63 protein-coding genes, 1 tRNA gene, 1 pseudogene and 1 riboswitch (1 of these 66 only partly in view) are annotated in these 56,061 nt (G+C 47.0%); of the genes and pseudogenes, 44 read left to right on the top strand and 21 right to left on the bottom strand.

The genetic code is table 11. From position 1 onward, the window contains the following. Positions 1–474, top strand: partial view of a hypothetical protein gene (locus GGR41_RS10195; RefSeq protein WP_167661754.1) — the 3' portion only. The gene continues 39 nt to the left of window position 1, outside the view; only the last 474 of its 513 coding nucleotides appear in the window; the start codon falls outside the window, past its left edge; its stop codon occupies positions 472–474. A 22-nt stretch (positions 475–496) separates the two neighbouring features. Here the strand turns inward: GGR41_RS10195 and GGR41_RS10190 are convergent, their stop codons facing one another. From GGR41_RS10190 to GGR41_RS10150, 9 genes are all read right to left on the bottom strand, one after another. Beyond that, positions 497–2,338 (bottom strand): ABC transporter ATP-binding protein, encoded by a 1,842-nt coding sequence (locus GGR41_RS10190; RefSeq protein WP_167661753.1) that lies wholly within the window; start codon positions 2,336–2,338, stop codon positions 497–499. 103 nt (positions 2,339–2,441) lie between these two features. Then, entirely contained in the window at positions 2,442–4,169 is a 1,728-nt protein-coding gene (locus GGR41_RS10185) for a ribonucleotide reductase N-terminal alpha domain-containing protein (RefSeq protein ID WP_167661752.1), read from the bottom strand. Further along, on the bottom strand, positions 4,159–5,172 hold the full coding sequence (locus tag GGR41_RS10180) for a ribonucleotide-diphosphate reductase subunit beta (RefSeq protein ID WP_167661751.1): 1,014 nt from the start codon (positions 5,170–5,172) through the stop codon (positions 4,159–4,161). The genes GGR41_RS10185 and GGR41_RS10180 overlap by 11 nt, the downstream gene beginning before the upstream one ends. A gap of 1,092 nt (positions 5,173–6,264) precedes the next feature. After that, entirely contained in the window at positions 6,265–6,555 is a 291-nt protein-coding gene (locus tag GGR41_RS10175; protein ID WP_167661750.1) for a hypothetical protein, read from the bottom strand. A gap of 77 nt (positions 6,556–6,632) precedes the next feature. Continuing rightward, entirely contained in the window at positions 6,633–6,938 is a 306-nt protein-coding gene (locus GGR41_RS10170; protein WP_167661749.1) for a hypothetical protein, read from the bottom strand. A gap of 76 nt (positions 6,939–7,014) precedes the next feature. After that, positions 7,015–7,440: a hypothetical protein gene (locus tag GGR41_RS10165; RefSeq protein ID WP_077733007.1), complete on the bottom strand. Its 426-nt coding sequence runs from the start codon at positions 7,438–7,440 to the stop codon at positions 7,015–7,017. Between the two features lie 116 nt (positions 7,441–7,556). Further along, positions 7,557–7,895, bottom strand: coding sequence for a PRC-barrel domain-containing protein (locus tag GGR41_RS10160; protein ID WP_167661748.1), 339 nt, complete (start codon positions 7,893–7,895; stop codon positions 7,557–7,559). A 103-nt stretch (positions 7,896–7,998) separates the two neighbouring features. Further along, positions 7,999–8,418 (bottom strand): PRC-barrel domain-containing protein, encoded by a 420-nt coding sequence (locus GGR41_RS10155; RefSeq protein ID WP_077733009.1) that lies wholly within the window; start codon positions 8,416–8,418, stop codon positions 7,999–8,001. A gap of 337 nt (positions 8,419–8,755) precedes the next feature. Continuing rightward, positions 8,756–9,826 carry a linear amide C-N hydrolase gene (locus GGR41_RS10150; protein ID WP_167661747.1) on the bottom strand — a complete coding sequence of 357 codons (1,071 nt, stop codon included), beginning with the start codon at positions 9,824–9,826 and terminating at the stop codon, positions 8,756–8,758. Between the two features lie 38 nt (positions 9,827–9,864). Here GGR41_RS10150 and GGR41_RS10145 point away from each other — a divergent pair, with 38 nt between their 5' ends. Next, entirely contained in the window at positions 9,865–10,110 is a 246-nt protein-coding gene (locus tag GGR41_RS10145; RefSeq protein ID WP_308633747.1) for a DTW domain-containing protein, read from the top strand. Positions 10,111–10,132: 22 nt separating this feature from the next. On the opposite strand, the gene GGR41_RS10140 is transcribed toward GGR41_RS10145, so the two are convergent. Continuing rightward, a complete protein-coding gene (locus GGR41_RS10140; RefSeq protein WP_229711188.1) occupies positions 10,133–10,618 on the bottom strand; it encodes a helix-turn-helix domain-containing protein in 486 nt (161 codons plus the stop codon). An 81-nt stretch (positions 10,619–10,699) separates the two neighbouring features. Here GGR41_RS10140 and GGR41_RS13200 point away from each other — a divergent pair, with 81 nt between their 5' ends. Next, positions 10,700–10,888, top strand: coding sequence for a transposase (locus GGR41_RS13200; protein WP_268235110.1), 189 nt, complete (start codon positions 10,700–10,702; stop codon positions 10,886–10,888). Between the two features lie 120 nt (positions 10,889–11,008). After that, positions 11,009–11,395 (top strand): DUF1090 domain-containing protein, encoded by a 387-nt coding sequence (locus tag GGR41_RS10130; RefSeq protein WP_167661746.1) that lies wholly within the window; start codon positions 11,009–11,011, stop codon positions 11,393–11,395. A gap of 100 nt (positions 11,396–11,495) precedes the next feature. On the opposite strand, the gene GGR41_RS10125 is transcribed toward GGR41_RS10130, so the two are convergent. From GGR41_RS10125 to GGR41_RS10115, 4 genes are all read right to left on the bottom strand, one after another. Next, positions 11,496–11,765 (bottom strand): hypothetical protein, encoded by a 270-nt coding sequence (locus tag GGR41_RS10125; RefSeq protein WP_077733012.1) that lies wholly within the window; start codon positions 11,763–11,765, stop codon positions 11,496–11,498. Positions 11,766–11,968: 203 nt separating this feature from the next. Beyond that, complete coding sequence (locus GGR41_RS10120; RefSeq protein WP_167661745.1) at positions 11,969–12,241, bottom strand: TFIIB-type zinc ribbon-containing protein; 273 nt, start codon at positions 12,239–12,241, stop codon at positions 11,969–11,971. A gap of 70 nt (positions 12,242–12,311) precedes the next feature. Continuing rightward, the gene (locus GGR41_RS13135; RefSeq protein WP_371020272.1) at positions 12,312–12,515 is read right to left on the bottom strand and encodes an Arm DNA-binding domain-containing protein; all 204 of its coding nucleotides are present in this window, start codon (positions 12,513–12,515) and stop codon (positions 12,312–12,314) included. Between the two features lie 195 nt (positions 12,516–12,710). Beyond that, positions 12,711–12,787 (bottom strand) — tRNA-Val (locus tag GGR41_RS10115). A gap of 382 nt (positions 12,788–13,169) precedes the next feature. Here GGR41_RS10115 and thrS point away from each other — a divergent pair. The 16 genes from thrS (at position 13,170) to GGR41_RS10035 (ending at position 27,705) form a co-directional block, all read left to right on the top strand. After that, positions 13,170–15,092: a threonine--tRNA ligase gene (thrS, locus tag GGR41_RS10110; RefSeq protein ID WP_167661744.1), complete on the top strand. Its 1,923-nt coding sequence runs from the start codon at positions 13,170–13,172 to the stop codon at positions 15,090–15,092. Between the two features lie 38 nt (positions 15,093–15,130). Beyond that, the gene (gene infC, locus GGR41_RS10105; protein ID WP_209279799.1) at positions 15,131–15,670 is read left to right on the top strand and encodes a translation initiation factor IF-3; all 540 of its coding nucleotides are present in this window, start codon (positions 15,131–15,133) and stop codon (positions 15,668–15,670) included. 76 nt (positions 15,671–15,746) lie between these two features. Continuing rightward, positions 15,747–16,709, top strand: coding sequence for a glutathione synthase (gshB, locus tag GGR41_RS10100; RefSeq protein WP_167661743.1), 963 nt, complete (start codon positions 15,747–15,749; stop codon positions 16,707–16,709). Then, positions 16,702–17,121, top strand: coding sequence for a PTS sugar transporter subunit IIA (locus tag GGR41_RS10095; protein ID WP_167661742.1), 420 nt, complete (start codon positions 16,702–16,704; stop codon positions 17,119–17,121). The genes gshB and GGR41_RS10095 overlap by 8 nt, the downstream gene beginning before the upstream one ends. Before the next feature lie 8 nt (positions 17,122–17,129). Next, positions 17,130–17,399, top strand: coding sequence for an HPr family phosphocarrier protein (locus GGR41_RS10090; protein WP_167661741.1), 270 nt, complete (start codon positions 17,130–17,132; stop codon positions 17,397–17,399). 5 nt (positions 17,400–17,404) lie between these two features. Next, a complete protein-coding gene (ptsP, locus tag GGR41_RS10085; protein WP_229711186.1) occupies positions 17,405–19,150 on the top strand; it encodes a phosphoenolpyruvate--protein phosphotransferase in 1,746 nt (581 codons plus the stop codon). Positions 19,151–19,397: 247 nt separating this feature from the next. Beyond that, positions 19,398–19,859 carry a hypothetical protein gene (locus GGR41_RS10080; protein WP_167661740.1) on the top strand — a complete coding sequence of 154 codons (462 nt, stop codon included), beginning with the start codon at positions 19,398–19,400 and terminating at the stop codon, positions 19,857–19,859. A gap of 87 nt (positions 19,860–19,946) precedes the next feature. Beyond that, positions 19,947–20,222 carry an accessory factor UbiK family protein gene (locus GGR41_RS10075; RefSeq protein WP_371019678.1) on the top strand — a complete coding sequence of 92 codons (276 nt, stop codon included), beginning with the start codon at positions 19,947–19,949 and terminating at the stop codon, positions 20,220–20,222. A gap of 90 nt (positions 20,223–20,312) precedes the next feature. Next, on the top strand, positions 20,313–21,860 hold the full coding sequence (locus GGR41_RS10070; protein WP_167661739.1) for a YifB family Mg chelatase-like AAA ATPase: 1,548 nt from the start codon (positions 20,313–20,315) through the stop codon (positions 21,858–21,860). Between the two features lie 153 nt (positions 21,861–22,013). Further along, complete coding sequence (gene rpmI, locus GGR41_RS10065) at positions 22,014–22,211, top strand: 50S ribosomal protein L35 (RefSeq protein ID WP_077734932.1); 198 nt, start codon at positions 22,014–22,016, stop codon at positions 22,209–22,211. Between the two features lie 14 nt (positions 22,212–22,225). Next, positions 22,226–22,585 carry a 50S ribosomal protein L20 gene (gene rplT, locus GGR41_RS10060; RefSeq protein ID WP_077733020.1) on the top strand — a complete coding sequence of 120 codons (360 nt, stop codon included), beginning with the start codon at positions 22,226–22,228 and terminating at the stop codon, positions 22,583–22,585. Between the two features lie 78 nt (positions 22,586–22,663). Beyond that, the gene (pheS, locus tag GGR41_RS10055) at positions 22,664–23,686 is read left to right on the top strand and encodes a phenylalanine--tRNA ligase subunit alpha (RefSeq protein ID WP_077733021.1); all 1,023 of its coding nucleotides are present in this window, start codon (positions 22,664–22,666) and stop codon (positions 23,684–23,686) included. A gap of 18 nt (positions 23,687–23,704) precedes the next feature. Then, positions 23,705–26,110: a phenylalanine--tRNA ligase subunit beta gene (gene pheT / locus GGR41_RS10050; RefSeq protein ID WP_167661738.1), complete on the top strand. Its 2,406-nt coding sequence runs from the start codon at positions 23,705–23,707 to the stop codon at positions 26,108–26,110. Between the two features lie 8 nt (positions 26,111–26,118). Further along, positions 26,119–26,421, top strand: coding sequence for an integration host factor subunit alpha (locus tag GGR41_RS10045; RefSeq protein ID WP_371019749.1), 303 nt, complete (start codon positions 26,119–26,121; stop codon positions 26,419–26,421). A gap of 47 nt (positions 26,422–26,468) precedes the next feature. Further along, complete coding sequence (locus GGR41_RS10040) at positions 26,469–26,849, top strand: MerR family transcriptional regulator (protein WP_167661737.1); 381 nt, start codon at positions 26,469–26,471, stop codon at positions 26,847–26,849. A gap of 49 nt (positions 26,850–26,898) precedes the next feature. Next, positions 26,899–27,705: a ferritin-like domain-containing protein gene (locus tag GGR41_RS10035; protein WP_167661736.1), complete on the top strand. Its 807-nt coding sequence runs from the start codon at positions 26,899–26,901 to the stop codon at positions 27,703–27,705. A 1-nt stretch (position 27,706) separates the two neighbouring features. Here GGR41_RS10035 and GGR41_RS10030 read toward each other — a convergent pair whose 3' ends face one another. Beyond that, a complete protein-coding gene (locus GGR41_RS10030; protein WP_167661735.1) occupies positions 27,707–29,269 on the bottom strand; it encodes an anti-sigma factor domain-containing protein in 1,563 nt (520 codons plus the stop codon). A 140-nt stretch (positions 29,270–29,409) separates the two neighbouring features. On the opposite strand from GGR41_RS10030, the gene GGR41_RS10025 reads away from it, so the two are divergent. The 11 genes from GGR41_RS10025 (at position 29,410) to GGR41_RS09975 (ending at position 40,049) form a co-directional block, all read left to right on the top strand. Then, positions 29,410–29,898, top strand: a complete 489-nt coding sequence (locus tag GGR41_RS10025; protein WP_077733027.1) for an SUF system Fe-S cluster assembly regulator — start codon at positions 29,410–29,412, stop codon at positions 29,896–29,898. Beyond that, positions 29,898–31,346, top strand: a complete 1,449-nt coding sequence (gene sufB / locus GGR41_RS10020) for a Fe-S cluster assembly protein SufB (protein ID WP_167661734.1) — start codon at positions 29,898–29,900, stop codon at positions 31,344–31,346. Before GGR41_RS10025 ends, sufB begins: the two co-directional genes overlap by 1 nt. A 12-nt stretch (positions 31,347–31,358) precedes the next feature. After that, the gene (gene sufC / locus GGR41_RS10015; protein WP_167661733.1) at positions 31,359–32,132 is read left to right on the top strand and encodes a Fe-S cluster assembly ATPase SufC; all 774 of its coding nucleotides are present in this window, start codon (positions 31,359–31,361) and stop codon (positions 32,130–32,132) included. After that, positions 32,129–33,436 (top strand): Fe-S cluster assembly protein SufD, encoded by a 1,308-nt coding sequence (sufD, locus tag GGR41_RS10010; protein ID WP_167661732.1) that lies wholly within the window; start codon positions 32,129–32,131, stop codon positions 33,434–33,436. The genes sufC and sufD overlap by 4 nt, the downstream gene beginning before the upstream one ends. 1 nt (position 33,437) lies before the next feature. Further along, complete coding sequence (locus GGR41_RS10005) at positions 33,438–34,688, top strand: cysteine desulfurase (protein WP_167661731.1); 1,251 nt, start codon at positions 33,438–33,440, stop codon at positions 34,686–34,688. Next, the gene (gene sufU / locus GGR41_RS10000; RefSeq protein WP_077733030.1) at positions 34,681–35,133 is read left to right on the top strand and encodes a Fe-S cluster assembly sulfur transfer protein SufU; all 453 of its coding nucleotides are present in this window, start codon (positions 34,681–34,683) and stop codon (positions 35,131–35,133) included. The genes GGR41_RS10005 and sufU overlap by 8 nt, the downstream gene beginning before the upstream one ends. Before the next feature lie 14 nt (positions 35,134–35,147). Further along, a complete protein-coding gene (gene sufT / locus GGR41_RS09995) occupies positions 35,148–35,705 on the top strand; it encodes a putative Fe-S cluster assembly protein SufT (RefSeq protein ID WP_167661730.1) in 558 nt (185 codons plus the stop codon). 127 nt (positions 35,706–35,832) lie between these two features. After that, a complete protein-coding gene (locus GGR41_RS09990; protein WP_167661729.1) occupies positions 35,833–37,050 on the top strand; it encodes an EAL and HDOD domain-containing protein in 1,218 nt (405 codons plus the stop codon). Between the two features lie 69 nt (positions 37,051–37,119). Then, the gene (locus tag GGR41_RS09985) at positions 37,120–38,442 is read left to right on the top strand and encodes an NAD(P)/FAD-dependent oxidoreductase (protein WP_167661728.1); all 1,323 of its coding nucleotides are present in this window, start codon (positions 37,120–37,122) and stop codon (positions 38,440–38,442) included. 89 nt (positions 38,443–38,531) lie between these two features. After that, a riboswitch (FMN riboswitch) is annotated at positions 38,532–38,673 on the top strand. Positions 38,674–38,759: 86 nt separating this feature from the next. Next, a complete protein-coding gene (gene ribB / locus GGR41_RS09980; RefSeq protein WP_167661727.1) occupies positions 38,760–39,404 on the top strand; it encodes a 3,4-dihydroxy-2-butanone-4-phosphate synthase in 645 nt (214 codons plus the stop codon). Between the two features lie 99 nt (positions 39,405–39,503). Next, positions 39,504–40,049, top strand: coding sequence for a lipocalin family protein (locus tag GGR41_RS09975; protein ID WP_167661726.1), 546 nt, complete (start codon positions 39,504–39,506; stop codon positions 40,047–40,049). 18 nt (positions 40,050–40,067) lie between these two features. On the opposite strand, the gene GGR41_RS09970 is transcribed toward GGR41_RS09975, so the two are convergent. Continuing rightward, entirely contained in the window at positions 40,068–40,820 is a 753-nt protein-coding gene (locus tag GGR41_RS09970; protein WP_167661725.1) for a GntR family transcriptional regulator, read from the bottom strand. 280 nt (positions 40,821–41,100) lie between these two features. On the opposite strand from GGR41_RS09970, the gene GGR41_RS09965 reads away from it, so the two are divergent. From GGR41_RS09965 to GGR41_RS09920, 10 genes are all read left to right on the top strand, one after another. Next, on the top strand, positions 41,101–42,429 hold the full coding sequence (locus GGR41_RS09965) for an aromatic ring-hydroxylating dioxygenase subunit alpha (protein WP_167661724.1): 1,329 nt from the start codon (positions 41,101–41,103) through the stop codon (positions 42,427–42,429). A gap of 9 nt (positions 42,430–42,438) precedes the next feature. Then, positions 42,439–43,881 carry a glutamine synthetase family protein gene (locus GGR41_RS09960; RefSeq protein WP_167661723.1) on the top strand — a complete coding sequence of 481 codons (1,443 nt, stop codon included), beginning with the start codon at positions 42,439–42,441 and terminating at the stop codon, positions 43,879–43,881. Positions 43,882–43,893: 12 nt separating this feature from the next. Continuing rightward, positions 43,894–44,217, top strand: a complete 324-nt coding sequence (locus GGR41_RS09955; RefSeq protein ID WP_077733038.1) for a 2Fe-2S iron-sulfur cluster-binding protein — start codon at positions 43,894–43,896, stop codon at positions 44,215–44,217. Next, positions 44,214–45,452 carry an NAD(P)/FAD-dependent oxidoreductase gene (locus tag GGR41_RS09950; RefSeq protein ID WP_167661722.1) on the top strand — a complete coding sequence of 413 codons (1,239 nt, stop codon included), beginning with the start codon at positions 44,214–44,216 and terminating at the stop codon, positions 45,450–45,452. The genes GGR41_RS09955 and GGR41_RS09950 overlap by 4 nt, the downstream gene beginning before the upstream one ends. A 46-nt stretch (positions 45,453–45,498) precedes the next feature. After that, positions 45,499–46,683: an ABC transporter substrate-binding protein gene (locus tag GGR41_RS09945; protein WP_167661721.1), complete on the top strand. Its 1,185-nt coding sequence runs from the start codon at positions 45,499–45,501 to the stop codon at positions 46,681–46,683. A 66-nt stretch (positions 46,684–46,749) separates the two neighbouring features. Continuing rightward, positions 46,750–47,604, top strand: coding sequence for a branched-chain amino acid ABC transporter permease (locus tag GGR41_RS09940; protein ID WP_167661720.1), 855 nt, complete (start codon positions 46,750–46,752; stop codon positions 47,602–47,604). Between the two features lie 9 nt (positions 47,605–47,613). Further along, positions 47,614–48,570 carry a branched-chain amino acid ABC transporter permease gene (locus GGR41_RS09935; protein ID WP_167661719.1) on the top strand — a complete coding sequence of 319 codons (957 nt, stop codon included), beginning with the start codon at positions 47,614–47,616 and terminating at the stop codon, positions 48,568–48,570. After that, a complete protein-coding gene (locus GGR41_RS09930) occupies positions 48,567–49,337 on the top strand; it encodes an ABC transporter ATP-binding protein (RefSeq protein ID WP_167661718.1) in 771 nt (256 codons plus the stop codon). Before GGR41_RS09935 ends, GGR41_RS09930 begins: the two co-directional genes overlap by 4 nt. After that, a complete protein-coding gene (locus GGR41_RS09925; RefSeq protein WP_167661717.1) occupies positions 49,334–50,041 on the top strand; it encodes an ABC transporter ATP-binding protein in 708 nt (235 codons plus the stop codon). The genes GGR41_RS09930 and GGR41_RS09925 overlap by 4 nt, the downstream gene beginning before the upstream one ends. An 8-nt stretch (positions 50,042–50,049) precedes the next feature. Next, positions 50,050–50,793, top strand: coding sequence for a type 1 glutamine amidotransferase (locus GGR41_RS09920; RefSeq protein ID WP_167661716.1), 744 nt, complete (start codon positions 50,050–50,052; stop codon positions 50,791–50,793). 1 nt (position 50,794) lies between these two features. Here the strand turns inward: GGR41_RS09920 and GGR41_RS09915 are convergent, their stop codons facing one another. Both GGR41_RS09915 and GGR41_RS09910 read right to left on the bottom strand, forming a co-directional pair. Further along, positions 50,795–51,085 carry a hypothetical protein gene (locus GGR41_RS09915; protein ID WP_077733044.1) on the bottom strand — a complete coding sequence of 97 codons (291 nt, stop codon included), beginning with the start codon at positions 51,083–51,085 and terminating at the stop codon, positions 50,795–50,797. Positions 51,086–51,288: 203 nt separating this feature from the next. Next, the gene (locus GGR41_RS09910; protein ID WP_167661715.1) at positions 51,289–51,762 is read right to left on the bottom strand and encodes a nuclear transport factor 2 family protein; all 474 of its coding nucleotides are present in this window, start codon (positions 51,760–51,762) and stop codon (positions 51,289–51,291) included. A gap of 172 nt (positions 51,763–51,934) precedes the next feature. Between GGR41_RS09910 and GGR41_RS09905 the strand changes: the two genes are divergently transcribed. Together GGR41_RS09905 and GGR41_RS09900 are read left to right on the top strand one after the other, a co-directional pair. Beyond that, positions 51,935–52,855 (top strand): alpha/beta hydrolase, encoded by a 921-nt coding sequence (locus GGR41_RS09905; protein ID WP_167661714.1) that lies wholly within the window; start codon positions 51,935–51,937, stop codon positions 52,853–52,855. A 668-nt stretch (positions 52,856–53,523) separates the two neighbouring features. After that, on the top strand, positions 53,524–54,747 hold the full coding sequence (locus tag GGR41_RS09900) for an MFS transporter (protein WP_188372611.1): 1,224 nt from the start codon (positions 53,524–53,526) through the stop codon (positions 54,745–54,747). Between the two features lie 106 nt (positions 54,748–54,853). On the opposite strand, the gene GGR41_RS09895 is transcribed toward GGR41_RS09900, so the two are convergent. The 3 genes and pseudogenes from GGR41_RS09895 to tnpA all read right to left on the bottom strand — a co-directional run. Beyond that, complete coding sequence (locus GGR41_RS09895) at positions 54,854–55,147, bottom strand: addiction module antidote protein (protein WP_077733048.1); 294 nt, start codon at positions 55,145–55,147, stop codon at positions 54,854–54,856. Beyond that, positions 55,144–55,449 carry a type II toxin-antitoxin system RelE/ParE family toxin gene (locus tag GGR41_RS09890; RefSeq protein ID WP_167661712.1) on the bottom strand — a complete coding sequence of 102 codons (306 nt, stop codon included), beginning with the start codon at positions 55,447–55,449 and terminating at the stop codon, positions 55,144–55,146. The genes GGR41_RS09895 and GGR41_RS09890 overlap by 4 nt, the downstream gene beginning before the upstream one ends. Before the next feature lie 134 nt (positions 55,450–55,583). Next, a pseudogene (tnpA, locus tag GGR41_RS09885) lies at positions 55,584–55,811 on the bottom strand (IS200/IS605 family transposase); the annotation flags it as partial. On the opposite strand from tnpA, the gene GGR41_RS09880 reads away from it, so the two are divergent. After that, positions 55,776–56,061, top strand: a 286-nt coding sequence (locus tag GGR41_RS09880; protein ID WP_244951463.1) for a helix-turn-helix domain-containing protein, incomplete at its 3' end; no start/stop codon positions are given. The pseudogene tnpA and the gene GGR41_RS09880 overlap by 36 nt on opposite strands.

The following is a 56,061-nucleotide window of genomic DNA, read 5'->3' as shown; positions in this document are numbered from 1 at the left end:
TTTCAAGCTGATGAGTGGGAACAATTAACTGGCGGCTTGCCTATTTATCGTGGGTTTACTCGGCCTCTTGAGTCCGAGACTGTGCATTTAAAAGCGCCTAGTAACCGTCCCCCTAAAAATATCCCTGAGCACGATCATCATGCAATCGACGCTTGGTTTCTAGAGCATTTTGGCGCTCCATTTCGTTCAGGGGCGTTATACGGTACCGGCAATTTTGAAAAAGCCGTGGCTCATGCGGGGCCGGACGGAGAGGTAGCTTTAATTCGTCCTAATGCCGAGTTCACATTTTGCTGGAGCCCACTCAGCTATGACTTGATGGGCGAGTACGCGCAACGTGAAGCCAGTTCGGATTTGATTGCTTTTTTAGAAGGGCTACAGTTTCAACAGCATGACCTTGAGCAAGCTGCCTTATCGGGTCATGAGATTATGCTGGTTAGCCCTTCTTTTACCATCGAGCGTGTCCTTACTATTTAGAGTCAAAGCCGAGTTTTAGGCATTATTGCTGTGATTCGGTTTCCCCTAGAAACCCCCCACTTTGATGCCGCCATAAACGAGCATAAATGCCATCTAAGGCAATTAGCTCGTGGTGGCTGCCACTTTCTACAATGTGACCTTGATCCATGACGATTAAGCGATCCATGGCAGCAATGGTTGATAAACGATGTGCAATTGCAATCACTGTTTTACCTTCCATTAATCGATCTAGGCTACTTTGTATAGCGACTTCGACTTCAGAATCTAAAGCGCTAGTGGCCTCATCCAAAAGTAAGATAGGGGCGTCTTTCAACATAACACGAGCAATAGCTACGCGTTGGCGCTGCCCGCCCGATAGATTTACTCCGCGCTCGCCTACCTGCGCCTCATACCCAGAATTGCCGTGTCGATCCGTTAAACGCTCAATAAATTCAGCCGCTTCGGCTTGCAGAGCTGCAGCATGCATATCTGCCTCTGTGGCGTCCGGGTTGCCATAAAGAATGTTTTCTCGCATCGAGCGATGTAATAACGACGTGTCTTGTGTCACCATACCAATGGCTTGGCGCAAGCTATCTTGAGTCACTAAGGCAATATCTTGATCATCGATTAGTATACGGCCCTGTTGCGGCTCATGAAATCGCAGCAATAAATTAACTAGCGTAGACTTACCAGCACCAGAGCGACCGATTAACCCAATTCGCTCACCAGGCTTAATAGTGAGATTGAGGTGATTAATAATTGGTCGTGGATTGTCCTTGTAGCCAAAAAGCACGTCTTCAAAACGAATTTCACCGGCTTTAACCTGCAAAGGTAGAGCAGTGGGGTGATCAATAATAGTTTTAGGTTGGCTTAGAGTGTACATGCCGTCTTGAATTGTGCCTATATTTTCAAAAAGGCTAGTCATTTGCCACATAATCCAATGAGAATAGCCGGACAAACGCAAGGCCATAGCCATTACTGCTGCTACCACACCTGCGCTAGCTTGATTCATTGACCATAAGTACAGAGCCGTACCTGTGGAACCCAGCAATAAAGCCGTGATCATAATGTGGTTAGTGGTTTCAAATAGGCTGACTAAGCGCATTTGCTTATAGCCCGTTTGTTTGAACGCATCCATGGCGCGCCGTGCATAGTCGGCCTCGCGTTGGCTATGCGCAAAGAGTTTTACGGTAGCAATATTCGTGTAGGCATCTGTAATCCGACCTGTCATCAATGAGCGGGCGTCGGCTTGCTCTTTTCCTACTTGACCAAGTTTGGGTACAAAATACCAACAGGCGCCACTGTAGGCAAGCACCCAAATAATAAAAGGAATAAGCAGTCGTACCTCGAAGCTACCTGCAAGAATGAGGATGCCGATTAAATACACCACCACGCCTACCAATACATCGACCACGACAAAAACGACATCACGTACAGCCAGTGCAGTTTGCATGACTTTGGTGGTGACGCGACCAGCGAATTCGTCAGCATAAAAAGACAGGCTTTGGCCAAGCATTTGGCGATGAAAGAGCCAGCGTAGACGCATAGGAAAATTAATCGCTAGCACTTGGTGCATCACCATGGTGTGCAAAACTAAAATAACGATACTGCCTAATAAAATAGCCCCTATGCCTAACAAGGCGGAACGTTGCTCGCTCCAAAGTTCAGTGGGAGCAAGCGTGCTCAACCAATCGACGACCTGACTCAAAATGGCAAATAAAAAAGCTTCATAGCCAGCCATAACGGCCGAAGTGACGGTAAGCAAACTAATCCAACCCCGTATACCCGTCGTTGAGTGCCACATGAAAGCAAAAAATGTTGAGGGGAATCGTTGTGAGCTTGGCGCGGGGTAGGGCTGGACACGGCGTTCAAAAAAAGAAAACACAAGCCACCTATAGAAAAAGACAAAACCAATAAAAATTAAAAAACCCGTAAAAGTGCAAGCTTGGCTGGACTTTTACGGGTTGGTATAACGTGCTTAAAAGAGTTTAAGCAGAGCAGGATAAGCACTCATCTGGGACAACCACACCACTCTTAGAGTAGAAGTAGTATTGACTGAGAATGTTTTCATCCAAAAATGCCATGGTAATGAGTTCAGCAATTTGATCTTCGGAGCCTTCGTCAGCAACAAAGAAGTTCAGCGATTGACCTTGGCAGGTATATTTTTGACGCTGCGAAGCATGACGCAAAATCACTTTTTGCTCGACCTCGTAAGCATTCATGAAGACTTGTTTTTCCTCTTCGGTTAGCCAGTCTACGTGCTGTACGCTACCAATATGATTAATGATATCGCGGATCGTGTCTTCGTTGTAAACCCCTTTTTCTTTCATTTTCTCGTAGAAAACTGGGGGAATACGACGTAATTCGCCTACGGCAGATGCCATATCAAACACCATGCCTGGGTCTGGAGACCACGACTCACTGACACCACCCATTAATAACGCCGTGGATTTAGTCGGTGCATAAGCAGTACGGTGAGTATTGCGTACACCGTAACCTTTACACCATTCAGGCTCACCAAATTTTTCAGCTAGCCATTGGGAAGCACGTAGTGACTCATCGTGAATATGTTTAGCCATTTCGTTAGAAAGAAACTGCGCTTCTAGACTGGCGTATGGGATATTTTTTGCTTGGAGATAGGTGTGGAAGCCCATGGCGCCTAAACCAATGGCTCGGCCGCGCATGGTGAAATCACGTACTTTCTCTAGGCCAGGTACCCCTTCGCTGTTGCGAATAAAGTCTTCACATAAACAGTCTAAAAAGACAGTAGCAATAAAGACGGAATCCGAGTCTTTAATTTTATCCCAGTTAGCTAAGTTCATAGAGGCCAGAATGCATGAGTACGTGTAGTCCTCAGAACTGTGCAACATGATTTCGGTACAAAGATTGGTGGCTTTAACATCTAAGCCATGATCTTTATACATATCTGGACGTTGACGGTTAGCTTTGTCAATAAAGAAGAAGTAGCCTTTACCTGTAACCAGTTTGACGTAGAGCGCACGGGTAAATTTACGTTGGGCTTCAGGGTCGCCATTTTTTAAGGACTCGACAAAGGTGTCGCGTACAGTCCAGCCAAAGTTTTTACCGTCTGGGTCACGCATCAATAAATCGACGGCCTCGTCCCAGTCGGGGTGTTCAATATCCAGGTAGCCCGCTACCGCACCACGGCGATTACCGCCTTGGCTAATTTTAGAGGCGCAGGTAAAGAAATCTTCCATGACGGGAATAGGGCCACTGGCTTCGCCACCTGCTGTAATAGGGGCGCCGCGAGGTCGGATGGAGCTAAAGTCTGCGCTAGTGCCGAAACCATTCTTGGATAACAGGGCCATTTCTTTGAGGCCATCGTAGAAAGACACAACGCTGTCGCCAATAAATTGGCCAGAGCAAGACACATTCATGCCTCGATCAGTACCTGTATTCGACAGGGCAGGAGTCGCGGGGGACAAGATGCCATCCCAAAGCTCATTGAAGAAAAGTTCTTCCCACTTTTCTTCCTCGCCCACCATATATTGGGCAAGTGTCTTAGCAATAGTACGGTGACGGCCCAATAGAGCGGGCTCGTCTTTGTACTGATACTTTTCTTTGAAAAGTTGCCAGCCTTGGGTAATGTACCAGGAAGGAAGATGTCCAATTTCTTGGAGATGTTTACGCTCGGCACTGAGCTGCTCAAACATCTGTACTTTTTCTTCGCTAATCCCTGACTGTCTAAAGGACATTTTCTACCTCTTTTCTAAATGTAAGCTTGTAACGATCCCAGTTACGGCGATATTGGATTTGGGTGCCAGCAAAGAAATCAGGGACCTTTACCGTATTCAATTGGTTATAAAACCAGCCAGAAATGAGCCCCGATTCTTGATCAAACATAGGAGGCATTTCTAAGCGCTCGAGGACGATATTGATACGATCGCGTACAAATTCAAGAAGCTCTTCTTTGGTAGTGACTCGGTTACCAGGTATTTCAAACATCAAGTCAATAATGCGGCTTTCATGCAAATAAAGCATTTCAGCCATTTTCCAAATGGACTCACGCAGTTTCTTGTCATCGTCTTCACTGTGATAGCCCATTACTTGGCGCTCGTGTTTACACTCTTTGTGTAAAAAGCTTGAGGCAATAGAGTGAAAGTTTTCGTCTTTAGCGGACGCGTCGATGCCAGAAACAAAGTGAGGAATTAAGTTAAAGCCGCGGCTGTTGAAGCCTTTGAAAAAACCAAACGCGGAATACAGCACAACGCCTTCAAGTAGAGCAAGAGCTGCAGTGACCTCGAGAGGGCAATCGCCTTCGGCATAACGGTCGATAAACGCAATACGGTCTGCCAACACGGAATCGCGCTTCCACTGCGAGTAAAACTCGTCCGTTGAGTTACCCATAACAACGTTGCCAATATCATAGAAAGGCGCGTGTACGTGTAATTCTACATCGGTAAATTTAGCGCACATGCGTGCAATCTCTGGACGTGGAAACATCTTGGGGATCTTGCCACCCCAAAGGTTTTCGCCGCCGAGCATCAATTCGTATTGGGTCAAGATGGACTGAGCTGTGATCACACCGTGTAATTCGGCTTTATTTAAATTGATCTTGAAATCTTGCTCGTCTTCTTCGACGCCTAATTCCTCGGCAGTCCAATAGATATCTTGTTGACCAATGGCCATTTCGGTAGCCCATGGATACCTAGCTACGTAGGAATCGGTAGGCGTTTCTATTTGACTTTTATAGATCATAAACTCCTAGTCCTTTTCTGTGTTAGTTCGTAATCTGTGGCGCAGACGCGATTCAACAACGCAGCAATAAACTGTGACTGGTCGCGGTCCGTGCAGCAGGACGCCCCTGTGGGGAATAAATTAAATGGGAAATTCGGGTAATTCAGAGATAGATCTGAACTTATAGCATGCTGTATATTTATACAGTACAATGTAATCTGGGGTTAACGATATTTAAAAATTTCGGTTTATGCGGTGCTGTAGCTTTGGTATTTCGGTACAGCGCGTCCAACTTGATCGGATCTCGGGGCAGGGCCCTGACTAAAACTAAAAGGTAGATCACGACGAGTCATGTGCAACTTAAATTCAAAATATCTAGTTAACGAGAGCTTGCTGTCACGTAGCAAGTCAACGAGAAATATGCGTTGAAATTTGCCCTGCTAAAAAGGCAAGGAGCTATTCTAGTACAACAATTTGTCCCGTTAAAGCCATAAAGTAAAACGCTTGATTATTTGCGAAGCACTGTCTTGATGAGGTGAGGCCGATACTGCCTAGCTTTGTGCAAAGTACAACTGGTTTCGCCAAAGCTTTCAAAGCAGTAGGTTGGTTAAATACTGTTGTTTTTAAGTCTTACTTGCCAACTACAGATTTTAATCAAAACCACAACATTTAGTGTCGCATGGCTAAATAATACGCCTAGGTTGTGTTTTAAAGCAAGTCGATCACTATAGTTTGTGGGGGTTTAAATTGTGTGCAATTATTAACTTGCAGTGCAACATAGAACACGTTTTTGCTTAATCTTACGCCGCCAAGCGTATGATTAATCGGCGACTTAGCGTTTTCTTCTTATTAAAAAACAGAGCAAAAAAGCCTTTTATGACAGTCTTATTTCGTCGTTTTTTTGTTGATACACCGCTTCATCGCATAACCCACTTTTGCTTTACGGTTTAGCTTTGGTTTTGTGACGCCTCCCTACGGCCGATCCATTGTCTTGATCGTTTCCTAAATCCTAAAACGAAGCATACAAGCACACAGAACTACGCTAGCAAGACGTAACGTCGGCTAGCGCGCATCAAGCCTGCTATTGACCCGGTTGGGCTCAGACAGCATGTCTTAATGGGTAGTGGAGTCAGTGGGTTTTAAATTATTTTTGCCAATAATAGCCACTGCCAGATCTAATGACTTTTGTATGCGAGCTTGCATGGTGTCTTTAGCTAATTGCGGTAGTTGATATTTTTCGCTAATCTCGTTTGCTATGTCGTGTAGCAGAGCAAGTGTCTCTTGAGGATTAGCAGTTTTTGCGGCAAACATAGCGATATGTGAAGTGATCAGAGCTTGATCAGCTAGCGCAATACCTAGCAGCGTTTGTTGGTCTTGGGCAGAGGTCGGGGAAGGATCGGACATAAGGAATAAGAATAAATAAAGATAAATGCTGTAGGCCAAGATGGTGTAAATCTACACCTCGTAAGAGGCTTAAATGACTACTGCAGACGTTTCTTAGCTATAGCTAACTGCTCTGCTGTAAAAAGCGCTGACCAAGGCTCCTGCTGTACTAAATGCTCTATAGAGTATTGTAAGTTCTCTAGCCCTGTTAATGCTAAGTTAGCCAAGCCGTCACCAACACGTTCGTTGGCAAGGACGCGGTCTGCTGCTGCTTTTGCGCCAATTTGATTGACCAGTTTACTAAGCCGTGTAAAACGTACAGGAGGATCTAGGTCAGCAGCGTGCTGAATACAAGCACGTAGGGCGGTTTCAAATTGCTGTTCAAGGGGGGTATCAGTAGACATGATTCGCTTTCTGTAAAATAAACACAAAAGCTAAAAATTATGCCTTTAATCAGGAAAGGCTGTCAAATAGGGCGTATTACAGCACCTTGTTGACTTGATCCTCGGTAAAGAACACCGAGTCGCCTTCTTGGAAAATACTATTAGCCACTAGCTGCTGCGTGATCACACCCCGATAGTATACGCCACCGGTCTGCTCGGGTAGCTCTTTAATACGTGCGGGAATATATTTTTCTGTCGTTAAAGCAATTAGCTGCACTTCATCGTCTACTTCTAGAACCAAAGCGCCTGGATAGCGATCGTAATCATGATGCCCCACTACCACTCGAAAAGCCGTAGGGCGATGCTTAACATACTGTTCTTTAATTGATTTATGTAAGGTCAGAATACGTTGAGCATCAATAGAGTAGGGGGGACGGTTTGCCTCAAGCAACTCGTGTTCAAGTTGAGGGCTAAGCTCTATCTGTAAAAGTTGAGCAAGTAAAACAAGCTGAGAAGGGCTCATAATGAAATAATAAAATTAAAATCAATTTTATTTTAATAAGATAGAGGCAATTTAAGCAATAAAAGTCTCAGCCCTACGCAGTAAACCACATAGGGCTGAGACTTTAAATGCGTCAATTAAATTTGACGTAAATGGTGCGAATCAGGCAAATCTTTAAGCTGATCTTTTGTGTAGCCTTTTAAAATTAAATGGTCAGCATTATGATGAAGATGATCACATGCAATACGAACGTTATGTTCGCCTAGACCTAAAAAACCGCCTACACCAATAACGTAATATTGAGCTCTACCATCAGCCCCTAAAATCACATCACGTAAGTCACCGATTTTTTCATCAAGCTCGTTATAAACATCGCGGTTTAACAAATCTTCTTTTACCGCACATCCGTTTGGATAATGACTATAAAGGGTAGAAGTAGTGGTGGGAATGGGTTGATTTGGATCGGTGGGGTGCATAATAAACTCCTTACAGCTCAAATATGAGATCTGGTTGTTTAATGGCTTTGTACTCAATTAGTACGGTAATAGGGGCCCGCTGTAGCGGGCTAAAGAGGTGAAATTACTTATTAACTTCAACCTTAGGTAGCTCTTTTAGTTGATCCTTTGAATAGCCCTGGAGCATCAAGCGATCATTGCTTGGATGAAGCTGAGCGAATGGAATCGCTACATCATGCTCTCCCATCCCAAGAAAACCACCAACCCCAATTACATAATGGGTTGCCTTACCCTGAGGATCTAAAACTACATCACGAATATCTCCCACTTTTTCGTCTTGTTCGTTATAGACATTTTTCCCCATGAGGTTATTTTTTACGCTCCAACCGCTGACCATATCTTTGCCCGGCTCATGGGCAGGAACAGCAGTGGTTACCGGTGCACCGGGCGTAGACGGTTGTGGGGTAGCAGGCGTTTGGGCAAACGCAGCGGAACCGAATGCAAAAGACAATGAGCATACAGTGATAGCAGTTAATTTCTTCATTGAGCTCTCCTTTTCATTAGTAAAGACAAATCAGATCAACGAACCCATCGGGCTGCTTAACTGAATTGTTACTACTAAGCTATCATGCCTATTTCTACAAAAATACCCACAAAATATGTGTAAGTGTTGCAAAAGACAACCAGCAAAAAAAGTCGGTTTTTACTTAAATAATTGATTTTATATAGGTTATTAATTTAAGAAAGGGCTTAACTATAAGGCGGCTGTTGTTACATTTATACTCAGGCTCTAAATAATAGAAGGGGTTTATTAAGCTTGCAACGCACGCCACATAAAAAAATCCCAATTGAAAAATTGGGATTTTTGGCTTTATTTTTGATTAAGAGGGTAAACCTAAAAAGTGAAATGGCTGTGTTTCAACAAATTGATCATTGACTGAGCCATTAAATAGAGTGGATTGATTAGGTCCTAATTTTAATTTTTTTACCTGACCCGTTTCTTTTGAAAAATCCAATTTATCTAGCTCTACCCAAAAAATATTAGGTGCAATAGCAGACTCAAAAAAATACCGCTTATTTTTCTGGTCAGCCACAGTACGCCAACGCGTTGATGAAATATTGGGCTCATTAGGGGTGGAAATACCATAAGGCACAGACACATTTCGGATCACACTAAATACACTCGCAAGTGCTTCGTCCTCTTGATTGGTTTTGGGAATGGCGTTGACGTAAAAAGAAGCGCGAGCAAAACGGTCTGCCGCTCGGTTTGTCCCTGGCAGCATGGTTAATCCCCCAATTTGTTCCCAGTAACTATTAAGTGTTAGCTGTTGATCAAAGGTCGGAGAATTAGTCATGACCTGGTAGTTGCGACTGTGATGAATGACTTGCTGACCATCGATGTACTCGACAATGGCACTATCACCGCTGGCGTCAGAAATAGAAAGGTGCAGAGTGGCTAAACGATTTTCACCGGGAACGTGTTCAGTCACTAAAGTAAAAGGGGTTTTGTGCAGGGCTTTTACAGCCTCGTTTACGGTAGCATAGTTATCTAATACATATTGAGCCCAAGCTGAAATGGCTAAACCTGGCGATTTTCCATCGTATTTTGGATATTCTGATTCGACAAGCCACAGCACATTAGCCACTAGCCCTTTTTCATTCATGCCATCGGTGGTGGAAATATCATACCCCGACGCAATAACACTGCCATACTTAGAGGTCCAAGTAATAGAGTTTTGGCCTGCCATTCCTTGACGTTGCATACCTTTAGGAAAGACCCATAGGTTGGTTTCTACATCTGATTTCCAATCCATGGAGCGGGCTGTGATGACTTGATTATCTGCACCTAAATAAACAAACCGGGTGCACGCATCAGCGTTAGGTAAAGCTAAAAAGGTTAACGATAGGGCAGTGGCAGCTGCGTGCAGTGTGGAGGACAGTTTAAACTGCATAGTACATCTTATCCTTGTTAGAAAATTCGTCTTTATTTATGAATGCATCGATGACCAATCGCTTGACTTGTTCGAGGTGCTTAAGACCTCAAACCCATTGTCTTTGTGCCTATATAGGTTGTATCCCAAACCAAACACATGTTCTCGTTTTACAGCATCCTGAGGAACACAAGCATCCCCTTAATACTGCACGTTTAGCAGTGCTAGGTCTACAAAATGCTGAATTGTTAATTGGTGAATCCTTTCCTGATCTGGTGAGTAGATTGACATCCTCCCCCGCCTAAAGGCCGGGGATTCCTACAGCGCTCAAAGGAGGCATGGAGCCGTCCCAGAGTCGCTTCGGTGGGTTCCTGCTGCTGGCTGCCTGACTGCACTGCTCACTTCACAGGCGAACCGGGCGTGTCCCGCCTTTAATACATTGATCGCACCAACCACATCGGCGTTTTCCTTAACGCCACATGCTACGCACACAAATTGCGCTTTACGCAGGGGGGGCATGCCGCTTGAAACTGTTGAACGGTGCATAGTACGTGCCATCTGAAAACGTGGCAAACCGGCGCGTTTGGCAAAGAAGTTTTTGTAGGCACGTTCTAGGTCTTTAAGCGCTTGCTGCAAACATTGACTTGGCGAGTGTTTCAGCCACTCTGTTTCCTTATCCTTCTTCCAAACGGGCAGGAAATTAGCCAGAACGGTATAGCTGAATTTCGTCGTGCTGTAGGCGGCATAACGGTCTTTTTGCCATGCCAACGCCCTATTGAACACGAAACGACACGCACCGGCAAAGCGGCGCATATCGCGTCGCTGAGCGCCGTTGGGCTTGAGTTCGTATTGATAGGCTTACAATCGTTTCATGCTAAAAATTATACGTAGTCTATGAAGAAAAACAACGCCATTAGACGCAGTAGACACTGTGTTTTTACCATGCACGTTCACTTGGTCTTTGTGACAACGTACCGTCGTGGTGTGTTCACTAAAGACGTGCGGGATGACTTGCTGAGCAACAACAAACACCAAGCTGATACGAAGACGCTAGCGCGTCCGCGCTATTCATCTCCGCCCTGAACGGCGGGGTTTTCCGCGCGATTTGATAAATCGACTGTGCCACATTGCGAGTGACGCTAAGGCTTAGGCTTGGTAGTATGAGACGTATAGTTCAAAAGTAGATAGCCCTTAGGAGATAGCATGGGAGTAAAAACAGTAATAGTATTTCTAATGAGCGCTTGCGTTCCATTGACTGTATTAGCGGATTCTTCTCCTTGTCAGCAGAAATTTGCAAACATAGAGCAGCAAATAGAGCAGGCAAAAAAGCATGGCAACCCTCATCGTGTAAAAGGGTTAGAAAGAGCTTTACATAATGCAAAAAGCAACTGTTCTACTCGCTCTCTTATTGAAGACAAGAAAGAAGACATCGTGGAACAAGAGGAAAAAATTACGGATCTGACGAAAAAGATTCAAGAAAAAACGCAGTCTGGAAAAGTGGAAAAGGTAAAAACCTTAGAGAGAGAATTGCAGGAAGAGCAGGAAAAATTAACTATTTTACAAAGGGACCTACGTCACCTAGAGCAATAACAGAGTAAATGGGTGGCATAACGCTGCTTAGGTCGCTTAGTGGCTCATTTAAAAAAACCCGCCTAGGAAATCTAAGGCGGGTTTTTCATTACGAGTCATTTCAATTGACAGGGACTAATGGCCGTAGCAAGGAATCGGCCGCTAATATTGAGCAACGCTCTTGTTCATGTGCAGTCTGTAAAGCAATATAACGAGCTTCATGCTCTGCATCACGGTGAGCCATCCCTTTAAATGAGCTTTCTAGATAATGGTAATACCAAATCGAGTCATCTAGTGTCATGCCTACAAAAACCAAATTGTTATTTTGGTCCTCGGTTAACGCACAAATTTCCAACAAATACTCCCGTTCACGGGATTCAAGTAATAACATAACGCTCCTTAGTGAAGTGCTATTGTAAGCCTCATTGCGATAAGGTGCAGAAGCTTTGTACCCATTCATTTTCTGAGCCGCTCTATTGTGGGGTTTAGTCTAGTAAGTAGACATCGTATTTGAATGGTAAGTACCGTTAGCCTAGGGGTGGCATTGACTCAGCCAAGATCTAAAAACAGATGTTGGTTGAGCTAAGTGCAGTGTTAATCAAAGATTTCCTGCCAAAATGATTTTTTCTTATATGGTTTTTTGTAGCCATACTGTGAATGGCTATCGCGCTGTGGGTGGTTTGTATAGTGTTGTGGCGCTTGCGTTGGAGCGCTAAGTTGAGAGACCTCCTGTACACTGCGTTCAATTAACTTATCTAGCTCGCCGCGATCTAGCCACACCCCTCGACATTGTGGACAATAATCAATCTCAATGTTGTGGCGTGATGACATAGCCAGATCGGTTTCTTTGCATGCTGGGCATTTCATAAGTCATTTCCTTTTCGTTTATTCGGTACTAGATATAGACTAACAGCGTTTCGGTTTGTTCCTTCGTTTATCAATGTCGCCGTAAAACCTCGGTCTTCAGGACGGGGAGGATGGTCATATCGGATGAGCGGTACTTAAGCCGCCATTTTTTGGATCCACTAGGTAACAACTCTAAATATAAGCCCCCACCATCAAACAGACGATTGCGCCCACCTTTTTCATATTTGGCATTTCTGCATCGTATATCTGTTAAACGCGCCACAGAGCGTGTCATTTCTTCATGCCCCCAAAGTATTTTGTCATGCCCCCAATCATGCCCCCAATCATGCCCCCAAATGTGGTGGCATGCAGTGAACGCTAGTGACAGCTACTGACGGAACGCGAGACAACAAAAAACCCGCAAAGCCAATGACTGTGCGGGTTTCTGGTGCTCATAGACTTTTTGTGAAGTCTAGTGAAACATGAGTTCTGGTAGGCAGTACTGGATTCGAACCAGCGACCTCTACGATGTCAACGTAGCGCTCTAACCAACTGAGCTAACCGCCTAAAGATATAACTATAGTGTGGTTCTGTAGATCTTGTCAAGCCTTTAAGTAAAAATAAATAAAATGAAGTCTTCTGGGCTTGGGCCTCTGTACCAAACAAATGGATGCTAGATGGCGTGGCGTAGCAAGATTGCAACAATTGGCTGCGTATTTTACTTGAGTCCGGTTTTTTTCTGGCTGGGTGCTGCATGAAAAGCTGGGCAGTGTTAGACTTATATATAACTAATATTCTTGAATTAACGATGGAAACATACATGATCACAACGCGAACTACTACCTTGCGACAATAGTTTTGGCCGCATGTGTTCGCTCGTTATTCAAGCTATTCACAGATACCTTAAACGCGGCCATGGAGCCGCGTTTTTTATTAATTAGGAAGTTGTATGGTTCAGATTACCTTACCCGATGGTTCACAGCGCTCATTTGATGGGCCTGTTTCTGTTGGCGATGTGGCTCATTCCATTGGTGCTGGTTTAGGGCGTGCTGCTCTTGCAGGGCGAGTGACTACGACGGATTCTGAGCCTACTTTAGTCGATACCAGTTACGTTATTGATCAAGATGCCGAGCTAGCTATTATCACTGCAAAAGACGCTGATGGTTTAGACGTGATTCGTCACTCTACCGCTCATCTATTGGCGTATGCCGTTCAAGAGTTATTTCCCGAGGCACAAGTCACTATCGGCCCGGTCATTGATAATGGCTTTTATTACGACTTTGCCTACAAGCGTCCCTTCACTCCCGAAGACCTAGTGGCCATTGAAAAGAAAATGGCCGAGCTAGCCAAGGCAGATATACCTGTGTCGCGCGAGGAATGGGATCGTGACGAGGCTGTGGCTTTCTTCAAGAGCATCGGCGAGCACTATAAAGCTGAAATTATTGAATCTATCCCCTCAGGCGAAACCATCAGTCTGTATCGAGAGGGCGATTTTATTGATCTGTGTCGCGGTCCACACGTACCTTCTACAGGCAAGCTAAAAGTCTTTAAGCTCATGAAGGTAGCGGGGGCGTATTGGCGTGGCGACAGCAATAATGAAATGTTGCAACGTATTTATGGTACAGCATGGGCCAGTAAAGAAGATCAAAACGCGTATCTCACCATGCTAGAGGAAGCAGAAAAGCGCGATCACCGTCGCTTAGGTCGTGAGTTAGGTTTATTCCAATTCCACGAAGATGCGCCTGGCTTGATTTATTGGCACCCTAAAGGTTGGACAGTCTGGCAGCAGGTTGAGCAGTACATGCGCAAGGTCTACCAAGACAATGGCTACCAAGAAGTCAAAGCCCCACAGATTCTAGACTTATCATTATGGAAAAAAACAGGTCATTGGGATAACTATTCCGAGAATATGTTTACCACCGAGTCTGAAAACCGTGTGTATGGACTTAAACCCATGAATTGCCCGGGGCACGTGCAAATCTTCAACCAAGGTCTGCATTCTTATCGCGAGCTGCCACTGCGTTATGGTGAGTTTGGTCAGTGCCATCGTAACGAGCCTTCAGGTGCCTTGCACGGCATGATGCGTGTACGCGGTTTTACTCAAGACGATGGCCATATTTTCTGTACAGAGGATCAACTCCAAGAGGAATGCGTAAACTTTACGGCGCTGCTACAACGTGTTTACAAGGATTTTGGTTTTACTGAAATTTTATACAAGGTAGCCACTCGACCCGAAAAGCGCATCGGTGACGACGAGGTCTGGGATAAGGCCGAGCAGGCTCTGATGGAAAGCTTACGTCGCACTAATTGTGAGTTTGAAATCGCTGAAGGTGATGGCGCCTTCTACGGTCCAAAGATTGAATACACCCTTAAAGACGCAATTGGCCGCCATTGGCAGTGTGGCACGATTCAGGTGGATTTTTCCATGCCAGCGCGTCTAGGTGCAGAATACGTGGATGCTAACGATCAACGTCGTACTCCTGTTATGTTGCACCGCGCCATTTTAGGGTCGTTTGAACGTTTTATTGGTATTCTAATTGAAAACTATGCAGGTGCATTGCCTGCGTGGTTATCTCCAGTACACGCTGTGGTGTGCTGTATTGCAGAATCGTCAGCGGATTATGCTAAACAAGTGGCTGACACGCTTCGTGCAAAAGGCCTACGTGTTAATAGCGATTTGCGTGGCGAAAAAATCACCCGTAAAATTCGGGAACACAGTATGCAAAAAATCCCTTACATTTTAGTCGTAGGGGATAAAGAGCGAGAGGCAGGTGCGGTCGCAGTGCGCGGTCGTGGGGGCCTCGATTTAGGGGTTATGCCATTGACCGACTTTGCGGAACGCATGCAAAATGAGGTTGACAGCCGTCAATAAGCCTACTTGCACGCTGGCATAGAATTTTTTATTTAATTTTGGGAGTCTTAGACATCGCAACCGAAAAGAAACATCGCATCAACGGTGAAATCCGTGTTAATGAAGTGCGACTCATTGGTATTGAGGGTGAACAGCTTGGCGTCGTTAAGCTAGCTCAAGCATTAGACATGGCTGAAGAGCATGAGGTCGATTTAGTAGAAATTGCACCGACTGCAGCTCCACCTGTATGTCGTCTCATGGATTACGGCAAGTTCCGTTATCAGGAACAAAAACGCCAACAAGAGGCCAGAGCCAAGCAAAAAGTGGTTCAAATCAAAGAGGTGAAATTCCGTCCTGCTACGGACGAGGGCGATTACAACGTAAAACTACGTAATGTTCGTCGTTTCATCGAAGATGGGGACAAAGTCAAAGTATCACTACGTTTTAGAGGGCGCGAAATGGCTCACCAAGAGCTAGGTATGCGCGTTTTAGAGCGTGTACGTGATGACGTAGAGGATATTTGCCAAGTCGAATCCTTCCCACGTTTGGAGGGTCGTCAGATGGTGATGGTGCTTGCGCCTCGCAAGAAAGCCAGCTAATCCGTCTCTAGACCGACTACTTTGCTACCCCTTCGCGACTTTTGTTGCGAAGGGGTTTATTTCAGGAATCTCCGTCATGCATGTTTTATTTATTATTGATCCATTGCCTTCTCTTTCTGCATACAAAGACACTTCGGTGGCAATGATGCGGGCGTTGCTTGCTCAAGAGCATACGATTAGTGTCGCGTTACAAACCGATCTTTATATTGATCAAGGTCGAGTAAAAACAGTAGCTCAGCCTATTCATATCGCACCCAGTGCAGATTTGCATGCTGCAGATTGGTGGACTGAAACCGGTCCGGCTTTGGAGCTTGAGCTTAATCACTTTAGTGCGGTCATTATGCGCAAAGACCCACCATTTGATATGGAATATTTTTACTCTACGCATTTGCTGAGTTTTGCAGAAGAGCAGGGTGCTAAAGTGTTTAATACAGGCGCAGCATTACGCAATCACCCAGAAAAGTTAGCCATCACCGAGTTTCCTGAGTTCACACCACCGACTCTAGTCACTCGAGACATGAAACGCATCCGGGCCTTTCACCAAGAGTACAAAGATGTCATTGTGAAACCGCTTGATGGAATGGGCGGCATGGGTATATTCCGTATGCGCGAAGGCGAGGTAAACGTCGGAGCCATTCTAGAAACCTTAAGCAAAGACGGTGCTGAAACATTAATGGTGCAGCGCTATATTCCTGAAATCAGCGCTGGCGATAAACGTATTTTGATTATTAATGGCCGTCCAATTCCCTATTGCTTGGCACGTATTCCGTTGGCAGGGGAAACACGCGGAAATTTAGCAGCTGGTGGCCGTGGCGTAGCCCAACCACTAAGTGAACGTGATTGGCAAATAGCCAATACGGTCGCTCCCCGTTTGGCAGAGCGTGGATTGTTTTTAGTTGGCTTGGACGTGATTGGTGACTACATCACAGAAGTCAATGTGACGAGTCCAACGTGCTTTGTTGAAATTACCGAGCAAACCGATTGTGACGTGGGGGCCTTGTTTGCGAAAGCCCTAGCTGACGTGGTGGCGAATGCATAGGCAATCACCAGTTGCTGTGGTGTTAGTCACTCATGCTCCTTTGGGTAAAGCACTCTATGCGTGTGTAGAGCATGTGTTGCAAACACCGCCTTCTTTGCTGGTGGCCGATGTGCTTGCAGCAGATTTGCCTCAGCCGTGGGTGAAAAAGCTTGAGCATGAAATTGCAGAGCTAGGCACCAAGCAGGTGTTATTGCTTTGCGATTTGTATGGCTCAACGCCTTATCATGTGGCAACAGGTGTTCAGCGTCGCTTAGCGCTGCGCGATTATCGGGTACATCTTGTGTCTGGGGTAAATGTCCCTATGGTACTGAAAGCTTTAACTGATACTAGCTCAACTATAGAGGCAATGGTGACTCAAGTGCTTGCTGCGACGCAAAGAGGAATCGTGCATCAATCTCCAACACTTTCATAATTACGATCATGCTTTCCATTAATATAGAAATAACCAATCAGCTTGGCTTGCACGCACGGGCTGCAGCCAAGCTCACCAAAGTGGCAAGCCAATATAAAAGCGATATTCATATTGCTCGCGGCGATCGACGCGTCAACGCAAAAAGTATTATGGGTGTCATGATGTTGGCAGCAGGCTTAGGGGTAACCGTCACTTTAGACGCCGAGGGGGATGATGCGGAACAAGCCTTAGATGCCCTAGCTAACCTATTTGCTAATAAATTTGACGAGGAAGCCTAAGGCTTATGTTGGAGCCCAATCAATCCCCTGCTATGTGGACAATGGCTGGTCAAGGTGTAGTCAATGGCTATGCCATTGGTAAAGCAGCCGTGATGGGTGCTGCCGCACTCGAGGCGCCGCATTATTATATCGAGCCAGAGGCCATCAATGCAGAGTGCGCTCGACTCCATCAGGCCATGGATCAAGCGCGGGATGATCTAGTGTCCATTGCACGGCAACTGCCTGCAGACACCCCATTAGAAATTATCCCTGTGCTGGAAGTGCATCGTTTATTGCTTGATGATCCGATGCTACGACAACAAAGCTGTGTGTATATTACAGAGCGTTTATATAACGCTGAGTGGGCACTTACTACACAAGGACAAAATCTAGCGGCCCAGTTCGAGCAAATAGAGGACCCTTATTTGCGTGAGCGCAGTGCTGATATACGTCAGGTCATTGAGCGGGTTTTACTTATTTTAAGCGGCCAAGCGCCAGTCCATCACAGCTTAGCCATTCATGCTGAATCGCACGATCCTGGGCTTATTGTAGTGGCGCGTGATATTTCCCCGGCCGATATGTTGCGACTGCGCAAAATCCGCTTTGCTGCCTTTTTGACTGATTTGGGTGGGCCAACATCCCATACGGCGATCGTAGCGCGCAGTATGAATATTCCAGCCGTGGTGGGGTTGGGCGAGTTTAGACGTTTAGTGCGTGATGGCGATCAACTGATTGTTGATGGGTTTAAAGGGGTGGTGATTGTTAATCCCTCTGAGCTCGTGTTGCAGCAATATCGCAAGCTCCAGGCAGCACACTTAAGTCAGCGTGAGCAATTAGCCCAATTGCGCGATACGCCAGCTGTCACCTTAGATGGTATAGCAGTACAGTTAGAAGCCAACATCGAGCTACCCCACGAGGCTCAAGCCGCGTTTGATGCGGGCGCAGACGGGGTGGGTTTATTCAGAAGTGAGTTTTTGTTTATGGGGCGTCCTGATCTGCCCTCCGAGCAAGAGCAGTACGAGGCCTATGCCTCTGTAGTAAAAATTATGCAAGGGCGTGCCGTTACGATTCGAACCCTTGATTTGGGGGCGGATAAAGCCCTAGACGGAGAGCAAACGGTAGCAACGAATCCTGCGTTGGGGTTACGTGCTATTCGTTATTGTTTAGCCCATCCTGATTTATTTCAAACGCAGTTGCGCGCACTATTAAGGGCTTCGCAGCTTGGGCGAGTACGTATCTTAATTCCCATGATTTCCACCATGGAAGAAGTCAAAGCGGTCCGTGTTGCACTGGAACAAGCGCAACATAGTCTGCGCTCAGAAGGGTATACGGGCGTATTTAATTATGAGCTAGGGGCAATGGTTGAAGTGCCGGCAATTGCTATTGCGATTGAACCTTTTGCGCAAAACCTTGATTTTCTTTCCATTGGTACGAATGACCTTATTCAGTACGTGATGGCAGTAGACCGAACGGATGCTGAGGTCATGGATTTGTACGACCCAATGCATCCGGCTGTATTGCGATTAATCGCTCATACTATTAATCGAGCTGAAAGCTACGGCAAGCCTGTTTCGGTTTGTGGGGAAATGGCAGGCGATGCCCGTTTGACGCGCATGCTATTAGGTTTGGGGCTACGCTGTTTTTCTATGCCGGCCTCTCAGATCATGTTAGTAAAGCAGCAGGTGCTGCAAGCCCATACTGGCGATTTACGCCATAAAGTTGCCACGGCGCTTAACCGAGCCGAGCGTATTGACCTCTTAAAGCTGAACTAATTCGCTGATTAAGGGGTTGTGTGCGGGTTTACACCACAATTTAAATGTAACAAAACAAGCTAATCGTATCGTTAGACCGCGAAAAAAGAGGGGCAAGCGAGCCGTGGCCAGTAAAATCTTTACAATGTTACAAATTAGACATGAGCATTTACACTAGGTAGCTTGCGTCAGGGGCAGACCTGGTTAGAATTAATTGTAACAAGGGGCCTATTGCAGGCACCTACTGCTTTTACTATAAAGGAACGATATGAAAAAGACACGCTTATCTCTTGCCATTCTTGCCTCATTTTCAGTCGCTTTGTTGGCTGCATGCTCTGATGAAACGAATGATAAGCCCGCTCCTGCAGGTGCGCCTGCTGTAGAGGCGCCCGCACCCACACCGGCCCCAGCTCCCGCACCAGCAGTGACGCCACAGCCTGAAACAAAAACAGAAGAGCTCAAGCAGGATGTGAAAAAAGAAGCTGAAGACTTAAAGAAAAAAGCAGAAGAGCTGAAAGAGGAGTCCAAAAATAGCGCAGCCGATGCCAAAGAAGACATTAAAGAACGCGCCCAGCATATCAAAGAAAAAGCGGCTGACTTAGCGGATAAAGTCGCTAACGATGCGTCTGAGGCGGCTCATGATGCCAACACAGCAATTAAAGATGCAGCTGCTAAAGCCGATGCCGCCATTCAAAATGCAGTAAATGGCGATAAAACTGACAAGCAATAAACATAGATTTTCTTTGCTTGGTTAGCATTAAGCCGCCTTTGTGCGGCTTTTTTGTTTAAACTAAAGCTATCACTATAAAGGAGAGTCATGATGAACTCACGCAACGATATTTTTAGTCAAATACAGCAAAATATATCTGACCTTATTGCTAACAGTCCCGCTGCGGATTTAGAAAAAAACATGAAAGCGTTTATGGGGCAAACCTTTAATCGTATGGATTTGCTCACTCGTGACGAGTTTGATACGCAAGTTGCATTGTTAGAGCGCGCTTTAGCCCGTGTCACGGCATTAGAGCAGCGTGTTCAAGAGCTTGAGGCCAAACTTGCCCAAAGCGCAGCTCCCGAACCAGACTCTCATCCGTAGTTTTACCCTTAGCTAAACCTGGCTACCTATGCCGTAAAACTGCTGTGTTTTACGGCATACTTTTGTATGTCTCCATACACAAGGTGCGCTATGAGTTTAGCTATTTTAAGTAGCGGTGTGCTGCTAGGTTTCGAGCTCATTCCTGTCCGAGTCGAAATCCACGTGGGCACAGGTTTGCCCAGTTTTACAATAGTAGGAATGCCTGATGTAGGCGTTAGGGAAAGTCGTGAGCGGGTGCGGGCGGCTATTTTAAATAGTGGCTATAGCTTTCCGGCGGCGCGGATCACAGTGAATTTAGCTCCGGCTGATATACCTAAAGACTCAGGGCGTTTTGACTTAGCTATTGCATTAGGTGTTTTACTTGCATCAGGGCAGCTACAACGTGAACAGAGCACGCCAAATGCGCAGGCCGAGCCCCCTGATCTGGATCCCTATTTTTTTGCTGGCGAGCTCTCTTTAACGGGGGCGGTAGTGGTAGTAGGCAATGCGTTGGCGTTAGCCAGTGGGGTGCAGCAACAGTTTCCACAAAAGACATTAGTGCTACCATTAGCCTCAGCACGCATTGCTGCGCATGTGCCGGGGGCAAAGATAGCTGCCGTCCATAGTTTGCCGCATGCAGTACAATTTTTATGTGGCGTAGAACCCGCAGAGCCCGTACAGAAAAGTCCTTTATCCGTCCCACCCCAGCACTTAGCGTGCTTGTCAGAGGTTCAAGGTCAGCAACAAGGGCGACTGGCATTAGAATACGCTGCTTCAGGGGGCCACAGCTTATTATTTAGTGGCCCACCTGGTGTAGGGAAAAGCATGTTGGCCCAACGGTTACCCGGATTATTACCTCCTCTTGACTCGCAACAGCAGCTTGACGTCGCAATAGTGCATCAAATGCAGTCGCATGCAGAATCGTCGTTGCAATTAACAGCCGTTCCCCCTTATCGCGCCCCGCATCATTCCTGCTCAATGGCGGCCATGGTCGGTGGGGGCCGAGTCATACGACCAGGTGAAATCAGTTTGGCTCATCATGGTGTGTTGTTTATGGATGAATTCCCCGAGTTTGATCGGCGGGTGCTCGAGTCATTACGAGAACCTCTAGAAACAGGGGAGATCCTAGTATCCCGCATTCATCAACGCTGCCGCTTTCCCGCGCAGTTCCAACTAGTGGCGGCAATGAATCCCTGCCCATGTGGCTATTTTGGTCACAAACAATTGCTCTGTCGGTGTTCAGCTGATCAAGTTATGCGCTATCAACGAAAACTCTCTGGGCCGTTGTTAGACCGGATTGATTTATTTGTGGCTTTGCCCTACGAGCCTCAGCTTAACGTGGCTATGGCGACACCCGAGGGTTCACAAAGTGTGCGTCAACGTGTGCTTCGAGCCCGACAAAAACAAAAAGAACGCCAAGGTTGTTTAAATGCGCACTTGCGGGGCGAGACCTTACAGCGTTATGTGCAGTTGGCAACCGATGCCGAGCAGTTATTAAGTCATGCTGCTCAAAAGTGGAACTGGTCGTTGCGGGTGGTACATCGCATACAGCGCGTCAGCCGAACCATTGCAGATGTGGCCGAGAGTACAGAAACTCAGGCCGAACATGTGGCATTAGCCATGCAATTTAGATACCAAATGCACGCTAACCCCCTCTAAGCATAGACAAATCCTTTTTTTACTTTTATAATTTTCTTTTTATTGGGTTAGCTACTTAATAAAAAAAACAATAAGTGCCTACAGGGTTATTAAAGCGTGGCTTATCAGTTTTAGCTGCCACCTATGGGTCACAACTTAATTTTGAGTGTTCTTATGCCTAAAATGAAAACAAAGCGTGGCGCAGCCAAACGCTTTCAAGTACGTGGCAGTGGTTCCATCAAGCGCGGTCAGGCGTTCAAACGTCACATCTTGACCAAGAAAACCACTAAAAACAAACGTCAACTACGTGGTGCTGTAGAGGTACACAGCTCTGACGTTGCATCCGTAAAACAGATGCTTCCTTTTGCTTGATTGGAGTCTAAAACATGTCACGCGTAAAACGTGGGGTTAACGCCCGTGCACGTCACAAAAAAGTATTAGCCGAAGCCAAAGGCTTCCGTGGTCGCCGCAGCACCGTCTATCGTGTTGCTAAACAGGCGGTAATGAAAGCAGGTCAGTATGCGTACCGCGACCGTCGTAATCGCAAACGTGTATTCCGCGCCTTGTGGATCACACGTATCAACGCCGCTTGCCGCGAACTCGATTTAACTTACAGCCAGTTCATCGCTGGTTTAAACAAAGCCAATATCGAACTAGATCGTAAAGTATTGGCAGATATGGCTGTAAACGATAAAGCCGGTTTTGCTGCAGTAGTTGCTCAAGCCAAAACTGCTTTGGCTGCTTAATAAGCACAAATCGATTCAGTATGTGTACAAACGGGCTCTTTATAGGGCCCGTTTGTTTTTGGAAATAGACTTTTAGACATGACTTTACCAGCCGACGATATTATTCAACGTGCGCAGACGCTTTTCGCTGAATCTGCGGACGCGGTGGCTTTGGAAAATGCCAAAGCGGTTTTTTTAGGAAAACAAGGGGAAATCACCACCCTAATGAAAGGGATGGCCCAACTTAGCCCTGATGAAAAGCGCACTCAAGGCGCGGCGATTAACCAAATTAAACGCCAAATTGAAGCCTTGTTAAACGATCGTCGTGCTGAACTTGCTCAAGCTGAACTGAATCAGCGTTTGGCCTCTGAGGCGATTGATGTCAGTTTGCCCGGGCGGGGCCGTCATGTAGGCGGCATTCATCCCGTTATTAAAACTTGGCAGCGTGTAGAGGCTATCTTTCGCTCTATTGGGTTTGACGTGGCGGATGGCCCAGAAATTGAAAATGACTGGACTAATTTCACGGCATTAAATAATCCAGAAAACCATCCTGCTCGTTCCATGCAAGATACATTTTATGTGGACATGAACGACGAAAGCGGCTTGCCTTTGTTATTGCGTACCCATACTAGTCCTATGCAGGTTCGTTATGCACGTATGCACAAGCCCCCCATTAAGGTGATTGCACCAGGGCGTACCTATCGAGTAGATAGCGATGCCACCCATTCGCCTATGTTCCATCAGGTCGAGGGGTTATGGATTGCCGAAGACATTTCTTTTGCTGACCTCAAAGGCGTGTATACCAATTTCCTGCGTGCTTTTTTCGAAACAGACGATTTAGTGGTGCGTTTCCGTCCTTCATTTTTCCCGTTTACCGAACCATCTGCCGAGATTGACATGATGTTTAGCTCTGGCCCTAACAAAGGTAAATGGCTAGAAATTTCTGGTTCCGGTCAAGTGCATCCCGATGTGATTCGTAACTTTGGCTTAGACCCAGAAAAGTACATGGGTTTTGCTTTTGGTTCTGGCCTAGAGCGCTTAACGATGTTGCGCTACGGCGTCAATGACTTACGTCAGTTCTTCGAAGGCGATTTACGCTTTTTAAAACAGTTCAACTCCTAATTAGCCTGGGCATTACGCATGTTAGTTTCTGAATCTTGGTTACGTACCTTTGTTAATCCCACAATGGGTTCCGATGAACTTTGCCATCGCTTGACTATGGCAGGCTTAGAGGTTGAAGAATCCACCTTAGCTGCCCCCCCATTTAGTGGTGTGGTGGTAGCAGAAATTGTGGCCATTGCTCCTCATCCTGACGCGGATCGTCTACGTGTGTGCCAAGTTAATACAGGCACAGACACAGTACAAATTGTTTGCGGCGCGCCCAATGCACGCCAAGGTCTTAAAGCACCTTTGGCGCAACTAGGTGCCCGTTTGCCCGGCGATTTTAAAATCGGTAAAGCCAAAATGCGCGGTATCGAGTCATTTGGCATGCTGTGCTCAGCGAAAGAGCTGGGTATTTCCGAGGAATCCGATGGGTTGCTCGAATTGCCTTCTGATGCGCCAGTGGGCACGGACATTCGTGCCTATTTAGATCTAGACGATCACGTCATTGAAATTAAGATGACCCCCAATCGCGCTGACTGTCTCTCTATGCTTGGGGTAGCACGAGAGGTTTCAGCCTTAACGGGCTTAGCCTTGCACGTGCCTTCTTTTGAGCCTGTGCCCGTGACAATTGACGATACCTTACCCGTCACCGTGTTGGCACCAGATTTATGCGGTCGTTTTGCCGGGCGAGTGGTGCGCGGGATAAATGCCGCTGCTGCCACGCCAGCGTGGATGGTAAAACGCCTAGAGCGAGCAGGCCAGCGCTCTTTATCCGCATTGGTAGATATTTCTAACTACGTCATGCTCGAATTAGGGCGTCCTTCGCATATTTTTGACTTAGACAAAGTAAAAAATGGTTTAGAGGTACGTTGGGCCAATGACGGCGAAACCCTTGTGCTTCTTAACGGTAAAGAGATCGAACTCAATCAAACGGTGGGGGTGATTGCCTCAGATGGCAAGCCGCAAAGTCTAGCCGGTATTATGGGTGGTGAGCACAGTTCAGTAAAAGCAGAAAACACGACCGATGTGTTCATTGAATCTGCTTTTTGGTGGCCCGAGGCCATCATGGGGCGTGCGCGTCATTACAAATTCAACTCGGATGCCAGCCATCGATTTGAGCGTGGGGTAGATTTTGATCATGTGCTAGAACACCTCGAGCGTATCACGCAACTGGTGTTAGAGATCTGCGGTGGTCAAGTGGGCCCTATTGTGGATCAGCAGGTCAATATGCCAAAGCCGCCTCAGGTCAGTATGCGCTTAGAGCGATGTCAACGGGTTTTAGGCATTCCTGTTACCGCTGATGAGGTGCGCGCAGTATTCCAAGGCCTAGACTTTGCATTCACTGAGACAGATGGGGTTTTCCATGTCACTTCACCTACCTACCGATTTGATATTCGCATCGAGGAAGATCTAATCGAAGAGGTCGCACGCATTTATGGTTTTGAGCGTATCCCAGACGTGGCTCCTAAAGCGCGTGCCGATATGCTGATTAAACCCGAAACGCTGAAGGGGCCTCATTTGTTGCGTGCTCAAACCGCTGCGCTTGACTATCAAGAGGTGATTAATTTTGCTTTCGTCGAGGAAAAGTGGGAAACCAACTATGCAGGTAATAATGACCCTATCCGGTTACTAAACCCTATTGCTAGCCAGTTAGCGGTAATGCGTTCCTCTCTTTTGGGTGGCTTGCTTGCTAATATTGAACATAATGCCCGTCATCGTCAGTCGCGTGTTCGTGTTTTTGAGTTAGGTAAAGTTTTTATGCGTGATGCCCAAACAAAAGACGGCGACCTAAGTGTTGCGGGTGTGCATCAGCCCTTGCGCTTAGCTGGGGCCGCCTGGGGGCCTGCATACCCTGAACAGTGGGGCACTAAAACACGTGCGGTTGATTTTTTCGATGTGAAGTCTGATGTGGAAAACTTATTTGGGGCTCGAGCCAGTCAGCTGCGTTTTGACGCGGCCGAGCATCCTGCTTTACATCCTGGGCGCAGTGCATGCATTTATTTAGCGGGCAAAGAGGTCGGCTGGGTAGGCGAGCTTCATCCTCAGTGGTTGCAACAACTGGATATTAAATCAGCGCCCATTTTATTTGAATTAGACGCTGATAGGCTGTCCGAGGTCGATATGCCTGTCTTAACTGCTCAATCGCGTCAGCCTGTGGTACAACGTGACTTGGCGTTTTGGGTGGATACGGCTGTTACCTATCAACAAATCGCCGACACCTTGCACCAAGCCATTCAGACAGATTCCGCTTTGGCTATTGTTAAGTCATTCCGTCTTTTTGATGTGTGGAAAGCCGATGCTGCTGCCGCTGAACAAAGCCTAGCCATGCGGTTTTGGCTTCAAGACGCTGAGGTCACCTTAGATGACGAGCGGGTGGACACTGTGATGCAGGCCTTACTAGAGGCTTTAAGCCAAACCTATCAAATTCGTCAGCGAGCCTAATACCCATGATGCTAATTGATAAGACCTTAACTAAAGCGGAATTGACCGAATGTATTTTTGAGCAAGTCGGTCTCAACAAGCGTGAAGCCAAAGAAATTGTTGATGCTTTCTTTGCAGAAATAAGTGCGGCCTTAGAGCGTGGCGAAGAAGTAAAGCTATCGGGTTTTGGTAACTTCCAGGTGCGCGATAAGTCGTCGCGCCCGGGTCGTAACCCGAAAACAGGGGAATCCATTCCTATTTCTGCCCGTCGAGTGGTGACTTTTCATGCGAGCCAGAAACTAAAATCGGCCGTAGAAAACGCCCCCCAATAAGCAAAAAAATAGTAGATAGCTTATACTAGCTGCAAAGGAAACTTAAGATGACTGCTATGGAAAATCACAATTTACCTCCCATTCCTGCTAAACGCTATTTCACTATAGGCGAAGTAAGCGAGCTTTGTGCAGTCAAACCGCATGTGCTGCGTTACTGGGAACAAGAGTTCACTCAGCTCAGCCCCATGAAACGTCGGGGTAATCGTCGTTATTACCAGCACCACGAGGTTTTACTTATCCGTCGCATTCGTCATTTGCTCTACGACGAAGGTTTCACTATTAGCGGCGCTCGCAATCGCTTAGGGGGAACAGGCCCCGTAGAGATTAATCCCGAGGCCGCTGTGCGCATTTCCGGTGCCGAGCTACAAGCTATTCGCCACGATTTACAACACGTTAAGCAGGTGCTCGAGCAAGCTTTAGCCAGCTAAGCCCTTGTCATCAATACAAAACGGTCCGGGTCTAGCCCGGACTTTTTCTATGAAAAACACTTATTTACGGCGTCTAGCACTACAAGCCTTATTAATCCATGATCCAGTAGAAAAAGCCGCTTTGGTTAAGCAGCTGCAGCAGGCGTGGAGCCTACCTGTAGGGGCCGATTTGTGCTTGGACGAGCCAAGCGTAGGCGTTCCAGGACGACCCACAAAACCGTTAATTGTGCCCCCGCAGCAGGTTAAGCAGCGTTCATTACATACCGCAGAAGGGCGGGCAGCATTATTGCACGCCTTAGCTCATATTGAATTCAATGCGATTAATTTAGCCTTGGATATTATTTGGCGTTATGCCAATTTGCCAGATAATTTTTATGGTGATTGGCTATGTGTGGCTTACGAGGAAGTCGTACACTTCGAGTTGCTTAACACCCATTTACACCGCTTAGGTTTTGCCTATGGTGACTTCCCTGCGCATGACGGTTTGTGGGATATGGCAGAACGCACTAAAGACGATTTGGTGGCGCGACTTGCGCTGGTGCCTCGTACGCTAGAGGCTCGTGGCTTAGATGCCTGCCCCGTTGTGCGTGCCAAGCTGGCACAGGCCGGTGATGAACAAGCCGCAGCGATTCTCGATATTATCTTGCGCGATGAAGTGGGGCACGTGGCTTTGGGTAATACATGGTATCGCTGGCTTTGCGATCAGCAGCAATTGGATGCCATTGCGCTCTACCCAGAGTTAGCAGAGGACTATCGTGCACCGCGCTTGCGAGGGCCTTTCAATATTCCGGCACGCTTGGCAGCCGGATTTCATGCCGAAGAACTTGATTACTTACAGCGCCAAGCTCAAAGCTAACTTAAATATCTGACTGATCCGCAACCGGTTTAAATTCACCAAAGCGCACCACGCGGCCCAAGAATAAAATAGAACCGGATGGGCTAGAGGCGCCTTGATCTGATTCCAGTGTCATTTCGAAAATTTGGCCAACCTCGACGGGACCAATGAGGTCAGCGGGTAGGGTGACCGGTTGATTGGGGTTGATACGTCCTAATGAGCGGATTTGCGTGTCGTTAGGAAGTTGAGTCCAAAGCTGAACCGTTTGATTGGCGTCTAGCTCGGTACGCACCTGAGGGCTTAATAACACATGGCCTTCGGCGTCTACACTTAATATCCACCCTGGTGTCGCACTTTGTCCGGGCGCCTGAAGCACCGCGCCTGCTTGGGGGCTCATTTGCACCAATTGCACCACAGGGGCTTTAGGCATAAACGCCCAGATAGCAAATGCACTCAGCCCAGCCACGGTAGCACCGATGACCCACCAGCCCAGTTTATGTTTAGGTTTTAATTGGGTCGCAGCAGGCTGGTAAGACGCCTCTGCTAACTCTGCTTTGGTTTGCTCGGTAAAGCTAGCCGGCACCGGTGGTGGATCCATCAATACTGCATCAGGTTCCTCGGGGGGGTCTGGTTCAGTGACCTTAAAGACAGGGTCGGGGCTGCTTTGGTCGCCATACGATGGCGGGGGTGAAACTTGAGTAGACGCGGAGACGGCAGGGGCAGTGTGGTCAGCCGCTGTATCGTTATGCAGGATTTCTAATAAGCTCGCACTTGGAGTCGTGGCCGGTGCAGCTTGGTTTTTGTTGGGAGTAGCGTTTACAGAGGGGGCTAAGGCTTGACTTAAAGGAAGGCCTACGTCTTGGTAAATGCGACTTAATACATAAGCGGGTGGCGTAAGGATTGGCAAACAAGCGACCAAATGGCTAAAGACCTCTTCCCAGAGCAAAAGGTCTTGTGCGGCTGTGTCATCGGTTTGAAGTAGCTGGTGGGCAATACTGGCCTCGCTGGCTGTTCCGAGTAAACCTAAACAGTATTCACCCAAAATGATTAGATGCTTGTCGGAATGATTGTGCCAGCCCGTAAATAAATGCGTAAGCAGTAATAGGCCTTCCTGAACAGCCGCTTGGGCTTCTTGAATAGAAGAGCGGCATTCTTTCGCAATCTCGGCATAGTTAAAGCCATATAAATACGCTAGAGCTAATTTATGTCGAGTTTCTGCGTTGAGGTGTTGAAACTGTAAGAGCTCGGGTGAAGCAGAGCTGGGCAAGTAAAAGTGATTTTTGGCTTTGATTAGTGAGCTTAAATTACCTGAGCTTTGGCGTTTCTGCTGAGCGCGAAAGCGAAAAATACTATAGAGCCATGCCTTGGCTGAGCCAAGACGAGGGTCGTAAGCATTGGCATTACGCCAAATTAAAACAAAACTTTCACGTAAGAGTTCTTCGGCATCAGAACTACGGTGCACCAGACTTTGCCCTAAGGTCAAAAACTGTGGGCCTTCTAATTCATAAAGCTGTTTTAACGCTGAGCTGTTTTGATGAGCGCATTGCTCTAACAGTTGTTGGTAAGAAGCGGTGCCAGTAGCCATAAGCTTTGTGAGGTCGATGAGTAAAAAAGTATTGTAGAGGCGAGTTACGTAAAAATGCAGTAACAGAGTGCAGCAATCTATTTGACGTATATAGTACCAAAGCGGTACTATATACATATATTGAGAAAAACGAGGCCTTTATGCTGCGAATAAGCAAAATCATCGACTATGGCACGCTAGTGCTAACACATATGGGGGGCGACCCTTCACGTGTGTTTAGTGCTGCCGAGCTTGCGACGGCGCTGGGTCTTGGGCAGCCCACCGTTAGCAAAGTGTTAAAGATGCTTTGCCAAGACGAGCTAGTTGTTAGCTCTCGTGGCCCTAGAGGCGGTTATGCATTGTCACGTCCTGCCGAGCAAATTAGTGTGGCACAAATTATTGATGCGTTAGATGATCAGCCATTTGGTTTGACTGAATGTGTCGCGCACCCCGGTGCCTGTTCTGTCGAGCAAGATTGCCATATACGCAGCAACTGGCAGCGAATAAACGATATTGTACGCCGAACCCTTGAAGATGTCAGCGTTGCTGATATGATACGCCCAACCCATGAATACCCTTTAAAGCAATCCGACGGATTTATGACTAAATCTCGACGTCAGAGCAGCACTTCCACAGCGGAGTTATCCTAATGAGTACAGTTAATGAACACCTCGACACGTTTTTAGATCGTGATTACGAGGCCGGGTTTATTACCGAAATCGAATCGATCACTATCCCTAAGGGGCTAAGCGAAGACACGATTCGTCGAATTTCGTCACTAAAGAAAGAGCCAGAATTTATGCTCGAGTGGCGATTAGCGGCTTATCGTCAATGGCTTGAAATGAAAGAGCCAACGTGGTCAGTTGTTAAGTACGAACCCATTGATTTCCAAGACATCAGCTATTATTCAGCACCAAAAAGTAAAGCCGATGGCCCAAAGAGCTTAGACGAGGTAGATCCAGAGCTCTTGCGTACCTATGAAAAATTAGGCGTGCCTTTGCACGAACGCGCTCGTTTGGCTGGTGTGGCTGTTGATGCGGTGTTTGATTCCGTATCTGTGGCGACGACCTTCAGAAAGCAGCTTAAAGAAGTCGGGGTGATTTTCTGTTCTTTCTCAGAGGCGGTGCACGATTACCCCGAGCTAATTCAGAAATACCTCGGTACGGTCGTACCTCCTTCTGATAACTTTTACGCGGCACTCAACTCTGCGGTGTTTTCAGACGGTTCCTTCGTGTATATTCCCAAAGGCGTTAAATGCCCGATGGAGCTATCCACCTATTTCCGTATTAACTCTCCGGATACTGGTCAATTCGAGCGTACCTTGATTATTGCCGAAGAAGGCGCTTCGGTTAGTTATCTCGAGGGTTGTACGGCGCCCATGCGTAAAGATAACCAATTGCACGCAGCGGTGGTCGAGCTCGTCGCTTTAGATGACGCCAAAATCAAGTACTCCACTGTACAAAACTGGTACCCCGGCGATAAAGACGGGGTAGGTGGCATTTACAACTTTGTGACCAAACGGGGTGAATGTCGTGGTGCACGTTCCCATATCTCATGGACTCAGGTTGAAACCGGTTCGTCGATTACGTGGAAATACCCCAGTGTGATCTTGCGCGGAGACGACTCAGTTGGCGAATTTTACTCGGTAGCTCTTAGCAATCACCGCCAACAAGCCGATACGGGCACCAAAATGATTCACATGGGTAAAAACACCACCAGCACGATTATCTCTAAAGGGATTTCAGCAGGGCATGGGTTGAATACATATCGTGGCCTAGTGCGTATCACCCCCGGTGCAGATAATGCACGTAACTACACACAGTGCGACTCGTTGTTGATTGGTAAAACCTGTTCGGCGCATACCTTCCCTGTGGTCGAGGTACAAAACCCTACCGCTAGCGTAGAGCACGAGGCCACCGCATCACGTATTGGTGAAGATCAGTTGTTTTATGCCATGCAGCGCGGTATTTCCGCCGAAGACGCGGTATCAATGATTGTGAACGGATTCTGTAAAGACGTAATTAAAGAACTACCCATGGAGTTTGCTGTCGAAGCTCAAAACTTGCTTGGTGTTAGCCTCGAAGGCAGTGTTGGTTAAGGAATAATAGAAATGCTAAAGATTAACGATTTATACGCTTCAGTAGAAGGCAAACAAATTCTACGAGGCCTAAGCTTAGATGTAAAACCAGGCGAAGTGCACGCAATCATGGGGCCTAATGGTTCAGGTAAAAGTACGCTATCTCAGGTATTGGCTGGCCGTGAAGACTACACCGTTGACTCCGGTTCAGTCGAATGGTTAGGTCAAGATCTACTGGACATGAACGTAGAAGAGCGCGCTCGCTCTGGTTTATTCCTTGCTTTTCAATACCCCATCGAGATCCCAGGTGTGTCTAACGCGTATTTTCTACGCACGGCCGTCAACGCAGTGCGTCGCGAACAGGGTAAGCCCGAGCTCGATGCCATCGACTTTTTAAAACTGGTTAAGCAGGAAATGAAAGACGTAGGCATGCGTGAAGAGTTCTTACACCGCTCAGTGAATGAAGGCTTCTCTGGCGGCGAGAAAAAACGCAATGAAGTCTTGCAAATGAGCTTACTCGAGCCGAAATTAGCGATTTTGGATGAAACCGATTCAGGCTTGGATATTGATGCGTTGCGCGTTGTGTCCGATGGCGTAAATCGTTTGCGCTCGCCCGATCGTTCCATGGTGGTAATCACTCACTACCAACGTTTGTTAGATTATATTGTGCCTGATTTTGTCCACGTCCTCGCCGGTGGTCGCATTGTCCGCAGCGGTGATGCTTCATTAGCCAAAGAGCTCGAAGAGCGTGGGTATGGGTGGGTACTTGAGCAGGCTGGCGTTGACGCCAAAGGAGTAGCGGTATGACCTCATTGCCCACTTGGGTTAATCCATTTGTTGCCAAGGCGGCAGAGCAAACTGGTACCCCCGGTTGGCTTAGCGAGCTACGTCAACAGGCTTTAGCGCGTTTTGCCGCAGAGGGATGGCCCACCAGCCGCCTCGAAGCATGGCGTCATACCTCTTTGGCCATCATGGAGCAAAAAAGCTACGAGCTAGCTCAGAGCACAGCCGCTGCCGATGCGTTGGTCCGCGCCTGTAAAAACGAAGAGGACGGTTATTGGCTGACTTTTGTAAACGGTCAGTTTGATGCGGATGCATCGACGGTTATGGGTACAGAATCCGGCTTACGTTTGGCTTCTGTAGCGCAGTTGTTGCGTGACGAAAGCGATACGCTAGAAGCCATCTATGGCAACGTTGATATGGGCTCAAGCCCAGAGGCATTAAACCTTGCTCTAGCACAAGACGGTGCTTATGTGCGCGTAGCGCAAGGGGTACAAATTGCTAAGCCTATCCATTTGGTATATATCAATACGGATACGCAGTCTGCCACCTTTACGCGTAGCTTTATTGCGCTAGAGGCCGGTGCGCATGCTACGGTTGTTGAGCATTACCTTAGTACTGATGACTATGCGGGACTAACCAATTCAGTCACCCGTATTTGGACAGACCGAGATGCCAATCTGACTCACCTCAAGCTGCAAAACCAAAGTGAAAAATCCGTGCATTTGGCTGCTGTGGATGCCGAGCAAGAACAAGCCTCACATTACGAGTCCCATTCTTTGTCATTTGGTGCACAATTAGCTCGCACAGGCATTGAGACTCACTTTAAAGGGCAGCAGTGTCATGCCTTGTTAAATGGTTTGTATTACGTCAATGACCGCCGTCATGTGGATCACTTTACCCAGATTCACCACGAGCAGCCTAACTGTACTAGCCACGAGTATTACCGTGGTGTGATGGCTGATCGCGGTCGCGGTGTGTTTTCAGGTCGTATTATTGTGTACGAGGGTGCAGACGGTACCGATGCTATTCAGCGTTCTGATAGCTTGCTGCTATCAAAGCTTGCCCGTGCCGATACCAAGCCCGAGCTTGAGATCTACGCTGATGATGTGAAATGTGCGCACGGGGCAACGGTAGGTCAACTAGATAAAGACAGTATGTTTTATCTACGTTCACGAGGACTAAGCCACGAAGAAGCTTACGATGTACTCATTTACGCGTTCGCAGCACAGGTTTTAGAACGAATTCAGTCAGAAAGCTTACGTCAACGTGCTACCAAAGGCATTCAAAACTTATTGCCTGGTGGTAAAAAAATCGGAGAGCAAATCTAATATGTCACAGCCGATCACTCAACCTGCATTGCAGCTCGATCGGCGTGCCGATTTTCCAATCTTGGCGCAGCCTATTCGTGGGCAGCGCCTTGTTTATTTGGATAACGGCGCGACCACGCAAAAGCCTGCTGCAGTTATTCAGGCAGAAAAAGACTTTTATGAAAAGCATAATGCCAACATTCATCGCGGTGTGCATTGGCTCTCCCAGTACGCCACCGATGAATACGATGAGGCGCGTGTTGTTACCCAACAGTTTCTTAATGCGGCTCGGGTAGAAGAAATTGTTTTTACAAGTGGTACAACCGACAGCATCAACTTAGTGGCATATGCCTGGGGTTTGGATCATTTACACGCCGGTGACGAGATTCTGTTAACTGGGCTGGAACACCATTCAAATATTGTGCCGTGGCAACTCATAGCCAAAAAAACGGGGGCAGTGATTAAAGTGGTGCCGGTGCTAGATAACGGCGAACTGGACCTCGAGGCGTATCAGCGTCTACTCAGCGCTAAAACTAAATTAGTGGGTATTGTGCATGTCTCTAACGCGTTAGGCACTGTTAACCCCGTTGCAGAAATGATCCAGCAAGCCCATCAAGTTGGGGCTAAGGTGCTCATTGATGGGGCTCAAGCCGTAGCGCATCAAAAAGTCGATGTCCAAGCTTTGGATTGTGATTTTTATGTGTTTTCAGGCCATAAAATCTATGGGCCAACTGGCACAGGGGTTTTGTACGCTAAATACGATATCTTAGATGCGATGTCACCCTGGCGCGGTGGGGGCGATATGATCCATACCGTTAGCTTCGAGGAAAGCACTTTTGCACCCGTGCCACAGCGTTTCGAGGCAGGCACTCCAAATATTGCTGGGGTGATTGTGCTAGCCGCTGCTTTGCGCTATGTGGAATCAATCGGACTCGAGCAAATTGCGCAGCACGAAGAAGCCTTGTTGCAGTACGCCACGGCTCAGCTTTCTGCCATAAAAGGTATCCAACTAGTGGGTACCGCAGCACACAAAGCGGGTGTATTATCCTTCTTAGTAGAGGACATTCATCCTCACGACTTAGGTACCATTCTTGATATGGATGGTGTAGCGATACGAGCTGGCCATCATTGTGCCATGCCGTTAATGACCCGTTTTGGAATACCTGGCACCGCGCGCGCCTCTTTTGCTCTCTATAACACTTTCGAGGATGTAGATGCTTTGGTAGCCAGTTTGAAAAAAGCGCAAAAACTATTTGGAGTCTCAGATGAGTGAGGATTTTGGCGGACTACGAGAGCTCTACCAAGAAGTAATCTTTGATCACAATCGCAATCCACGTAATTTTAATCACATGGAAGACGCGACCCACAAAGCCGATGGTCATAATCCGCTGTGTGGAGATCAGTTACGTGTTTACGCCCATGTCAAAGATAATGTGGTAGAGAAAGTCAGTTTTATTGGTCAAGGCTGTGCCATTTCAAAAGCCTCAGCGTCGTTAATGACCGAGGCCTGCAAAGGCAAAACCATGGCCGAGGTAGAGCAACTTTTTAAAGACATGCATGCCATGTTGACCACCGAGCACCCCGATCGTGATTTAGGAAAGCTCGAGGTGTTGTCGGGGGTTAAAGAGTTCCCTGCGCGAGTTAAATGTGCCTCCTTAGCATGGCACACTTTAGATAACGCGATTCACCAATCTGATGACGTCGCTAAAACAGAGTAAAGGCTGTATAAATAATGAGTTATTTTGAGCGCGAAGAGGTCATTGTCACACGTGATTGCCCTGCAGTGACCATCCCCTATGGTTCACCAGTCACCATTGAAAAAGGCTGTAGTGCGACAATTACCCAAAAGTTAGGTAATAGCTTTACGGTGATTGTTGAAGGTAATATGTATCGCATCGAAGGAATTGATGGCGATGCCATTGGCCAAGAAGCCAAGGAAGAAGAGATTTTTGTTCCTGAGCAGCCTGCGACGGAAAAAACCATCGAAGAGGCATGTTGGGTTGTTTTGGCCGAGGTATTTGACCCCGAGATTCCTGTTGATATTGTCAATTTAGGTTTGGTCTATAAATGTCATGTGACTCAAGAAGGACCAGATAATTTTTCAGTGCTACTGGATATGACGTTGACTGCACCAGGATGTGGTATGGGGCCCATTATTGCCGAAGAAGCCCGCTTTAAGGTGCTAACTATCCAAGGCGTGAGCAAAGCCGAGGTAAATTTGGTCTGGGATCCACCTTGGAGCCGTGAAATGATGAGTGAATCAGCTCGATTGCAATTAGGAATGTTATAAACGCTTCTATAGCATAAAAAAACCGTTAATTTTTATAGAATTAACGGTTTTTTTCTTTTATGACGTATTTAATATAAAATGCAAAATAAAAAATACGAATTCATATTTGATATTGAGCGCAGCCTTTATGAGTAATAGTTATTGTATTGCTTTACAGCCTATTTGTGATCGGCACTTAAATCATATAGGCGATGAGTTGCTATATCGCTCTAATGCAAAAGACAAAAGTGCAAAGTTCAGTGATGCAATGGTGGCAACAGCCCGAGCCAGTAATATAGCTTTTTATGAAATAGGGCTAGAGCAGTTAGTCGGTAAGCGCATGGTATTTTTGAATGCGCCTAAAGAGTGGCTTTTAAAGCCAGAGTTATTGCCTCCTAGGCCAAGACAAATTGTCATAGAGGTGTTGGAAACTGTTATTGCAGAACCCGAGGTATTAGAGGCACTAGAAGTAATTAAAAATAAAGGGTATTTGATTGCACTGGATGACTTTGTTTTAAACGAAAAAACCGATTTACTACTGAATTATGCCGATATAGTGAAAATCGACACTTGGCAAACAGTTTCCACAGAAGATCTTGCTTATTACAAAGCGAGAAAACTAAAACTGCTGGCAGAAAAAGTGGAAACTAAAGAAGATTTTGAGTTTTTAGTGCAAATGGGTTTTGATTATTTTCAAGGTTACTTTTATGCAAAACCACTAGTACACCCCGAGTCTGTTCACGAGCGAGTATCTAATCGGCATGCTCAGCTTAGGCTGTTGGCTGAGTTGCAGCACGAAAATGTAGATTATGCCTATATTGAAGAGCTTATTCTTTTGGATCCTCAGCTAACTTATATTATTTTAAAGCACGCTAATAGTGCTTATTATGCGCTGCATAATAAAACTACCTCTGTTGCTCATGCTATACAAACCTTAGGCTTACGTCGTCTACGTGCCATTGTGGCAACACAGATTTTTACAAGCTCGGCTGCAGGCAGTCATTTATTGTTGCCTCAAGTTTTAACTCGAGCCGCTATGTGTGAGCACATGGCAGAGCTTCATGGCATTGATACTCATACAGCATTTGTGGTTGGGCTGTTGTCAAAAATCCATGTGATATTTGATGTGCCCTATGGTGAGCTCTTACATCATTTATCGTTGCCGTTTGAAATCATTCAACAGCTGGAGTTACGTCAAGGCAAATATGGCCGCCTGCTTGGCATGATAGAAAGCTTTGAGCAGGGTAATATGAACCAGCTAAGCCCAGAAGAGGTGGCTATACTTAATCAAATATGGTTTGAGAGCCGTGTGTGGGTGCAAGACATCTTAGAGCACATAACAGAACAAAAACAAGCCGATAAATAACTCACTAAACAAGCATAAGCCCACGCAGCGCTAGGTATTTTGCGTCAAACCCATAGAAAAGGAGACAGCATGAAAACCATACATATTTTTCCTAATAACGACCATTCTATTGGTTGGCGAGGCTTAAATGATAAGAGGCGCTTAGCATCCACATTACAACAAGAAATCACAGTGGATTTTTTGGTAATAGGGGCTGGGCTAGCAGGATTAGCTGCAGCGCGACGATTGGCTGAAAACAGACCTGATGCGTGTATTGCATTGGTTGATGCAGAGCGGGTCGGCGAGGGCACACATGCGCGCAATTCGGGCTTTGCTATTGATGTGCCACATAACACTAGCTCTATGCTGTTAGATCAAGCGCATGCACAGAGGCATCTACGTTTAGCTCGTGCTGCCATTGATTTTTTAGAGCAACAAGTCAAAGCATATGGTATTAATTGTGAGTGGGAGCAAGCAGGCAAGTTTCATGCTGCTGTGTCCCCACAAGGGGTAGAGACGATATTACGTCCGACTCAGAAGTTACTAGATGTATTGCACGAGCCTTATGAATGGTTAGATCGCTCTACATTAGAAAAAAAAGTCGGTTTTAATCATTTTCATGCAGCGATCTATACGCCTGGCACTGTGCTACTTAATCCGCGCGCTTTAACTCAGGGTCTAGTCGATAACTTGCCAGCAAATGTTGATGTCTATGAGAACTCACCTATTACAAGCATTACTTACGGCACGGCTCAGACCAAAGCACAAACCCCAGCAGGTAGTGTGATGGCTCATCAGGTGGTTATTGCGGTTAATGCTTTTGCTGAGCAGTTCGGTGTACTAAAAAATCGATTAATTCCCATTGCGGCGCATGCGAGCTTGACGCGTCCATTAACAGAGCCTGAACAGCAAGCCTTGCAAGGTCTAAAAACATGGGGGATTACGCCCGCTAATGCCTTTGTGGGAATTACAATGCGTCGCACACCTGATCAACGCATACTAATACGCCAGAACATGGCGTACGCGCCCGACCTACACTCTGATGGGCAGCACAAAGCCACCGTAGCTCAACAGCACCAACGCTTGTTTTCTGAACGCTTTCCTATGCTGCCCAATGTCACGATTCAGCACACTTGGAAGGGAATTATGTGCGTCTCAGCCAACATGGCACCCGGTTTTGGCGAGCTGATGCCCAACGTGTTTAGTGCGGTATGTCATAACGGTATAGGCTTAACTAGCGGAACCATTTCGGGTATGTTGGCGGCTGACTTAATGACACAACGTGATAACCCATTATTAGAGGATATTGCTGCATTGGGCTTGCCCACGCAGTTACCGCCACGTCCTTTATTGGATATGGGTGTACGGTCTAAGCTGGCTTGGGAAGCCTGGCAGCATCGGGCTGAACTGTAATTCGGTCTGAAGAAAAATACTTAGCTGCATAAGGACTTTCTTGCTAGGAATGTCTTTAATGCGAACGAGGGAGTATACTGAAGGCTCGTAAGCGTCTTCAGGGCGGGGTGAAACTCCCCACCGGCGGTACATACTTTGTATAAGCCCGCGAGCGCCCATGTGTGAATGGGGTCAGCAGATCTGGTTCAAGTCCAGAGCCGACGGTTAAAGTCCGGATGAAAGAAGATCACGAATGTCTTAACGCACGTTGCTTTGCACCAGTGCGTCCTTTCGTTTGCCCCGAAAACGACTTCTCACTGACTCTAGAGGAGCGTTTTATGTCTTTTACTTTGACTTTACAACGCAGCATCAAGCAGCGTATTCAAACTGCTATTGCTGCTATTCAGCAAGGCCTTCCTGTCATTTTACTTGATGACTATGATCGAGAAAATGAGGCGGATTTAATTGTTGCCGCAGAAAAAATCACTCCACATATCATGGCCCAAATGATTAGAGATGGTAGTGGTATTGTCTGTTTATGTTTAACTGACTCTACACTGGATCATTTGAAGCTGCCGCAGATGGTGACCAATAATCAAAGTCAGAACCAAACTGCATTTACCGTATCTATCGAAGCCAAAAACGGCGTAAGCACAGGGGTTAGTGCTCAAGACCGCGTTAACACTATCCGCGCTGCCATTCATCCTCAGGCTCAGGCTACTGATATTGTAAGCCCCGGGCATGTATTCCCATTACGTGCTCATCCCCAAGGGTTGGATGCGCGTCAAGGACATACCGAAGGGGCAATACATTTAGCTCAATTAGCTGGGTTAGGGCCTATGGCGGTATTGTGTGAGCTAATGAATCCCGATGGCACAATGATGCGTGGCGATCAATTAATAAACTATGCGCACCATCATGCATTGCCGCTTTTGGCTATTGCTGATTTAATCGCTTATTCAGATTCGAGCGCGGCGTTCTAAAAAGCATAAAACAGTAGCATTCAGTCATGATGCTACTGTTTTTCTCATCAATACTATAGACATAAGCAAAGCTGAATAATTGCATCTAAAGGAGCGGTGATGAAAAAAATACTTGTTGGTTTATGCGGTGTTATGGTCTTAGCAGGCTGTGCCTCACAAAATACGCTAGTGGTACAAACCGATGTGGATCTTAATCAGTACATGGGAACGTGGCACGAGCAAGTGCGTTTGCCAAACCGTTTTCAGAAAAAATGTGCCGCAGACGTTGCTGCACATTACGAGCGCTTAGCCGATGGCACGGTTGCCGTAACGAATCAATGTGTCACCAAAGACGGCGAGTTAACGAAAGCCGAAGGGCAGGCGCGACCACAAGCCGACCAAAAACCCATCAATAACGCTATTTTAGAGGTGCGTTTTGCACCCAAATGGTTGTCTTGGTTGCCCACTGTATGGGGCGACTATTGGATCATGCGTATCGCCGGCGACTACGAGTACTCGTTAGTTGGCACGCCCGACCGAGATTATTTGTGGGTATTATCTAGAGAAAAAAACGCGGACCCAGCCATCGTTCAAGAGCTACTCGAGTATGCCGGCGAGCAAGGGTTTGATATTCAAAATGTGGTCTCTAACCAACCCACGAATTAACCGGCGGGCCATCAGCGCCTAGGTGCCGCTGCTGGCCTGCATGATTCTTAGGGCGGGCCAGATCTGGCGAGCAATTTCAGGGTTTTGTTCGGCGTACTCTAAGTTTAAACAGGCAATTTCCACATGCTCTTCACCTAAGGCCTGCGCTCGACTGCCTTGACCGTTAACAATAGCCTGCACCAGCGCGTGATGTTGCTGTTGGGCATGCTGCATCCAGCGTGGCCCTTCCTCTATGGATGATTGCATAGGCAGCATCGCGCTAGGCGCCGTAAAGGGTTGGCTAAGTAAGCTATCCATTTGCCGCTGGATCACCCGATTATTGCAGTTTAATAAAATAAGATCATGAAAACGGGTGTTGACCTCTGCGTACGTGGCATAGTCATCCATCGACATTTCTAATTTAAATACTGCCGCGTCTGCCTCGGCCAGACAATCGCGCAATTGTTGCTCTAAACGCTTTGTGATGCCATTTTCGGCTAAATGCCGGGCTGCATAGCCTTCGAGTAAACCGCGCATACGGATTGCATCGGTGGTTTCCTGGGGTGTAAAACCACGCATTCGGTATCCGCCCCCTTCGAGTGGTTCAACCAGTCCCTCGTGTTCAAGAGCAGTGAGGGCTAAACGAATAGGTGTACGTGAGGTATTAAGCCGCTCGGCAAGAGGAATTTCGGCTAAGCGCTCTCCGGGTGCAAACGTTCCCTTAAGGATTAAGTCTCGTAATAAGAGTAACGCACGCGATTGCTGCGAATGAGAGTCGCCAAGACTAGACATACTTGCTCCTGAAGATTTCAGTCGGTTCTGATTGTAGGTAAACAGCTTGATTTTACCTTAAAGTCCGAACGTTGAGTTCAGCTGTATGCAAGAATAATTTTTTATAGTTGTTTACCCTTGCTCGATATAATTGATTTTTCATTATCTTGTTGATTTAAAAGAGATTATGTTTTTTGTCTGGTCATAAGCCTGAATTGCTGTTTGTTTTCTTTGCGGTTATTGTATGCAATAAATAAATCAATGAATACATCATTGGCATCACTGCTGAGGAGACCGCATTATGATGAGCCAAGAACAAAACGATTTTATTACTCGAGTAGGGCCGACAGAACCAGCCGGCAAACTGCTGCGTCAGTATTGGCAGCCCATTGCATTGAGTGATGAAATAGCTGGAGTCCATCAAGTCAAAGCTATCCGCGTCTTAGGCCAAGACTTTGTTTTATTTAAACAAGAAGACGGCCGCCTCGGGCTGCTAGATAAACACTGCCCACATCGGGGCGCAGATCTAAGCTACGGGCGTATTGAAGACGGTGGTATTCGTTGTCCTTTTCATGGGTGGCTTTTTGATGCCAAGGGCAACTGTTTGGAAACCCCCGCCGAGCCAGAGGGCAGCCAGCTTTGTACCCGAATCCAGCAAGGGGCGTATCCTGTTGTGGAAAAGTCTGGCATTGTATTTGGGTATTTTGGGGAAGGCGACGCACCGGCCTTTCCTCATTTAGACTGTTTTGTGGCGCCCGATACGCATGTGTTTGCTTTTAAAGGCTTAATAGAATGCAATTGGCTGCAGGCCTTAGAGGTAGGTATTGACCCAGCTCATGCGTCTTATTTACATCGGTTCTTTGAAGACGAGGCAGACGAGACAAGCTACGGCAAGCAATTCCGTAGTACTTCCGCCGATTCTGATCTGCCTGTAACTAAAGTCTTGCGCGAGTATGACCGCCCCGATCTACATGTGGAAGAGTCAGAGGTAGGTATGCGGCTGACCGCTGTACGCGAGCTTAGCAATAATCAGCGTCATGTGCGCATTACCAATATGGTGTTTCCTCAAGCGATTGTCATACCAATGAGCAGCACCATGACGATCTCACAGTGGCACGTGCCTGTGGATGATCATAATTGTTATTGGTACGCCATATTTACAAGTTTCACCGATCCAGTTGATAAAGAGCAAATGCGTGCGCAGCGCTTAGAGCTCTACGAGCTCCCGGATTATATTTCACGTCGCAACCGCTCAAATAACTACGGTTTTGACCCAGTAGAACAACAAAAAAGTACGTATTTAGGGATGGGGCATGACATCAATGTCCATGATCAGTGGGCTGTCGAATCGCTGGGCAGCATCCAAGACCGCACTAAAGAGCATTTAGGCACGACCGATAAAGGCATCATTCTCTACAGACGTATTTTAATCCGTGCCATTAAAGCCTGTTTAGATGGACAGATGGATGCGCTACCGATGCGCCATGATTCCCATGCGGCTCAATCCATTACCGGCCCAATCGCCATCGATGGGGTGACCGCCTCTCACATCCCAGAGGACTATTTAGTCCATGCAGATCAAGAGCGGCGCCGGTCTAGCTCTTGGGCGGCATCGGTTGGCAACAACTAAGGGGGCGGTATGAGCGCATTTGTTGAGCGTCACCATCTTTGGACACCTGAGCAAGTGGATGCCGCTCACGTGTTAAAAAAGCGCTTTGAAAGTGGCGAGTTTGATACGATCCGGTTTTCATTTCCTGATCAACACGGCATTTTACGAGGCAAAACCGTCGTGGCAGAGGCCGCTTATGATGCGATGCAAAGTGGGGTGAATTTAACCACCACGTTATTAGCAAAAGACACCTCACACTTAACGGTATTTCCCGTTTTTACGACAGGAAATGGCGGCTTTGAGTTTGAAGGGATGGGAGGGGCGTCAGATTTCACCATTGTGGCAGACCCACTGAGCTTTAAATCATTACCCTGGGCGCCACGGACGGGGTGGTTATTGTGTGATGCTTATATGCCTACTGGCCAAGCCTCGCCATTATCGACGCGTCACATCTTACGTAATGCGGTAGCCCAAGCAAAAGCAAGCGGCTATGAGATGTTGGCAGGCTTAGAGGTCGAGTTTCATGTCTTTAAAATGCTTGATCCAAAAATGGGTCTAGATCAATCAGGTCAGCCCGGCGAGGCACCTGAGGTCGCATTGCTGACGCACGGCTATCAGTACCTAACCGAGCACCGGTTTGATCAAGTGGATGACGTCATGCAGCTCATCCGCACGCACTTGCAAGCACTGGGTTTACCGCTACGCACCCTAGAGGTTGAGTTCGGGCCCAGTCAGTTTGAAATTACCTTTGCGCCAACCCCTGCTTTAGAAGCCGCTGATATGATGATTTTGGTTCGTAGCGCTATTAAGCAACTGTGTCGCAGACAAGGCTTGCACGCCACATTTATGTGTCGACCCAAAATTCCCAATGTAATGTCCAGTGGCTGGCATTTACACCAATCATTAAAATGCATAAAAACCGGCAAAAATGTATTTATGCCGACTGAAAAAGGCGATGTATTAAGCCCAGTGGGCACACATTACCTAGCAGGCTTATTAAGGCACGCCACCGCCACCGCGGCCTTTGCCACACCCACCATTAATGGCTACAGACGTTATCGGCCTTTTTCCTTGGCGCCAGACCGAGCCAGTTGGGCTCATGATAACCGGGCGGCTATGCTGCGCGTCTTAGGTGGAGTAGGCCAAGAGGCCTCACGCATTGAAAATCGCATTGGCGAACCTGCGGCCAATCCGTATCTTTACATGGCTTCGCAGTTGTTCTCTGGCATGGATGGCATCCAGCATCAATGGCAACCGGGCCCCTCCGCCGATACCCCTTATACTTGCGAAAACAAGGCATTACCTCGTTCATTGGCCGATGCATTGGATGCGCTAAGGGCCGATCCTTTGTTGTGCGATAAGTTTGGACAAGGCTTTATTAACTACTACTGTTTTATCAAAGAAGCCGAGTTAAGCCGTTTTAATCTTACAGTTTCCGAATGGGAGCAAAAAGAATACTTTAATTTATTTTAAAAGGAACGAAGCATGCCCAAGGTGATTTATATAACTGCGTCAGGGGAAAAGCATGAGGTAGAGGCCGAAGTTGGGCAGTCCATTATGCAAACGGCCATCTTTAATAACATAGCGGGTATTGAAGCCGAGTGCGGTGGGTCGTGTTCTTGTGCAACCTGCCATGTGTATGTGGCAGACGCCGATCAAGCCTTATTTGACGCACCCGATGCAATGGAAGACGAGCTGTTAGAGGGCGTTGCCTGTGAGCGCAAAAGCAGCAGTCGATTAAGCTGTCAGTTAGTACTGACTGATCAACATACGACTATCACCGTGGCCATTCCGGAGGCACAGTATTGAACACTTTTGCGATCGTTGGAGGCTCTTATGCTGCCGTTCAAGCAGCCATTTCTGCACGACAACATGGGTATGACGGGCGCATCGTTGTATTTAGTGCAGAAAAGCAGCTTCCCTACCACCGTCCCCCCTTATCAAAAGCCTTTTTATCGTCAGAGATGCCTATTTCTCGACTTTGGCTACGTTCAGAGGCGTTTTACCAACAACATGATATCGAGTTGGCATTGGGTGAAGCCGTCACAGAGCTCAACCTAGAGCAAAAAAGTTTACGTACGAATACTCAGTCACCTTTTTATTATGATTCTGTATTGTTAGCGACAGGGGCAAGTGCTTTACCACTTCCATGGCAAGAAAACCCTTTAAAAGGGGTATACCACCTAAGAGACCTAGCTGATGCCCAGCAGTTAAAAGCCGCTATTAGCACAGCCCGAAAGGCGGTAGTTATAGGGGGCGGCTTCATTGGTTTAGAGATTGCCAGCACTTTAGCCACACAAGGCGTACACACCACAGTGATTGAGCGGGGCCACCAGTTGGCCGGTCGCGTGGTATCCCCTTATTTATCGAGCTATCTACAAACCAGACATGAAAAACAAAACGTGCGTATTTGTTTAGCGTCCCAAGTGGTGGGGTTTACGCATCGTCAAGCGGTTGAGGGGGTGGTATTGGCTGATGGTCGAGTGCTTGAGGCAGATTTGGTCGTGGTGGGGATTGGTGCAAAACCGAATACTCAGCTGGTGCCTGCTCTTGATCCGACGGGTACTCAAGGGGTCAGAGTCACTAGCGAAGCCAAAACAATAGTGCCGCATGTGTTGGCAGCCGGTGACTGTGCTTGTGTTGAGCTCCATGTCGACCACCCCCACCGATGGTTACGCTTAGAGTCCGTCAATGCGGCCAATGAGCTAGGTAAAGCCGCGGGGGCAGTAGTGGCTGGGCAGTCCGAGCCTTTTGAGACAGCGCCTTGGTTTTGGAGCGATCAATACGATCTTAAACTGCAAATGGTGGGTTTGGCTTTACCAGACGATCGTTTAGTAATTCGTGGGCAGCCAGACTCAACTCGATTTAGTGTATTTCATTTACGCCCAGACGGTGTGGTTGGTGCCGTGCAATCCGTTAACCGCCCTGCAGAGCATATGCTAGCAAGACGGCTAGTTCATGAAAAAATAGCGATAGACCCCCCTATACTGAACGACGATTCCATTAATTTAAAAGACTACATTAGCCAACAGAACGCTAAATAGATAGTGAAGCTTGAGTCGTTTTATTGCTTTTCTGAGGAGACAAACAATGAAAAAGCATGTGTTAGCCGTTAGCTGTACCTTAGCGCTTGGGGTTTTGACTCTAAGCCCCACCTATGCTCAAAACCAAGATCCATTAAAAATAGGCATTATCGCGACGTATTCTGGCCCGTACGCCGATTATGGCAAGCAATTTGATGCTGGCATGAACATTTACCTGGAGCAAAACGAAGGTAAGTTGGGAGGACGATCTGTAGAGATCATACGTAAAGACACCGGCGGCGCAGCCCCAGATAATGCTCGTCGTTTTGCTCAAGAGCTAATCAGCCGTGACAAAGTTGATATTATTTCAGGCTTGGATTTCAGTCCTAACGTCTATGCCATCGCTCCGGTTATTAACCGTGCCAAGGTCCCTACCTTGGTGATGAATGCGGCCTCATCGGCCATTACAGAGGCTTCTCCCTACATTGCCCGCCTTTCGTTCACCGTCCAACAGGTTTCTGCACCCATGGCCGAGTGGCTAGCGGCGAATAACGTCAAGAAAATATATACGGTGGTGGCGGATTATGCTTCAGGCGTAGATGCCGAAGAAGCGTTTAAAAAAGCCTTTGAAGCAAAAGGAGGTCAGGTGGTGGGCTCGGTGCGTACTCCCATGAATAACCCTGACTTTTCGGCCTATATCCAACGCATTAAAGACAGCCAACCTGAGGGGGTATTTATTTTCTTCCCTTCTGGCGTAATGCCCTTATCCTTTTTGAAAGCCTGGCAAGAGCGAGGCATGGAGGAAGCGGGAATTAAGTTGTATGCCACAGGCGAAGCCACGGATGACAGCTACATCGAAGCCACCGGCGACGCGGCCTTAGGTCTTATTACCAGTCACCATTACTCCTATGCCCATCCTTCCCCTGAGAACCAACAGTTTGTTGAGGCCTATAGAAAAAAGTTTGGCACTAAAGACAGATTGAATTACTTTGCCATCACGGCGTATGACACCATGGCGGCGTTGGATAAAGCACTAACTGCTACGCAGGGCAATGCCGAGGGCGATGCGTTGTTAACGCAATTAAAGGGAATGGAGCTGATGAGTCCACGAGGCCCCATTACTATCGATCCGGAAACGCGCGATATTATCCAGACCGTTTATATCCGTAAGGTCGAACAGAGAGAAGGAGAGCTAGTGAGTGTGGAGTTCGACCAATTTGATCAAGTCAAAGACCCAGCTAAAGAGAAATAACTAAAAATAACTAAGCGCTTGGCTGCTGTACGCGACAAGCGCTTAGTCTTAATAACAGGTGAAAGAATGGCCATTGTTCTCTTTGATGGGATTGCCTATGGAATGCTGTTGTTCCTTATCGGTGTCGGGTTATCGGTCACGATGGGGTTAATGCGGTTTGTTAATCTTAGTCATGGTGTATTTGCTATGGCTGGGGGATACCTAGGTGTGATGACGCTGAACGGAACCCAGTCCTATTGGCTGAGCTTACTGATCGCTGCATTAGGAAGCGGGCTTTTAGGCTGGGTTTTAGAGCGGTATCTATTTAAATACTTTTATAGACGTCACCCCTTAGACCAGGTGTTGGTCTCACTGGGGGTGGTTTTTGTCGCTATTGCGGCCGTGACCTACCTATTTGGGCCTGGTATTCAATCATTTAACCCTCCTAGCGGGCTGCGCGGTCAAGTCAAGCTCTTTGGTATGGGTGTTGGGGCGTATCGATTATTTTTAATTGCTGTAGGGGTCGCTGTTTTTGTGTTTTTGAGTTTTTTAATTCGCAAGACCCTTTATGGCGCAATGATCAGAGCTGCCGTGGATGATCAAAAGATTGCGCAAGGTTTAGGGATGAACGTGTCGCTTTTGTTTTCTGCTACCTTTGCCTTCGGGTGTGCATTGGCGGGTTTTGGCGGCGCCTTGAGTCTAGGTGTTTTAGCACTTGAGCCAACCTTTCCTATTAAATACCTCGTGTTTTTCTTAATGGTGGTGTGTGTGGGGGGCGCTGGAACCATTAGTGGGCCTTTTATTGCCGCTATGGTGGTGGGCATTATTGATGTGGCTGGCAAGTACTATTTCCCCACCTTAGGTTCATTTTTAATTTACTTGGTCATGATCTTGCTGTTGCTTTGGAAACCAGATGGCCTCGTCACCTTAAAAAGAAAATAGGTAAACATCATGAAAAACGATAACTATGCAAGGCTATCTGGATTCGATTTTGTGTTCTGGGGCGCTTTTATCCTAGCAGCATGGATGTTTCCTAACCATTTGCCTTTTTTGACCTTGATTCTGATTTACGGCTTGTTTGCTTTAGCGCTCGACATTGCATTGGGCTATGCCGGTATTTTGACGGTAGGCCATGCTGCCTTTTTTGGTTTGGGCGCCTATGCGGCCGGATTGTTTTCTATTTATGGTAGTGCAGAGCCTTTAACTGGTTTGGTGGTGGCTGCCATTGTCTCGCTTTTGGCTGGCTATCTGTTGAGCTTTTTAATTGTGCGCGGCTCAGACTTATCGCGCTTAATGATCACGATTGGCACCGTTGTCATTTTTGGCGAGGTAATTCGGCGTTTTTCTCAGGTGACAGGCGGCACAGATGGGTTGTTAGGCATCACCATAGACCCCTTGTTTTCGCTTTTTGAGTTTGATTTCGACGGTAAGTTGAGCTTTGTCTACACGTATGTCGTGACCTTAGCGCTGTTTTTGTGGGTGCGCCGTTTGGTGCGTTCTCCGTTTGGGTATAGCGTCCGAGGCATCCATGAAAATCCAACCCGTATGCTTGCCATGGGTACACCCATTACGCAGCGCTTGCGTTGGGCTTATGCCATATCCGCTTTAGTAGCGGGTGTGGCAGGGGCGCTGCTAGCACAAACTAACCAATTTGTTGGGATTGAAACCGTCAGTTTTGACCTCTCTGCGCAAATTCTCATTATTTTGGTATTAGGGGGCGCAGGGCGTTTGTACGGAGGCCTAATTGGCGCGGTCATTTACATGATTTTGCATGATGTGTTTGCAGACATGAGTCCTGAGTACTGGATGTTCTGGTTAGGCCTGTTTTTAATTCTGATTGTGAGTGTAGGCAAGGGCGGCATCATGACCTGGATAGACACATGGCGTTTTCGCAAGGAGCAGTCATGAGTCAAGCACTACTTCATACTTCGAATTTAGGCATTAATTTTGGAGCATTTGCAGCTGTCAGTGGCATCACGCTCAGTTTGATGCCCGGTCAACGCCAAGCCTTAATTGGGCCAAACGGGGCTGGAAAAACCAGTCTTATTAACTTGCTTACGGGCGTGTATAAGCCTAGTACAGGCGATATTTTTCTGGCTGGGGAAAACATCAACGCACTTTCATTTGATGCACGTGTACGCAAAGGCTTAGTGCGTACTTTCCAGCTAAACACACTTTGCTTAGGCATGACCCCTTTAGATACGTTGCTGATGACTTTGATGGAGCGCGAACGTAAAGGAATGGTTTGGTGGAAACCAATGTACCAGTTCGATGCGTTGCGCATGGAGGCCATGCAGCTTTTAACTCAAGTGGGCTTGCAAGGCGTAGAGCATCATCTGGTGGGTGAGCTGGCTTACGGCAAGCAACGACTGTTAGAAATTGCGCTAGCACTAGCGTTAAAACCTAAAGTGTTATTACTGGATGAGCCCGCAGCAGGTATTCCTGAAGGTGAAAGCGATGAGGTGTTTCATGTAATAGAGCAATTACCCACCACTATGAGCGTGGTATTTATCGAGCATGACATGGATTTGGTTTTCCATTTTGCGCAACGCATTGCTGTGTTAGTCGCTGGGAAAATTATTGTTGACGGAACAGCTAACGAAATTATCGATCATCCACAGGTTAGGGAAGCCTACCTGGGGGCAGACTTTTGTGCTAAAGGAAAAAGCCTATGAGTCACTTACTGCAAATGAATGAGGTGCGCGCCGGGTACGGCAAAGCGGTGGTGCTAAACGGCATTAGCTTCAGTATGGAACAAGGACAAAGCGTAGCCTTGTTAGGACGAAACGGAGTAGGTAAGACCACGTTACTAGAGACCTTGATGGGGAACACCCAGCTATCGGCAGGAGAGATCTATTTTAAAGGGCAACCCTTACACCATTTACCCCCCTATCAACGAGCACGGCTTGGTCTAGGGTGGGTGCCTCAAGAGCGAGGCGCTTTTGTGTCATTAACGGTGGAAGACAACTTGCGCGTTGTGCACCGAGCAGGCCCTTGGGACTTAACACGCATCTACGCCTTATTTCCTCGCTTAAAAGAACGCCAAAAAAACTTCGGCGACCAGCTTTCTGGGGGCGAGCAGCAAATGTTGGCGATTGCACGGGCTCTAATGACCAACCCAGACTTGTTGTTGTTAGATGAGCCCATGGAGGGGTTAGCGCCTGTTATTGTTTCTGAGTTAGCCCAAGCAATTAAAAACATGGCTTTAGAGGGGTTGCCATGCATTGTCGTCGAGCAACAACCCATCTTAACTTTATCTATTACCGAGCAAGCCATCGTCATAGAAAAGGGGCGTGTGGTCTTAGCGGAATCCAGCCAATATCTAGCAGAAAACCCAGAGATACTGAGTAATTATCTGGGTCTGCGTTTATCAACTTGAGACACATTATGGCTACTAGCTCAAAACCGGTCTTGATTATTCAACACACCGCCGTTGGTCATCCCGGTGCTGTTTTATCGATCTTAGATGAACTAAATGTGACGTGGGATTTGGTGGCACTGAACCAAGGGGACACCTTGCCCACAGCTATCACGCCCTATAGTGGGTTGATTCTGATGGGCGGAAGAATGAGTGCTAACGATGATCTAGAGTGGATTCGTACAGAAATGGATTTAGTACAACAGGCACGTGCTCAAGACATTCCTATTGCCGGTCATTGTCTAGGATCGCAAATTATGTCCAAAGCTCTGGGGGCTCAAATCAAAAAAAACGCGTATAAAGAAATTGGCTGGCAGCCGATAAACGCAGTTGCTTTGGATAAAGTGCAGGATTGGTTTGGAGCCTTTGCAGAACCGTGTTTCGTTTTTCAATGGCATGGCGATACATTTAGCCTGCCTGAGGGAGCCGAGCTTTTACTAAGCAGTGAGGCATGCGTTAACCAAGCCTATGTGATTGATGATAAGCACATAGCTATGCAGTTTCACCTGGAAATGACGCCTTTATTGATAACAGTCTCGGTGGAGAGCAACGGCAACGAGCTGGAAAAAGAGCAAGCAGCAGGGAACAAATACGTCAGTACAAAGCAAGCCATTGTAAATGACACACCACGCTACTTGCCCCCTATGCATGCTATGTTGCGTTGCGTTTATACCCGGTGGGTGAAAAATTTAAAATTAAGCCCACAAAAATGACTTATTTTTCAATGTGAATGTCAAAATAGGCCTCACATTCACCCAAATCGCTTAGGCCAGCGAGTTGAGCTTGATACACGGTTTCTGCCCATTTTTGTGCGAGTGTTTTATCAGTGGTAGAAATTTCTGATTCGTCGGCTTCCATGACGGATTGCCAGACTCGATACAAATGCAAAACATCGGTGGGGGCGCCAAGGGAGCGTTCTAGGATACGTTGAAATTTTGCCTCGGCATGGTGTCGGGCTTGGTCGGTTAAGTCTGAGGGGCCGTCTTCGAGAGAGATTTTATACACGGTATTGGGCCTTTAAGTAGATAAAAAAGCAGTCACTTTTACTTGGCTGTATATTTATACAGTATATAGTTTGGTTGAAATACAGGTCAATACTTGCTTTTCAGCACGGCCTTTAAACCACATGCGTAAAAAAGCCTATGCATCTTTGCATAGGCTTTGGTTTAATTTGCTAAATAAAATTTGGCGATGGATACGGCAAGAGTTTAAAGCCCTAATTCAGTTAAGCCGGGGTGATCATCAGGACGGCGACCTAATGGCCAAAAAAACTTGCGCTCCGACTCAGCGATAGGCAAGTCATTAATACTGGCATATCTATTCACCATCAGCCCGTCTTCATTGAACTCCCAGTTTTCGTTGCCATAAGAACGAAACCAGTTGCCTGAATCATCATGCCATTCGTAGGCATAGCGGACGGCAATGCGATTATCCATGACTGCCCAAATTTCTTTAATCAGACGATATTCCAGCTCTTTGCGCCACTTGCGCTCTAAAAATTGGTGGACTTCGTCACGATTATGGATGAACTCAGCACGATTACGCCAGCGTGTATCTTGGCTATAGGCCAATGCCACTTTTTCTGGGTCGCGTCCGTTCCAGCCGTCTTCGGCTAAGCGTACTTTTTGTATGGCTGTCTCTAATGTAAAGGGTGGACAAGGTGGGCGTTGATTTGTCGTCATCTTAAGTCTCCTTTTAATACAACATTGACTGTTATAGGGGTGATTTTAGATCGAGATAGAGGAATGGTTACGCTTTTGTACTATACCGTGCTTTTAAAAGAGAATGATTCTCAATACAATAGTCGCTTTAAACGGAGCGATCAGCTCCATGCATTGAAATAGGTGATGGCGTATGCGGGAATGGATAACCCTAGCAGCGGTATGTAGTGTAATAATGACTACGTTGGCTGTGGCTCAAGAGCCTTCGTCTAGAACCTTAGCCGACCAGACAGTAACTCAGACCGTCGCTGATCAAAAGGTTAAAGGTTACGAGTTTGAAACGCATTATTTGCATTCTGTTGATCAGCAACGCCGCTATCGTGTTTATTTGGCTTTGCCTACAAGCCCTGCGCCTGAGTCAGGCCGTCCTAGCATCTATATGTTGGATGGCAATGCGGTCATGGCAACCTTAACCGCAGACGATTTGATCCCGCTCAGTCAGTTAACAAACCCACCCGTACTGATAGCAATAGGCTATGACATTGCAACTCGAAATGATGTCATCGCTCGATCTTATGATTATACCCCGCCCGTGTTCGAGCAAGGGCAACGTGTAGAACAGCCAGTAGTGCGAGGTCGCATTGGTGGTGGGGCAGACCGTTTTTTATCTTTTATTAATGATGCCGTGATTCCTTTAGTCCAAACTCGTACTGCATTGGATGCGTCTCAACGTACGTTGTGGGGGCATTCATACGGGGGGTTGTTCGCCATGTATGCTTCGGCTCAAGCTCATAGCCCGTTTCAGCATTACATTGCAGCAGACCCTTCTTTGTGGTGGTACGAGCAGGCGCTAATTAAAACATGGGATGATTCCGTTAGTCGCCTGAAAGGGCGTACATTATCTGTACACGTAGGCACGCGGGGAAGGAGTGAAGAACCCACTGCGTCGTTGTTGAACGATCCAAGTGTGAATCCATTAATGCAGCGTTTAGCCTTGCTACAAAAAGCTTCTTGGTCAATTAGTTACCGCGCTTATCCTCAGTATGGTCATGGCGAGATGATTAAAGTGTCGCTGTTGCAGATGCTTAGCGAATTTACGGGCTCTCAACAGTAGCCCCATCCATAATGCATAAATAGCTTATTATGCGCATAAATATTATATATTATGTAAAGCATATAAGCTAGTTACCAGAAAAAGGACACATAATTTATAAACAAATTAATGATGATTGGGGCATACCCGCAGGCCAAGGTGATAAGCCCAGTGCTTATTTTGGCAAACTAAATGTATTTAATCTTTAGTAACGATTTCTACTGGGTGATAAACAGTCTGTGTGGTTGAGTACAGTAAGATAGTTGTACTTAATTCTTAAACTAATAGAGGTCCAGCATGCGATACCTAGCAGCCATCATTACACTTATTACTTTAAGTGCCTGTGCCGTTCATACGCCAGGCGGATCCGTTATTGTTGACCCAGACCGAGGGCATGGCCGAGGCGACTTCTGTCCACCAGGGCAAGCCAAAAAGGGCAATTGTTAAGCTATAGGGCCTCAACTCGCTGTACAAAGAGGTCGTTTGGTACATCTTGCTGCCTATATAACTCATCAACAAATTCCTAAAGACTGGGTTTAGTGCTTTATCGAACTCAGTCTTTTTGTTTTAATCCGATGCCACTAGCACAGCGCATCCGTTTTTTTTAGCATAAATGTTTCAAAACTGATATGGTAGCTGCTTACTAAAAATAAGAATCATTCGATTTACTGAGCGCACTATTGCAGTCAATGAATATTTATACCTCTCCAGGTTTTTTACCCTTTCTGTTCGCACGCTTATTTTCTGTTTTTGCTATGCAAATTCAGGCCATCGTAGTGGGGTGGCAGATTTACGATCTCACACGAGATCCCATGGCGCTTGCCTACGTTGGTTTAGCGCAATTTATTCCCATGGTGCTTTTTTTGCCATCTGCTGGGGATATTATTGACCGCTTTAATCGTAAAACCGTTTTGACACTTAGCTGGGTGGTATCGGCCATTTGTAGTGGTTTATTGCTTTGGCTATCTTATCAAGGCAGTAACAATTTGATCGGATACTATGTAGTCTTGATGGTTTATGGTGCCGCTCGGGCTTTTTCTGGGCCCGCATTACAGAGCCTGCTTCCCCAAATTGTGCCACGCGATAATCTGGCTCAAGCCCTAGCAACTAACAGCATGCTGATGAAAATTGCTGTGATCACAGGGCCTATTTCTGGTGGCTTTCTTTATGCCTATGTAGGGGGAATGACGTATGCCGTGTGTTGCATATGCTTTGCATTAGGCATTGTGTTGCTCTGCTTCGTGCCTGTTTTATACAGTAGCCAGTACGAGGGGCCGGCGCAAGATACCACAGGCGTATTGCAACGTTTCTCTGAAGGGCTGCGCTTTATTTGGAAAAACCCAATTATTCTTGGCACCATTAGTTTGGACTTATTTGCCGTACTTTTAGGTGGCGTCGTCGCATTACTCCCTATTTATGCTCAAGAAGTCCTGCATGTGGATTCCAGTGGTTTAGGCTTATTACGTAGCGCGATGGCCATTGGGGAAATTGCAATGGGGCTCTACCTTAGCCGCCGTCCCTTTAATCAACACGTGGGTAAAGTCATGTTTAGCGCAGTTGCTATTTTTGGCTTCGCTAATCTGGTGTTTGCCTTTTCGACCAGTTTTTGGTTGTCCTTTGCGGCACTGGTAGTGGCGGGTGCTGCCGATATGATTAGTGTGTATATTCGCTCCGCCTTAGTGCAGTTTTCTACTCCTGATTATTTACGTGGTCGCGTTAACGCCGTTAATATGCTGTTTATAAGCTCATCAAACGAGTTAGGTAGCTTCCGTGCCGGAAGCAGCGCCGCATTACTAGGTGCGGTACCTGCTGCGGTTTTTGGTGGAGTCTGCACTTTGTTAGTGGTGGCCGGCATGACTTGGCGATTTAAGCCCTTAAGAAGAGTCAACCGCTTTGAAGATGCGGAGCATTAATACGCTTTATACATAACTTGCTTGTATATGCGTTTATTTAATTCCTTAGTACCACTACCAACAAGAACACCAAGCCCCTCGATTGAGGGGCTTTCTGTTGCCTTAGTTAGGTATGAGCGGGCTCAACCGTAAACTTAACCCCAGCCGCTTTAGCTAGTTTTAGTACGGTGTCATAGCGAGGCTTAGCGCCAGGGGCTAATGCCTTGTATAGGCTTTCACGGCCTACGCCAGCGTCTTTGGCCATTTGAGTCATGCCGCGAGCTTTGGCAACATCAGCTAGGGCAGCTAAAAATAGCGCTGGATCATCTTCCTCTAGGGCGGCAGAAAGGTAAGCGGCAATAGCTTCTTCGCTGTCTAGGTACTCAGCGGCATCGAAAGGTGCGGTATTAATAGTTGTCATGGTAGTTCCTTTTGGATTCGTTTCCACATTGCTATGGCTGATTTGATGTCTTTGTCTTGACTAGACTTATCGCCACCGCTAAGCAAGAGGTAAACGGTTCGGCCTTCACGGGCGTAGTACACACGGTAGCCGGGGCCAAAATGAATACGCATTTCAGATACGCCATCACTTAGAGGTTTGGTATCGCCGAAATTGCCTAGTGACGCTTGCCTAATGCGAGTGATTATTTTGGCTTTTGCCTTTACATCTTTAAGAGCGGTCAGCCATTGGCTGAATTTTTCCGTTCTGTTGATTGAGTTCATATGGGCTATTGTATCCGATTGGATACGGTAAGACAACGATAAGCGTCGATTTGTGTTTGCATTGCCTCATTGCATGGGTTGTTTTTGTTGGTGCTATCTTCGTATTGATCCAGTGCGCGGCAAACCTCGCCCTTCAGGGTGGGGAAGGATAGCGTGGGCGGAGAGTTCACCAGCAGGTGAACATGGTCATCCTCGCCATCGAACTCAGACAGCTGCGCCTCGAAGTTGGCGAAGATGCCACGCAAGTCGTCCAGTATCACTTTGGTGAAGACGCTGCGCCGATACTTGGTGACAAAGACCAAGTGAACGTGCATCAGGAAAACGCAATGTCTGCCGTGGCGAATGTCGTTGTCGTTACTCATAGACCACCCTATACTATTCACATGCAACGCATCCAAGCCTTCAAATACGAACTTCGGCCAGACGGCCAGCAAGCGCGCCAGATGGCGCGTTTCGCTGGTTCCTGCCGTTTCGTCTATAACAAGGCGCTGGCGATGCAAAAGGCCAACCATGAAGTCGGCGGCAAGTTCATCGGCTACGTGGCAATGGCCAAGCACCTGACGGCCTGGCGCAATGGCGATGAAACGCCGTGGCTGGGCGATGCGCCCGTGC

The organism is Paenalcaligenes hominis (genome assembly GCF_011927625.1).
Lineage (GTDB): Bacteria > Pseudomonadota > Gammaproteobacteria > Burkholderiales > Burkholderiaceae_B > Paenalcaligenes > Paenalcaligenes hominis.
Note: the sequence above shows the minus strand (reverse complement) of the source record. Positions and strands in the feature narration are given on the sequence as shown.

Bases quoted from the DNA above. Each gene is read 5' to 3' on its own strand.
- GGR41_RS10185 (WP_167661752.1), bottom strand. From the start codon at position 4,169: ATGTCCTTTAGACAGTCAGGGATTAGCGAAGAAAAAGTACAGATGTTT.
- GGR41_RS10180 (WP_167661751.1), bottom strand. From the start codon at position 5,172: ATGATCTATAAAAGTCAAATAGAAACGCCTACCGATTCCTACGTAGCT.
- GGR41_RS10175 (WP_167661750.1), bottom strand. From the start codon at position 6,555: ATGTCCGATCCTTCCCCGACCTCTGCCCAAGACCAACAAACGCTGCTA.
- GGR41_RS10170 (WP_167661749.1), bottom strand. From the start codon at position 6,938: ATGTCTACTGATACCCCCCTTGAACAGCAATTTGAAACCGCCCTACGT.
- GGR41_RS10165 (WP_077733007.1), bottom strand. From the start codon at position 7,440: ATGAGCCCTTCTCAGCTTGTTTTACTTGCTCAACTTTTACAGATAGAG.
- GGR41_RS10160 (WP_167661748.1), bottom strand. From the start codon at position 7,895: ATGCACCCCACCGATCCAAATCAACCCATTCCCACCACTACTTCTACC.
- GGR41_RS10155 (WP_077733009.1), bottom strand. From the start codon at position 8,418: ATGAAGAAATTAACTGCTATCACTGTATGCTCATTGTCTTTTGCATTC.
- GGR41_RS10150 (WP_167661747.1), bottom strand. From the start codon at position 9,826: ATGCAGTTTAAACTGTCCTCCACACTGCACGCAGCTGCCACTGCCCTA.
- GGR41_RS10145 (WP_308633747.1), top strand. From the start codon at position 9,865: ATGAATGCATCGATGACCAATCGCTTGACTTGTTCGAGGTGCTTAAGA.
- GGR41_RS10140 (WP_229711188.1), bottom strand. From the start codon at position 10,618: ATGCGCCGCTTTGCCGGTGCGTGTCGTTTCGTGTTCAATAGGGCGTTG.
- GGR41_RS13200 (WP_268235110.1), top strand. From the start codon at position 10,700: ATGAAGAAAAACAACGCCATTAGACGCAGTAGACACTGTGTTTTTACC.
- GGR41_RS10130 (WP_167661746.1), top strand. From the start codon at position 11,009: ATGGGAGTAAAAACAGTAATAGTATTTCTAATGAGCGCTTGCGTTCCA.
- GGR41_RS10125 (WP_077733012.1), bottom strand. From the start codon at position 11,765: ATGTTATTACTTGAATCCCGTGAACGGGAGTATTTGTTGGAAATTTGT.
- GGR41_RS10120 (WP_167661745.1), bottom strand. From the start codon at position 12,241: ATGAAATGCCCAGCATGCAAAGAAACCGATCTGGCTATGTCATCACGC.
- GGR41_RS13135 (WP_371020272.1), bottom strand. From the start codon at position 12,515: ATGACACGCTCTGTGGCGCGTTTAACAGATATACGATGCAGAAATGCC.
- thrS (WP_167661744.1), top strand. From the start codon at position 13,170: ATGGTTCAGATTACCTTACCCGATGGTTCACAGCGCTCATTTGATGGG.
- gshB (WP_167661743.1), top strand. From the start codon at position 15,747: ATGCATGTTTTATTTATTATTGATCCATTGCCTTCTCTTTCTGCATAC.
- GGR41_RS10095 (WP_167661742.1), top strand. From the start codon at position 16,702: ATGCATAGGCAATCACCAGTTGCTGTGGTGTTAGTCACTCATGCTCCT.
- GGR41_RS10090 (WP_167661741.1), top strand. From the start codon at position 17,130: ATGCTTTCCATTAATATAGAAATAACCAATCAGCTTGGCTTGCACGCA.
- ptsP (WP_229711186.1), top strand. From the start codon at position 17,405: ATGTTGGAGCCCAATCAATCCCCTGCTATGTGGACAATGGCTGGTCAA.
- GGR41_RS10080 (WP_167661740.1), top strand. From the start codon at position 19,398: ATGAAAAAGACACGCTTATCTCTTGCCATTCTTGCCTCATTTTCAGTC.
- GGR41_RS10075 (WP_371019678.1), top strand. From the start codon at position 19,947: ATGATGAACTCACGCAACGATATTTTTAGTCAAATACAGCAAAATATA.
- GGR41_RS10070 (WP_167661739.1), top strand. From the start codon at position 20,313: ATGAGTTTAGCTATTTTAAGTAGCGGTGTGCTGCTAGGTTTCGAGCTC.
- rpmI (WP_077734932.1), top strand. From the start codon at position 22,014: ATGCCTAAAATGAAAACAAAGCGTGGCGCAGCCAAACGCTTTCAAGTA.
- rplT (WP_077733020.1), top strand. From the start codon at position 22,226: ATGTCACGCGTAAAACGTGGGGTTAACGCCCGTGCACGTCACAAAAAA.
- pheS (WP_077733021.1), top strand. From the start codon at position 22,664: ATGACTTTACCAGCCGACGATATTATTCAACGTGCGCAGACGCTTTTC.
- pheT (WP_167661738.1), top strand. From the start codon at position 23,705: ATGTTAGTTTCTGAATCTTGGTTACGTACCTTTGTTAATCCCACAATG.
- GGR41_RS10045 (WP_371019749.1), top strand. From the start codon at position 26,119: ATGCTAATTGATAAGACCTTAACTAAAGCGGAATTGACCGAATGTATT.
- GGR41_RS10040 (WP_167661737.1), top strand. From the start codon at position 26,469: ATGACTGCTATGGAAAATCACAATTTACCTCCCATTCCTGCTAAACGC.
- GGR41_RS10035 (WP_167661736.1), top strand. From the start codon at position 26,899: ATGAAAAACACTTATTTACGGCGTCTAGCACTACAAGCCTTATTAATC.
- GGR41_RS10030 (WP_167661735.1), bottom strand. From the start codon at position 29,269: ATGGCTACTGGCACCGCTTCTTACCAACAACTGTTAGAGCAATGCGCT.
- GGR41_RS10025 (WP_077733027.1), top strand. From the start codon at position 29,410: ATGCTGCGAATAAGCAAAATCATCGACTATGGCACGCTAGTGCTAACA.
- sufB (WP_167661734.1), top strand. From the start codon at position 29,898: ATGAGTACAGTTAATGAACACCTCGACACGTTTTTAGATCGTGATTAC.
- sufC (WP_167661733.1), top strand. From the start codon at position 31,359: ATGCTAAAGATTAACGATTTATACGCTTCAGTAGAAGGCAAACAAATT.
- sufD (WP_167661732.1), top strand. From the start codon at position 32,129: ATGACCTCATTGCCCACTTGGGTTAATCCATTTGTTGCCAAGGCGGCA.
- GGR41_RS10005 (WP_167661731.1), top strand. From the start codon at position 33,438: ATGTCACAGCCGATCACTCAACCTGCATTGCAGCTCGATCGGCGTGCC.
- sufU (WP_077733030.1), top strand. From the start codon at position 34,681: ATGAGTGAGGATTTTGGCGGACTACGAGAGCTCTACCAAGAAGTAATC.
- sufT (WP_167661730.1), top strand. From the start codon at position 35,148: ATGAGTTATTTTGAGCGCGAAGAGGTCATTGTCACACGTGATTGCCCT.
- GGR41_RS09990 (WP_167661729.1), top strand. From the start codon at position 35,833: ATGAGTAATAGTTATTGTATTGCTTTACAGCCTATTTGTGATCGGCAC.
- GGR41_RS09985 (WP_167661728.1), top strand. From the start codon at position 37,120: ATGAAAACCATACATATTTTTCCTAATAACGACCATTCTATTGGTTGG.
- ribB (WP_167661727.1), top strand. From the start codon at position 38,760: ATGTCTTTTACTTTGACTTTACAACGCAGCATCAAGCAGCGTATTCAA.
- GGR41_RS09975 (WP_167661726.1), top strand. From the start codon at position 39,504: ATGAAAAAAATACTTGTTGGTTTATGCGGTGTTATGGTCTTAGCAGGC.
- GGR41_RS09970 (WP_167661725.1), bottom strand. From the start codon at position 40,820: ATGTCTAGTCTTGGCGACTCTCATTCGCAGCAATCGCGTGCGTTACTC.
- GGR41_RS09965 (WP_167661724.1), top strand. From the start codon at position 41,101: ATGATGAGCCAAGAACAAAACGATTTTATTACTCGAGTAGGGCCGACA.
- GGR41_RS09960 (WP_167661723.1), top strand. From the start codon at position 42,439: ATGAGCGCATTTGTTGAGCGTCACCATCTTTGGACACCTGAGCAAGTG.
- GGR41_RS09955 (WP_077733038.1), top strand. From the start codon at position 43,894: ATGCCCAAGGTGATTTATATAACTGCGTCAGGGGAAAAGCATGAGGTA.
- GGR41_RS09945 (WP_167661721.1), top strand. From the start codon at position 45,499: ATGAAAAAGCATGTGTTAGCCGTTAGCTGTACCTTAGCGCTTGGGGTT.
- GGR41_RS09940 (WP_167661720.1), top strand. From the start codon at position 46,750: ATGGCCATTGTTCTCTTTGATGGGATTGCCTATGGAATGCTGTTGTTC.
- GGR41_RS09935 (WP_167661719.1), top strand. From the start codon at position 47,614: ATGAAAAACGATAACTATGCAAGGCTATCTGGATTCGATTTTGTGTTC.
- GGR41_RS09930 (WP_167661718.1), top strand. From the start codon at position 48,567: ATGAGTCAAGCACTACTTCATACTTCGAATTTAGGCATTAATTTTGGA.
- GGR41_RS09925 (WP_167661717.1), top strand. From the start codon at position 49,334: ATGAGTCACTTACTGCAAATGAATGAGGTGCGCGCCGGGTACGGCAAA.
- GGR41_RS09920 (WP_167661716.1), top strand. From the start codon at position 50,050: ATGGCTACTAGCTCAAAACCGGTCTTGATTATTCAACACACCGCCGTT.
- GGR41_RS09910 (WP_167661715.1), bottom strand. From the start codon at position 51,762: ATGACGACAAATCAACGCCCACCTTGTCCACCCTTTACATTAGAGACA.
- GGR41_RS09905 (WP_167661714.1), top strand. From the start codon at position 51,935: ATGCGGGAATGGATAACCCTAGCAGCGGTATGTAGTGTAATAATGACT.
- GGR41_RS09900 (WP_188372611.1), top strand. From the start codon at position 53,524: ATGAATATTTATACCTCTCCAGGTTTTTTACCCTTTCTGTTCGCACGC.
- GGR41_RS09895 (WP_077733048.1), bottom strand. From the start codon at position 55,147: ATGACAACTATTAATACCGCACCTTTCGATGCCGCTGAGTACCTAGAC.
- GGR41_RS09890 (WP_167661712.1), bottom strand. From the start codon at position 55,449: ATGAACTCAATCAACAGAACGGAAAAATTCAGCCAATGGCTGACCGCT.